General features: G+C 70.2%; 52 protein-coding genes (1 of these 52 cut by a window edge). 37 read left to right on the top strand and 15 right to left on the bottom strand.

Annotated elements, in window-relative coordinates; translation table 11 throughout:
• Positions 1-450 precede the first annotated feature (450 nt).
• Positions 451-1659 (bottom strand): IS91 family transposase, encoded by a 1209-nt coding sequence (locus ABIE65_RS03995; protein ID WP_354075715.1) that lies wholly within the window; start codon positions 1657-1659, stop codon positions 451-453.
• A gap of 7 nt (positions 1660-1666) precedes the next feature.
• Positions 1667-2527 (bottom strand): site-specific integrase, encoded by an 861-nt coding sequence (locus ABIE65_RS04000; protein WP_354075717.1) that lies wholly within the window; start codon positions 2525-2527, stop codon positions 1667-1669.
• 237 nt (positions 2528-2764) lie between these two features.
• On the opposite strand from ABIE65_RS04000, the gene modA reads away from it, so the two are divergent.
• The 3 genes from modA to modC are packed head-to-tail and all read left to right on the top strand — an operon-like array spanning position 2765 to position 5368.
• Positions 2765-3556: a molybdate ABC transporter substrate-binding protein gene (modA, locus tag ABIE65_RS04005; RefSeq protein ID WP_354075719.1), complete on the top strand. Its 792-nt coding sequence runs from the start codon at positions 2765-2767 to the stop codon at positions 3554-3556.
• Between the two features lie 11 nt (positions 3557-3567).
• Positions 3568-4275, top strand: a complete 708-nt coding sequence (gene modB / locus ABIE65_RS04010; RefSeq protein ID WP_354075721.1) for a molybdate ABC transporter permease subunit — start codon at positions 3568-3570, stop codon at positions 4273-4275.
• A complete protein-coding gene (gene modC / locus ABIE65_RS04015; RefSeq protein ID WP_354075723.1) occupies positions 4259-5368 on the top strand; it encodes a molybdenum ABC transporter ATP-binding protein in 1110 nt (369 codons plus the stop codon). The genes modB and modC overlap by 17 nt, the downstream gene beginning before the upstream one ends.
• Positions 5369-5375: 7 nt before the next feature.
• Here modC and ABIE65_RS04020 read toward each other — a convergent pair whose 3' ends face one another.
• A complete protein-coding gene (locus ABIE65_RS04020; protein WP_354075725.1) occupies positions 5376-5651 on the bottom strand; it encodes a metal-sensitive transcriptional regulator in 276 nt (91 codons plus the stop codon).
• A gap of 113 nt (positions 5652-5764) precedes the next feature.
• Here ABIE65_RS04020 and ABIE65_RS04025 point away from each other — a divergent pair, with 113 nt between their 5' ends.
• Positions 5765-8218: a heavy metal translocating P-type ATPase gene (locus ABIE65_RS04025; RefSeq protein WP_354075727.1), complete on the top strand. Its 2454-nt coding sequence runs from the start codon at positions 5765-5767 to the stop codon at positions 8216-8218.
• 6 nt (positions 8219-8224) lie between these two features.
• On the opposite strand, the gene ABIE65_RS04030 is transcribed toward ABIE65_RS04025, so the two are convergent.
• Positions 8225-8884, bottom strand: a complete 660-nt coding sequence (locus ABIE65_RS04030) for a trimeric intracellular cation channel family protein (protein WP_354075729.1) — start codon at positions 8882-8884, stop codon at positions 8225-8227.
• A gap of 138 nt (positions 8885-9022) precedes the next feature.
• Between ABIE65_RS04030 and ABIE65_RS04035 the strand changes: the two genes are divergently transcribed.
• From ABIE65_RS04035 to ABIE65_RS04045, 3 genes are all read left to right on the top strand, one after another.
• Positions 9023-9850, top strand: a complete 828-nt coding sequence (locus ABIE65_RS04035) for a TIGR03084 family metal-binding protein (protein ID WP_354075731.1) — start codon at positions 9023-9025, stop codon at positions 9848-9850.
• A 93-nt stretch (positions 9851-9943) separates the two neighbouring features.
• Complete coding sequence (locus ABIE65_RS04040; RefSeq protein WP_354075733.1) at positions 9944-10513, top strand: UPF0149 family protein; 570 nt, start codon at positions 9944-9946, stop codon at positions 10511-10513.
• Between the two features lie 19 nt (positions 10514-10532).
• Positions 10533-11276 carry an SDR family NAD(P)-dependent oxidoreductase gene (locus ABIE65_RS04045; protein ID WP_354075735.1) on the top strand — a complete coding sequence of 248 codons (744 nt, stop codon included), beginning with the start codon at positions 10533-10535 and terminating at the stop codon, positions 11274-11276.
• A 142-nt stretch (positions 11277-11418) separates the two neighbouring features.
• Here the strand turns inward: ABIE65_RS04045 and ABIE65_RS04050 are convergent, their stop codons facing one another.
• A complete protein-coding gene (locus ABIE65_RS04050) occupies positions 11419-12093 on the bottom strand; it encodes an RraA family protein (protein WP_354075737.1) in 675 nt (224 codons plus the stop codon).
• A 151-nt stretch (positions 12094-12244) separates the two neighbouring features.
• Between ABIE65_RS04050 and ABIE65_RS04055 the strand changes: the two genes are divergently transcribed.
• The 8 genes from ABIE65_RS04055 (at position 12245) to ABIE65_RS04090 (ending at position 23505) form a co-directional block, all read left to right on the top strand.
• Positions 12245-13513, top strand: coding sequence for an MFS transporter (locus ABIE65_RS04055; RefSeq protein ID WP_354075739.1), 1269 nt, complete (start codon positions 12245-12247; stop codon positions 13511-13513).
• 133 nt (positions 13514-13646) lie between these two features.
• Positions 13647-14987, top strand: a complete 1341-nt coding sequence (locus tag ABIE65_RS04060; RefSeq protein ID WP_354075741.1) for a peptidoglycan-binding protein — start codon at positions 13647-13649, stop codon at positions 14985-14987.
• Complete coding sequence (locus ABIE65_RS04065) at positions 14974-16212, top strand: MFS transporter (protein ID WP_354075743.1); 1239 nt, start codon at positions 14974-14976, stop codon at positions 16210-16212. The genes ABIE65_RS04060 and ABIE65_RS04065 overlap by 14 nt, the downstream gene beginning before the upstream one ends.
• A 73-nt stretch (positions 16213-16285) precedes the next feature.
• Positions 16286-17488, top strand: coding sequence for an LLM class flavin-dependent oxidoreductase (locus tag ABIE65_RS04070; RefSeq protein WP_354075745.1), 1203 nt, complete (start codon positions 16286-16288; stop codon positions 17486-17488).
• Between the two features lie 50 nt (positions 17489-17538).
• Positions 17539-19227 carry an N-acyl-D-amino-acid deacylase family protein gene (locus ABIE65_RS04075; protein ID WP_354075747.1) on the top strand — a complete coding sequence of 563 codons (1689 nt, stop codon included), beginning with the start codon at positions 17539-17541 and terminating at the stop codon, positions 19225-19227.
• 41 nt (positions 19228-19268) lie between these two features.
• On the top strand, positions 19269-21116 hold the full coding sequence (locus ABIE65_RS04080; RefSeq protein ID WP_354075749.1) for an FAD-dependent monooxygenase: 1848 nt from the start codon (positions 19269-19271) through the stop codon (positions 21114-21116).
• A gap of 131 nt (positions 21117-21247) precedes the next feature.
• Positions 21248-22210 (top strand): aldo/keto reductase, encoded by a 963-nt coding sequence (locus ABIE65_RS04085; RefSeq protein ID WP_354075751.1) that lies wholly within the window; start codon positions 21248-21250, stop codon positions 22208-22210.
• Positions 22211-22284: 74 nt separating this feature from the next.
• A complete protein-coding gene (locus ABIE65_RS04090) occupies positions 22285-23505 on the top strand; it encodes a CaiB/BaiF CoA transferase family protein (RefSeq protein WP_354075753.1) in 1221 nt (406 codons plus the stop codon).
• A 24-nt stretch (positions 23506-23529) separates the two neighbouring features.
• Here the strand turns inward: ABIE65_RS04090 and ABIE65_RS04095 are convergent, their stop codons facing one another.
• Both ABIE65_RS04095 and ppa read right to left on the bottom strand, forming a co-directional pair.
• Entirely contained in the window at positions 23530-26061 is a 2532-nt protein-coding gene (locus tag ABIE65_RS04095) for an NAD-dependent epimerase/dehydratase family protein (RefSeq protein ID WP_354075755.1), read from the bottom strand.
• A gap of 150 nt (positions 26062-26211) precedes the next feature.
• Entirely contained in the window at positions 26212-26745 is a 534-nt protein-coding gene (gene ppa, locus ABIE65_RS04100; protein WP_354075757.1) for an inorganic diphosphatase, read from the bottom strand.
• Between the two features lie 203 nt (positions 26746-26948).
• On the opposite strand from ppa, the gene ABIE65_RS04105 reads away from it, so the two are divergent.
• Complete coding sequence (locus tag ABIE65_RS04105; protein WP_354075759.1) at positions 26949-27152, top strand: cold-shock protein; 204 nt, start codon at positions 26949-26951, stop codon at positions 27150-27152.
• A gap of 95 nt (positions 27153-27247) precedes the next feature.
• Here ABIE65_RS04105 and ABIE65_RS04110 read toward each other — a convergent pair whose 3' ends face one another.
• From ABIE65_RS04110 to ABIE65_RS04130, 5 genes are all read right to left on the bottom strand, one after another.
• Complete coding sequence (locus ABIE65_RS04110) at positions 27248-28204, bottom strand: LLM class F420-dependent oxidoreductase (protein WP_354075761.1); 957 nt, start codon at positions 28202-28204, stop codon at positions 27248-27250.
• 108 nt (positions 28205-28312) lie between these two features.
• On the bottom strand, positions 28313-29224 hold the full coding sequence (locus ABIE65_RS04115) for a 2-dehydropantoate 2-reductase (RefSeq protein ID WP_354075763.1): 912 nt from the start codon (positions 29222-29224) through the stop codon (positions 28313-28315).
• Positions 29225-29308: 84 nt separating this feature from the next.
• Positions 29309-29758: a Zn-ribbon domain-containing OB-fold protein gene (locus ABIE65_RS04120; RefSeq protein ID WP_354075765.1), complete on the bottom strand. Its 450-nt coding sequence runs from the start codon at positions 29756-29758 to the stop codon at positions 29309-29311.
• Positions 29758-30939 (bottom strand): thiolase C-terminal domain-containing protein, encoded by a 1182-nt coding sequence (locus tag ABIE65_RS04125; protein WP_354075767.1) that lies wholly within the window; start codon positions 30937-30939, stop codon positions 29758-29760. The genes ABIE65_RS04120 and ABIE65_RS04125 overlap by 1 nt, the downstream gene beginning before the upstream one ends.
• Before the next feature lie 53 nt (positions 30940-30992).
• Positions 30993-31724 carry a dienelactone hydrolase family protein gene (locus ABIE65_RS04130; RefSeq protein ID WP_354075768.1) on the bottom strand — a complete coding sequence of 244 codons (732 nt, stop codon included), beginning with the start codon at positions 31722-31724 and terminating at the stop codon, positions 30993-30995.
• A 174-nt stretch (positions 31725-31898) separates the two neighbouring features.
• Between ABIE65_RS04130 and ABIE65_RS04135 the strand changes: the two genes are divergently transcribed.
• The 5 genes from ABIE65_RS04135 (at position 31899) to upp (ending at position 35973) form a co-directional block, all read left to right on the top strand.
• Positions 31899-32423 carry a CBS domain-containing protein gene (locus ABIE65_RS04135; RefSeq protein WP_354075769.1) on the top strand — a complete coding sequence of 175 codons (525 nt, stop codon included), beginning with the start codon at positions 31899-31901 and terminating at the stop codon, positions 32421-32423.
• 17 nt (positions 32424-32440) lie between these two features.
• Positions 32441-32623 carry a DUF1328 domain-containing protein gene (locus ABIE65_RS04140; RefSeq protein WP_354075771.1) on the top strand — a complete coding sequence of 61 codons (183 nt, stop codon included), beginning with the start codon at positions 32441-32443 and terminating at the stop codon, positions 32621-32623.
• A 150-nt stretch (positions 32624-32773) separates the two neighbouring features.
• Entirely contained in the window at positions 32774-34048 is a 1275-nt protein-coding gene (locus ABIE65_RS04145) for a GTP cyclohydrolase II (protein ID WP_354075773.1), read from the top strand.
• A 16-nt stretch (positions 34049-34064) separates the two neighbouring features.
• Positions 34065-35285, top strand: a complete 1221-nt coding sequence (locus ABIE65_RS04150; protein ID WP_354075774.1) for a URC4/urg3 family protein — start codon at positions 34065-34067, stop codon at positions 35283-35285.
• A gap of 43 nt (positions 35286-35328) precedes the next feature.
• On the top strand, positions 35329-35973 hold the full coding sequence (upp, locus tag ABIE65_RS04155) for a uracil phosphoribosyltransferase (RefSeq protein ID WP_354075776.1): 645 nt from the start codon (positions 35329-35331) through the stop codon (positions 35971-35973).
• 19 nt (positions 35974-35992) lie between these two features.
• On the opposite strand, the gene ABIE65_RS04160 is transcribed toward upp, so the two are convergent.
• The gene (locus tag ABIE65_RS04160; protein ID WP_354075777.1) at positions 35993-36421 is read right to left on the bottom strand and encodes an HIT family protein; all 429 of its coding nucleotides are present in this window, start codon (positions 36419-36421) and stop codon (positions 35993-35995) included.
• Between the two features lie 183 nt (positions 36422-36604).
• Between ABIE65_RS04160 and minC the strand changes: the two genes are divergently transcribed.
• The 3 genes from minC (at position 36605) to minE (ending at position 38578) form a co-directional block, all read left to right on the top strand.
• The gene (gene minC, locus ABIE65_RS04165; protein WP_354075779.1) at positions 36605-37390 is read left to right on the top strand and encodes a septum site-determining protein MinC; all 786 of its coding nucleotides are present in this window, start codon (positions 36605-36607) and stop codon (positions 37388-37390) included.
• Between the two features lie 70 nt (positions 37391-37460).
• Positions 37461-38276 (top strand): septum site-determining protein MinD, encoded by an 816-nt coding sequence (gene minD / locus ABIE65_RS04170; protein WP_354075781.1) that lies wholly within the window; start codon positions 37461-37463, stop codon positions 38274-38276.
• A complete protein-coding gene (gene minE / locus ABIE65_RS04175) occupies positions 38273-38578 on the top strand; it encodes a cell division topological specificity factor MinE (protein ID WP_354075783.1) in 306 nt (101 codons plus the stop codon). The genes minD and minE overlap by 4 nt, the downstream gene beginning before the upstream one ends.
• A 28-nt stretch (positions 38579-38606) precedes the next feature.
• Here minE and ABIE65_RS04180 read toward each other — a convergent pair whose 3' ends face one another.
• Together ABIE65_RS04180 and ABIE65_RS04185 are read right to left on the bottom strand one after the other, a co-directional pair.
• A complete protein-coding gene (locus tag ABIE65_RS04180; protein ID WP_354075784.1) occupies positions 38607-39056 on the bottom strand; it encodes a bleomycin resistance protein in 450 nt (149 codons plus the stop codon).
• 35 nt (positions 39057-39091) lie between these two features.
• Positions 39092-39607 carry a retropepsin-like aspartic protease family protein gene (locus ABIE65_RS04185; RefSeq protein ID WP_354075785.1) on the bottom strand — a complete coding sequence of 172 codons (516 nt, stop codon included), beginning with the start codon at positions 39605-39607 and terminating at the stop codon, positions 39092-39094.
• A gap of 194 nt (positions 39608-39801) precedes the next feature.
• Between ABIE65_RS04185 and ABIE65_RS04190 the strand changes: the two genes are divergently transcribed.
• From ABIE65_RS04190 to putA, 13 genes are all read left to right on the top strand, one after another.
• The gene (locus tag ABIE65_RS04190; protein ID WP_354075786.1) at positions 39802-41070 is read left to right on the top strand and encodes an EAL domain-containing protein; all 1269 of its coding nucleotides are present in this window, start codon (positions 39802-39804) and stop codon (positions 41068-41070) included.
• Between the two features lie 145 nt (positions 41071-41215).
• Positions 41216-42127, top strand: coding sequence for a sensor histidine kinase (locus tag ABIE65_RS04195; RefSeq protein WP_354075787.1), 912 nt, complete (start codon positions 41216-41218; stop codon positions 42125-42127).
• Positions 42117-43739, top strand: coding sequence for an ATP-binding protein (locus ABIE65_RS04200; protein ID WP_354075788.1), 1623 nt, complete (start codon positions 42117-42119; stop codon positions 43737-43739). Before ABIE65_RS04195 ends, ABIE65_RS04200 begins: the two co-directional genes overlap by 11 nt.
• A gap of 74 nt (positions 43740-43813) precedes the next feature.
• On the top strand, positions 43814-44551 hold the full coding sequence (locus ABIE65_RS04205) for a hypothetical protein (protein ID WP_354075790.1): 738 nt from the start codon (positions 43814-43816) through the stop codon (positions 44549-44551).
• Positions 44552-44654: 103 nt separating this feature from the next.
• Positions 44655-45128, top strand: a complete 474-nt coding sequence (locus tag ABIE65_RS04210; protein WP_354075791.1) for a hypothetical protein — start codon at positions 44655-44657, stop codon at positions 45126-45128.
• A 126-nt stretch (positions 45129-45254) separates the two neighbouring features.
• Positions 45255-46805, top strand: a complete 1551-nt coding sequence (locus ABIE65_RS04215) for a DegQ family serine endoprotease (RefSeq protein WP_354075792.1) — start codon at positions 45255-45257, stop codon at positions 46803-46805.
• Between the two features lie 132 nt (positions 46806-46937).
• Positions 46938-47624, top strand: coding sequence for a winged helix-turn-helix domain-containing protein (locus tag ABIE65_RS04220; RefSeq protein ID WP_354075793.1), 687 nt, complete (start codon positions 46938-46940; stop codon positions 47622-47624).
• Entirely contained in the window at positions 47602-48990 is a 1389-nt protein-coding gene (locus ABIE65_RS04225) for a sensor histidine kinase (RefSeq protein WP_354075795.1), read from the top strand. Before ABIE65_RS04220 ends, ABIE65_RS04225 begins: the two co-directional genes overlap by 23 nt.
• Positions 48991-49093: 103 nt before the next feature.
• Positions 49094-49846 carry a TlyA family RNA methyltransferase gene (locus tag ABIE65_RS04230; protein ID WP_354075796.1) on the top strand — a complete coding sequence of 251 codons (753 nt, stop codon included), beginning with the start codon at positions 49094-49096 and terminating at the stop codon, positions 49844-49846.
• Complete coding sequence (locus ABIE65_RS04235; protein ID WP_354075797.1) at positions 49836-51089, top strand: class I SAM-dependent RNA methyltransferase; 1254 nt, start codon at positions 49836-49838, stop codon at positions 51087-51089. The genes ABIE65_RS04230 and ABIE65_RS04235 overlap by 11 nt, the downstream gene beginning before the upstream one ends.
• Before the next feature lie 35 nt (positions 51090-51124).
• The gene (locus ABIE65_RS04240; protein ID WP_354075798.1) at positions 51125-52681 is read left to right on the top strand and encodes a cryptochrome/photolyase family protein; all 1557 of its coding nucleotides are present in this window, start codon (positions 51125-51127) and stop codon (positions 52679-52681) included.
• The gene (locus tag ABIE65_RS04245; RefSeq protein ID WP_354075800.1) at positions 52678-53175 is read left to right on the top strand and encodes a TspO/MBR family protein; all 498 of its coding nucleotides are present in this window, start codon (positions 52678-52680) and stop codon (positions 53173-53175) included. Before ABIE65_RS04240 ends, ABIE65_RS04245 begins: the two co-directional genes overlap by 4 nt.
• 40 nt (positions 53176-53215) lie before the next feature.
• Positions 53216-56185, top strand: partial view of a bifunctional proline dehydrogenase/L-glutamate gamma-semialdehyde dehydrogenase PutA gene (gene putA / locus ABIE65_RS04250; protein WP_354075801.1) — the 5' portion only. The gene runs 189 nt beyond the window's last position; 2970 of the gene's 3159 nt are visible here — the first part of the coding sequence; its start codon is at positions 53216-53218; the stop codon falls past the right edge of the window.

Genomic DNA, 56185 nt, shown 5'->3' on the forward strand with positions numbered 1-56185 from the left:
CGATCACGTAGATCCTGCGAAAGTCCTCGACCCATCCATGCCGGCCTCCCTCACCAGCAAGGATCGTGAATCAGAAAACCACGCTCATGGGAATCTGGAGGGTTCTGTGAGGTCGCGCGGCACGGCGGAGACGCTCGCGAGATCGCGACCTCATTGAAGCCGGATTGAGCGAACCCGCGGGGTAGCGGAACAGCTATGGGGATTGTGTCGCCGACGGCTGATCCGAGAGGGCGCTGCGAGCGCTCTCGTGGCGGGGTATGCAGTCGCGCCGATCGGGGACGACGACGATTGGCGGCGGGCCGCCGTGGTCCCGGGTGCCGCGGTGCGGCCTGCGCCGGAGGTGGCGGCCTGGGCTGTGACGAGCGCCGCCGCCACGCGCGGCATCGGCCCGACGGGCGTGCGCAACGCCCGCAACGATATCTGGTCGGAGGGTGTGTCGATGGGGGCTGGTCATGATGTGTCGTTCCAGAAGGACGAGCGCGATGGCGGTGATCGCCACGGCCTCGGCAGGCTGGTGCGGCTGATTGCGGTGCTGCCGCAGCAGGGACAGCGGTGGCTGCGATCCATGGCGGCCGCGTCCTCGGTCGGCGATGGATCCGACCCGGGTCCCGGTCTCGCGAGCAGCCGGCGGCAGAGCGCCAGCTTCTCGGCGCGATGACCGTTGGCGAGGAAGCCATAGTGCCGGATGCGATGGAAGCCGTCCGGCAGGGTGTGCAGCAGGAAGCGGCGGATGAACTCGTCGGCGTCGAGGGTCATGACCTTGCCCTTGCCGTGGTGGCGATAGTCGCGCCATCGGAAGGCGACCTGGCCGTCGGTGACGCGGACCAGCCGGGAGTTGGCGATGGCGACCCGGTGGGTGTAGCGGCCGAGATAAGCCAGGACCCGGGCCGGGCCGCCGAACGGCGGCTTGGCGTAGACCACCCACTCCACACGCCGCAGCTCGCGCAATCGACGCGTGAAGGCGGCAGGCTCGGCGAGCCCGGCGAGATCGCCGAAGAAGCCCAACCCGCCGGCCTCGAAGGCGGCCTGCATCTCGGCCAGGAACAGTCGGCGGAACACCCGGGACAGCACCCGGACCGGCAGGAAGAACCCAGGCCGGCAGGCGACCCAGCGCGTCCCCCCGGCCTGCGCCGGGGCAGGCTTGAGCGAGGGGCCGCCGCCCGGCACGACGCAATGGATGTGCGGATGATGGAGCAGGGTCTGGCCCCAGGTATGCAGCACGGCGACCATGCCGAGCTCGGCGCCGAGGTGGCGGGGGTCGGCGGCGACCATGCGCAGTGTCTCGGCCGCCGCCCGGAACAGGATGGCGTAGACCGCCGCCTTGTTCTGGAAGGCGATCTCCGCGGCTGCCGGCGGCATGGTGAAGACGACGTGGAAGTATTCCACCGGCAGCAGTTCGGCCTGACGGGCGGCGAGCCACTCGGCGCGGGCCTCGCCCTGGCACTTCGGGCAGTGCCGGTTGCGGCAGGAGTTGTAGGCGTGACGGATGCGGCCGCACTCCCGGCAGTGCTCGACATGGCCGCCGAGTGCCGCCGTGCGGCATAGCTCGACGGCGCTCATCACCCGCCGCTCGACCCGGCCCAGGTGACCGTCATGCGCACGGCGATAAGCATCGCCGTACCGGCGGAACACGTCCGCCAGCTCCAGGCCGGCCGACATGGCCGGATCAGGCGGGAGGCACCACCTCCAGCGCCAGCCGATCGAGCGGGCTCCCGATCCGCCGGATCAGCCCGTTCGAGACCTGGGCGTAGCGCGCGGTGGTCGACAGGTTGGCGTGCCCCAGCAGCACCTGGATGATGCGGATGTCTGTGCCACTCTCCAGCAGGTGGGTGGCGAAGCTGTGCCGTAGCGTGTGCACCGTCACGCGCTTGTCCAGACCCGCAGCGGCGCGTGCCGATCGGCACGCGGCATACAGCACCTGGACGTCGATCGGCTTGCTTGCCTCGCGGCCCGGGAACAGCCAGTGCTCCGGCCGGGCCAGTCGCCAGTAGATGCGCAGGATGCCGAGCAGCTGCGCCGACAACATGACGTAGCGGTCCTTGCCCCCTTTGCCGTGCTCGACCCGGATCACCATCCGCGCGCTGTCGATGTTGGCAACCTTCAGGCCGACCACTTCGGACGCACGCAGCCCCGCCGCGTAGGCCGTCGTCAGCGCCGCACGGCTCTTCAGGCTCGCCACGGCCTCCAGGAACCGCACCACCTCGTCGGCGCTCAGGACCACCGGCAGCTTGCGCGGCTCGCGCGCGTAGGGAATACGCTCCGGGATCTCACCGTGCCCGAGCGTGACGCCGTAGAAGAACCGGAGCGCGCACACCGTCTGGTTCAGCGCCGCCCACGACATCCCGGTCGAGACCAAGTGGACCTGGAACGCCCGCACGTCCTCCAGGCCCAACCGGTCCGGCGAGCGCCCGAAGTGCCGGCTGAACTTCGCCACCGCGTGCAGATAGGATCGTTGCGTCGCCGGCGACAGGTTGCGGACCGTCATGTCCTCGGTCATGCGCCGGCGTAGAGGGCTCAACTCGGCCATCGGAGTGCTCCTGTCTGGTGACGAGGCTGCTTGCAACCGCCATCATTCCAGACAGGGGGACCTCTACGGTCACCGCCTCCTACATCCCGCGACAGCGGGTTCGTTCAATCCCCCACGATTCACGTCGACCGGAAACCGCTCTAGAAGCGGGCCCCCGGGTCGCGGCGTCGCCCCCTGGCGCCCGTTCCGATCATGGGTTATATCCGATCAGCTATAGCGCTTGACGGAGTCGTGCCCATGGTCTCGATTGCTGCTCTGGCCCGGAGGGCCCGCACGGCCCTCACGAGTCTGGGGCTTCTCGCGACTGTCTGCGTCGGCGGCCAGGCCCAGGCCCGCGACGTGCTCGTCTTCGCCGCCGCCAGCCAGCGCGATGCGCTCGAAGCGGTGATGGCGGCGTGGACGAAGGGCGGCGGCGGTACCGCCGAGGCGTCCTACGAGTCCAGTTCCACGCTGGCCCGCCAGATCGAGCAGGGGGCCCCGGCCGACCTCTTCATCTCCGCGAACGAGACGTGGATGGACTATGTCGCCGAGCGGAAGCTCATCGATCCTGCGACCCGCGTCGACCTCCTCGGCAACACGCTGGTCCTCGTCGGCCCGAAGGGGGTGGCCCCGGTCGCCATCGCCAAGGGCTTCGACCTGCCGGCACTGCTCGGAGACCGCCGTCTCGCGATGGGCGATCCCGACCACGTGCCGGCCGGCATCTACGGCAAGGCGGCGTTGACGAGCCTCGGGGTCTGGGCGGTAGTCGAGCCGAAAGTGGCGCGCGCGGCGAACGTCCGGGCGGCGCTGGCGCTCGTCGCGCGCGGCGAGGCGCCGCTGGGCGTCGTCTACGGATCGGATGCGGCGGCCGATGCCACGGTCGCCGTGGCTGCAACGTTCCCGGCGGACAGCCACCCGCCGATCGTCTATCCGGCGGCGGTGCTGGCGGCGAGCGGCGAACCGGATGCCGCGAAGACGCTGATGGCCTTCCTCAAGACCCCGGAAGCGGCCAAGATCTTCGCCTCCTATGGATTCACCGCGCTGGACTGATCCGCATCGGCATGCCCACCCTCACGCCCCTAGAGTGGGAGGCCCTGACCCTCAGCCTGCGCGTCGCGCTGTGGAGCATGGTGGTCAGCCTGCCGCCGGCCCTCGCCGTCGCTTGGGTGCTCGCCCGCTGCCGGTTTCCCGGGCGGACGCTCCTCGACGGGCTCGTCCACCTGCCGCTGATCCTGCCGCCGGTCGTGACGGGCTACCTGCTGCTCCTGCTGCTCGGTACGCGCGGCCCGGTCGGCGCCTGGCTGAACGAGACCTTCGGCATCGTCTTGGCGTTCCGATGGACGGGGGCGGTGGTCGCCGCGGCGGTGATGGGCTTTCCGCTGATGGTCCGCGCGATCCGCCTTTCGATCGAGGCCGTCGACAGCCGGCTGGAGGCGGCCGCCGGCACCCTGGGCGCCAGTCCGCCGCTGGTGTTCCTGACGGTGACGCTGCCGCTCATCCTGCCGGGGATCGTCGCCGGCGCCATCCTGGCCTTCGCCAAGGGCATGGGCGAGTTCGGTGCCACCATCACCTTCGTGTCGAACATTCCCGGCGAGACGCGCACCCTGCCGATCGCCATCTACACGCTGCTCCAGGTGCCGGGCGGGGAGACGGCGGCGGCGCGGCTGACCGGCATCGCCATCGCCCTCTCGATGCTGGCCCTGGTCGGGTCGGAACTGCTGGCTCGGCGCATCTCCAGGCGGATTCGCGGCCTTGACGCTGTTCGTTGACGTCGAGCGCCGGCTCGGCGCCTTCTCCGTCTCCGTCCGGTTCGAAGCGGGTGCCGGCGTGACCGCCCTGTTCGGCAGGTCCGGCGCCGGCAAGACCTCGGTCGTCGACATGATCGCCGGCCTGCTGCGCCCGGACGCCGGACGAATCGTCGCCGAGGGCGATGTCCTTTTCGACGCTGCCGCCGGCATCGACCTGCCGCCGCATCGCCGCGGCATCGGCTACGTCTTCCAGGACAGCCGCCTGTTCCCGCATCTCACGGTCCGGCAGAACCTGCTCTACGGCCGCTGGATCGGCCGGCGCGGTTCGCGCGCGACGCTCCGTCCGGTCATCGAGATGCTCGGCATCGGCCATCTGCTCGGCCGCCGTCCCGCCGCGCTGTCCGGCGGCGAGCGCCAGCGGGTGGCGCTCGGCCGCGCGCTGCTCGCCGCACCCCGCCTGCTGCTGATGGACGAACCGCTCGCCTCGCTGGACGGGCCGCGGCGCGAGGAGATCCTGCCCTATATCGAGCGCCTGCGCCGCGAGGCGGGCATCCCGATCGTCTATGTCAGCCATTCGCTGTTGGAGGTCGTGCGTCTGGCCGACACGATGGTGTTGCTGTCGGAGGGGCGCGTCGCCGCGGCGGGCTCCGTGGCCTCGGTCATGGCGCGCACCGATCTTCCGATGCTGACCGGCCGGCAGGAGGCGGGCGCCGTGCTCGACGCGCGCGTGGCGGAGCATGTCGCCGCCTTCGGCCTCACCGTGCTCGACACGCTGGCCGGGCGGCTGCGCGTGCCCCATGTCGACCTGCCGGTGGGATCGTCCCTGCGGCTGCGCATCCGTGCGCGCGACGTGATGGTGGCGACCGTCGCGCCGGAGGGACTGAGCGCCCTCAACCAGCTTCCCGCCGAGGTCGTCGAGATCGGTCCGCCGCACGGTGCGGCCGTCGAACTGCGGCTCGCCTGCGGATCCGTGCCGCTGCTCGCGCGCGTCACGCTTCAGTCGGTCGATGCGCTCGGCCTCGCGCCCGGCCGCCGCGTCTGGGCGGTGATCAAGAGCGTGGCCTTGGCCTCGGAGCCGGACTCGGACGCCGACCTCGTCGTGCACGAGACCTAACCGCCCGTCAGCTCGAGCGCCGGCCCAGCACCTGCAGCAGTTCGGCCACCTTGCGCCGCTGCTCGCCGGCGTCGCCGCTGGCGATGGCGTGCTCGACGCAGTGCTCGACATGGTCCTTCAGCACTTCCTCCTCGACGCGCTGGAGGGCGGCGCGGACCGCCTGCACCTGGGTGATCACGTCGATGCAGTAGCGGTCCTCCTCGACCATGCGGGCGATGCCGCGCACCTGGCCCTCGATGCGGGCGAGGCGCTTGAGGCAGGAACTGGTGGTTTCGCTTTTCACCTTGATACCATACCCCCCTAGAGTATATCTGCGGTCAAGAGATGAGGGCGCGGGATGCTTCCGTCAAGCATCGGCCATCCGCGCACCTGCGACCGCTCGCACCTGGAGGATGTATGTCGGCCTGCTGCCATACGCACGCTGCAAAGCATGATCACGCCGCGTCTGCCGGCGCGACCGTGAAGGATCCGGTCTGCGGCATGACCGTCGATCCCGCCACGGCGAAACACAGCGCCAGCCACGGCGGCGAGACCTACTGGTTCTGCAGCGCGCGCTGCCGCGAGCGCTTCGAGGCGGAGCCGGAGCGCTGGCTGAACCCGCAGCCGCAGGAACCGGCGGCCGGCAGCGAAGGCGCGCTGCACGTCTGTCCGATGTGCGAGGGCGTCGAGAAGATGGGTCCCGGCACCTGCCCGAAGTGCGGCATGGCCCTAGAGCCGGCCAATCCCGTGGCGGCGAAGACGACCCGCTACACCTGCCCGATGCATCCCGAGATCGTGCGCGACGAGCCGGGCGAGTGTCCGATCTGCGGGATGGCGCTGGAGCCGGTCGCCGTGACGGCGGAGCAGGGGCCCAATCCCGAACTCGTCGACTTCCGGCGCCGCTTCATCGTCGGATCCGTCTTCACCGTGCCGCTCTTCCTGCTCGCGATGGGCACCCATCTCGTCGACCTGCACGACGTCGTCTCCCCTATCGTCTCCCACTGGATCCAGTTCGCACTGGCGACGCCGGTCGTGCTCTGGGCGGGGCTGCCGTTCTTCGAGCGCGCATGGGCGTCTCTCGTGACGCGCAATCTCAACATGTTCACGCTCATCGGCCTCGGCACCGGTGCGGCCTATGCCTACAGCGTCGTCGCGACGGTGGCGCCCGGCATCTTCCCTGAGGGCTTCCGCCTGCACGACGGCGGCGTCGACGTCTATTTCGAGGCGGCGGCCGTGATCGTCGTGCTCGTGCTGCTCGGCCAGATCCTCGAACTGCGCGCCCGCGAGCAGACCGGCGGCGCCATCCGCGCCCTGCTCGACATGGCGCCGAAGACGGCGCGCCGGCTCACCGACGACGGCACCGACGAGGAGGTCCCGCTCGAGCGGATCCGCGTCGGCGACCGCCTGCGTGTCCGTCCCGGCGACCGGGTGCCGGTCGACGGCGCGGTCGTCGATGGCCGCAGCAGCGTCGATGAGTCGATGGTCACCGGGGAGCCGATGCCGGTGCAGAAGGCGGCGGGCGATCCGGTGATCGGCGGCACGCTCAACGGTGCCGGCGGCTTCGTCATGCGCGCCGACAAGGTGGGCGAGGACACGCTGCTCTCCGGCATCGTCCAGATGGTCGCGTCCGCCCAGCGCAGCCGCGCGCCGATCCAGCGCACCGTCGACCGCGTCGCCGGCTACTTCGTCCCGGTGGTGGTCGCGGCGGCCGTGCTCGCCTTCGCCGCATGGGCGATCTTCGGCCCGCCGCCGGCCCTGGCGCACGCACTGATCGCGGCCGTCGCCGTCCTGATCATCGCCTGCCCCTGCGCGCTGGGGCTCGCCACGCCGATGTCGATCATGGTCGGCACGGGCCGCGGCGCGGGCGAGGGGCTGCTGTTCCGCAACGCCGAAGCGCTGGAGGTCTTCGAGGGGATCGACACGCTGGTCGTCGACAAGACCGGCACGCTGACCGAGGGCAAGCCGAAGGTCGTCGCGGTCCGCACGGTCGGCGACCGCGGCGAGGACGACCTGCTCGCCCTGGCGGCCGGGCTCGAACGCGGCAGCGAGCACCCGCTGGGTGCCGCCATCGTCGCTGCTGCAGAATCGCGCGGTCTCTCCGTGTCGGATGCCGCCGACTTCGCCTCGGAAAGCGGCGAGGGCGTTCACGGCACGGTCGGCCGCCGCCGGATCGCGCTCGGCAATGTCCGCCTCATGGAGCGGCTCGGCGTCGATCCCGGCCCGCTCCTCGACCTCGCCGAGACGCTCCGGGCGGACGGGGCGACTGCGATGCTGGTGGCGATCGACGGCGCCGCGGCCGGCGTCGTCGCCGTGGCCGACCCGGTCAAGGAAGGTACCGCCGAGGCGCTGCGCGCGCTGCACGCCGAGGGACTGCGCATCGTCATGCTGACCGGCGACAGCCGCACGACCGCCCGTGCCGTAGCGGCCGGGTTGGGAATCGACGAGGTCGAGGCCGAGGTCCTGCCGGCCGACAAGGGCCGCACGATCGAGCGCCTGCGCGGCGAGGGGCGGCGGGTCGCCATGGCCGGCGACGGCATCAACGACGCGCCGGCACTGGCCGCCGCCGATGTCGGCATCGCCATGGGCACCGGCACCGACGTCGCGATCGAGAGTGCCGGGGTGACCTTGGTCAAGGGCGACCTGCGCGGCATCGTCCGCGCCCGCCGGATCAGCCGCGCCACGATGCGCAACATCCGCCAGAACCTGTTCCTGGCCTTCGTCTACAACGCCATCGGCGTGCCGATCGCCGCGGGCGTGCTCTATCCCGTGCTGGGCATCCTGCTCAGCCCGATGGTCGCTGCGGTGGCGATGAGCCTCAGCTCCGTCTCGGTCATCGGCAACGCGCTCCGGCTGCGGCGTGCGCGGCTTTAGGACGCCTCAGGGCGCCGGACCGTCGAGCGGGCGGTCCGGGCGCCTGTAGTGCGGGATCGACCAGCCGAAGACGATAGCGGCCGCGCGCAGGCCGAAGGCGACGGCGAATGCCGCCACCGCGCGCTCCGGCCCCTCCGGCGCGAAAGGCTGCAGCGACACGTAGGTGAGGGCGCCGGCGAGAGCCGCGGTCGCATAGATCTCCTTGTGCAGCAGCAGCGGCCGCTCGCCGCACAGAATGTCGCGCAGCACGCCGCCGAAGGCCGCGGTGATCACCCCCATGGTGACGGCGACCGAGGCGGAGGCGCCTGTCGCCAGCGCCTTCTCCGCGCCCGCGACGGCGAAGAGCGCCATGCCGAGCGCGTCGGCCCATAGCAGCGCCCGGTAGCGCGACGTTAGCAGCCGCGCCAGCCAGAAGACCGGCAGCGCCGCGGCAACGCACACCCACAGATAGACCGGCTTCTGCACCCAGAACACGGGGCCGATGCCCAGCAGCAGGTCCCGGATCGTCCCGCCGCCGATGGCGGTGACCGTGCCGATCACGATGAACCCGAACGGGTCCATCTCGCGCCGCGCCGCCGTCAGCGCGCCCGACACGGCGAACACGGCGAGCCCCGCCAGTTCGAGGGCGGAATAGGCCCCCTGCAGGATCTCGATCGTCGGCGCCATGCGCTCTCTCCGGTCGTCTCGGCAGCGGTCGTCGTCAATGCTCGTCGGCGGCGGCAGCGGCCCCGCATGGGGTCCGTTCACAGGGTGCCGCCGTGCCGCCATACTCGGCCGCGTCGCCACAGGAAGGGAAGAGCGCCCGTGCTGCAGCAGATTGCCGATCTTCGCGAGGAAGGCGCCGAACTCCACGCCCTTCTGGCCGGGCTGGCCGACGCGGACTGGGAGCGCGAGACCCTCTTCAAGCGCTGGACGATCAACGACATCGTCCAGCATCTGCATTTCGGCGACGAGATGGGCATGGCGTCGCTGCGCGGGCCCGACGATTTCACGGCGCTGATGGCCGACGTCAGGGCGCAGCGCGAGACCGGCCTGACCCGCGTGGAGGAGACGCGCAAGCGCCTGGGCGACCCGCGCGGCCACGCGCTGCTGTCCCTTTGGAAGGGCCATCTCGACACGCTCTGCGACGCGCTGGAGGCCCGCGACCCCGCCGCGCGGATCACCTGGGCCGGCCCCGACATGAGCGTGCGGATGTTCGCGACCGCCCGGCAGATGGAGATCTGGGCGCATGCTCAGGCCATCTGGGACGTGCTCGGCCTGGAGCGCGGCTGCGCCGAGCGGCTGCAGAACATCGCCGTCATCTGCGTGAAGACTTTCGGCTGGACCTTCGTGAACCGGAAGCTGCCGGTCCCCGAGACCGTGCCCCATGTGCGCCTGACCGCGCCATCGGGCACCGTCTGGGAGTGGAACGATCCGGCCTCGCCGAGCGCCGTCGAGGGCGATGCGGTCGCCTTCTGCCAGGTTTGCACCCAGACGCGGAACATCGCCGACACCGACCTCGTCGTGCGCGGCGACGCCGCGGAGCGCTGGATGGCCTTGGCGCAGTGTTTCGCCGGTCCGCCGGAGGATCCTCCGGCACCCGGCCTGCGCCGCCGCGCCGCGGAACCGGTCGCGCGCGCCGCGGCGACCTGATCGCCGCTCGCGTTCGCGGTTGCGGCGCCCGCCGGGCATCGTCATGTTGCGGCCATCGGCGCCGACGATCGGCGCCCGGAGTGGAGATGCATCATGCAGGCGCAGCTGAGCGACGACGAGATCGAGGCTCTCGACGCCTTCCTCATGTCGGATGCGGCCCCCGAGGACTGCATGCTCATCTCGGACCTCGACGGCTTCCTGACGGCCGTCGCGATCGGCCCGGATGAGGTGCAGCCGGCCGAATGGCTCCCGGTGGTGTGGGGCGAGGAGGAGCCGGAGTTCGAGGACGCGGCGCAGGCCGAAGCGATGGTTGGGCTGATGCATCGCCGCATCGCCAACATCCGCCGTCAGGTGGTCGAGGACCCGGACGAGTACGCGCCCTGGTTCTGGGCCGACGACGACGACAATCCGGTCGCCATCGCCTGGGCCGAGGGCTTCCTCGCCGCGATCGACCTGCGGCCGGAAGCATGGCAGCCGCTGCTGGAATCCGAAGAGGGCCTGCAGCTCGTCGGCCCGATCGCGATCTTCTGGCCGGCGGCGGAGGATGCGGCGCCCGCGGAGGACGACGGCGATCTCGAGGAACTGCAGCTGCAGATGGCGGAACTGATCCCCGACGCCGTCGTCGGCATCGGCAAGTTCTGGGCGTCCGCCAGGCTTCACTAATCGTTTCGGAGACGTGCGGATGGATGCGCTTTTCGACCTCAGCGGGAAGGTGGCGCTGGTCACCGGCGGCAGCCGCGGGCTGGGCTACCAGATGGTCAAGGCCTTCGCGGCGCACGGCGCAGACGTGATCGTCACCAGCCGCAAGGTCGACAACTGCCGGGCCGTCGCCGCCGAGGTCGAGGGCATGGGCCGCCGGGCGCTCGCCTATGGCTGCAACGTCGCCCGCTGGGAGGAACTGGACGGTCTGGTCGAGGCGGCCTACGCCGCCTTCGGCAAGGTCGATATCCTGGTGAACAATGCCGGCAGCTCGCCCCTGGCGCCCTCGTCGCTGGAGACGAGCGAGCAGCTGTTCGACCGTGTCGTGTCGCTGAACTTCAAGGGACCGTTCCGCCTCTGCGCGATGATCGGCAGCCGCATGGCGGCGGGCGACGGCGGCTCGATCATCAACGTGTCGAGCGCCGGGGCCCTGCGTCCGCGCCCGGAGATCGCGCCCTATGCCGGTGCCAAGGCGGCACTCAATGCCGTCACCACGGCCTTCGCCTTCGAGTACGGCCCGAAGGTGCGGGTGAACACCATCTCGCCCGGCCGCTTCCTGACCGACGTCTCCGAAGCCTGGTCGGAGGAGCACAAGAAGAACCCGACGGCCGCCCTGCGCCGCAGCGGCCTGCCGGAGGAGATCGTCACCGCCGCCCTCTACCTCGCGAGCGACCGGTCGAGCTTCACCACGGGATCGATCGTCAGGGTCGACGGCGGCATCGCCTGAGCTGGCGTACGTGCTTCGAGACGGGCCGCCCGTGGCGGCCCTCCTCAGCACGAGGGTGTGATGTTCATATCACCCCACGCCGGCCTCGTCCTGAGGAGCCCGCGTCAGCGGGCGTCTCGAAGGACGCCCCCGGGCACCGCTCTCACAGCCCCTCGCAGCCGAGCTTCCTGAGCGTCGCCTCGACCCAGCTGCGGTCGATGGTGCCGGCCTTCGTCGCGGCCATCTGCTTCTCCTCGGCGGCCTGCTTCGCCTCGGCGTCGCGCGCGACCGTCTCCAGCGCGTCGTAGGGCACGCAGAGCAGCCCGTCCTCGTCGCCGATCATCAGGTCGCCCGGCTCGACCACCATGCCGTCGATCGCGACCGGCACGTTGATCTCGCCCGGCCCGTCCTTGTAGGGGCCGCGGTGCGTGATGCCGGCGGCGAACACCGGAAAGGCGCCGGCGTGAATCGCGGCATAGTCGCGGATCGCGCCGTTGATGACGAAGCCGCCCAGCCGGCGGTGCTCGGCGAAGGCCAGCATCAGTTCGCCGATGATGGCGTTGGTCAGGTCGCCGCCGGCGTCCACGACGATCACGTCGCCGGGATCGGCGATATCGAGCGCCCGATGCACCATCAGATTGTCGCCGGGCCGCGTCTTCACCGTGAAGGCGGGTCCGGCCATCACGCCGCCGGCATGCATCGGCCGCAGCCGCGCGCCGCCCGCCGTCATCCGCGCCATCACGTCGCTGACGTTGGCGACCGGCAGCTTCGCGAACCGCGCGACCGTCGCCTCGTCGACCTTGCGCGTGCGCGCAGAGATCCTGAATCCCTGTCCCATTGCCGAATGTCCTTCCTGCGGCTTCCGTGTGCTGGCCGGCATCCTATAGGACGGCCGGGGCGGCGACAGCCCGTGTCGCGCCGGACGCTCCTCCTGCTAGACTGCCGGCTTGCGGCCGGGCACAAGGCCGGCATCGCGGGGAAACGGCGCCATGCAGGCCAGGGGTTCGCAGACCAGCGGTTCGAAGGCCAGCGATTCGATAGAGACACGCGCCTCCTGGGTCGTGGCGACGGCGGCGTTCACGATCATCATGATCTCGTTCGCCACGCCCTACATCGTCATCGTCGGGCTGAAGCCGATCGCCGAGGACATGGGCGGGCTGCGCTCGACGCCAGCACTCGCCGCGTCGCTGGCCTATCTCGGCACCGCCACCGGCGGCATCGGCATGGGCTGGTGGGCCGACCGGGCCGGGGTGATCCGTCCGGTGCTGCTCGGCGTGGTCATGGTCGCGCTGGGCGCGATGCTCGCCAGCACCGGCAGCATCTGGGCGCTCTATGTCGGCTACGGCCTGATGGTGGGGCTGCTCGGCAATTCCGGCCTGTTCGCGCCGCTCCTCACCTATGTCAGCCGCTGGTTCGACCGTCGGCGCGGCGTCGCGATCAGCCTCGTCACCAGCGGCCAGCAGATTGCCGGCGCGCTCTGGCCGCCGCTGTTCGGCCTCGCCATCGGCGCCTTCGGCTGGCAGCAGACGATGTTTTGGTTCGGCGTCCTGGCCCTCTGCGCCCTGCTGCCGCTCACCTGGTTCATGCGCCGCGAGCCGCCGGCGCCGTCTGCGAGCACCGTCGCCGCCGACCCGGTGAAGAACGCACCCGTGCTCGGGCTCCGACCGAACCTCGTCTTCGGCCTGCTGTGCACCGCGATCGTCGGCTGCTGCATTCCGATGTCGATGCCGATGGGCCACCTCGTCGCCTTCTGCAGCGACCTCGGCTTCGCCCCGGCGCGCGGTGCCGAGATGCTGTCGCTGCTGCTCTTCTGCGCCTTCCTCAGCCGCATCTTCTGGGGAACGCTGTCCGATCGGATCGGCGGGCTGCGCACCGTGCTCGCCGGGACCACCTGCCAGGCGGTGGGGATGGCGCTGTTCGGCGTCGTCGACGATTTCGTCGGCCTCTACATCCTGTCCGCCGCCTTCGGGCTCGGCTTCGGCGGCATCGTGCCGAGCTACGTCCTGACGGTGCGCGAGCACTTCCCGTCAGCCGAGGCGGGCTGGCGCATCGCCACGCTGGTCTTCTTCGGCCTCAGCGGCATGGCGGCCGGCGGCTGGCTCGCCGGCGTCATCTACGACTGGGCGGCGCATTACCAGCCCGCCTTCATGCTGGGCCTCGCCTTCAATCTCTGCACGGTCGCCATCGTCGCCAGCCTCGTCATGCGTGACCGCCGGCCGTCGCGCCGTGACGCCAATGAACTCCCGGCCACCGCTTGACAGCCGGATGCGGTGAGCCGCGTCATACGCCTGCGGTTGTGCCGAGGATAATTGAACGGTCACGGGCGCTGCACCGCTCCGGCCGGAGCGGTGCGCCGGAACGACGGCCGAGGTTCCAGCTGCGGAGGTCGCCATGCTCACGCTTCCAATCCTGAAGAAGCTCTACGAAACGGCGGAGGACGAGACCCTTTCGGTCTTCGCCGAGCAGGCCGAAGCGGTGCTCGGCGAGTTCGGCATCCTGGCCGCGCGCGAGCGCCTGCACTTCTTCCTGGCGCAGATCGGCCACGAGTCGGGCGGCCTGAAGATCCGCTGCGAGAACATGAACTACTCGCCCGAGCGCCTGATGCAGGTCTGGCCGCGGCGCTTCCCCGACCTCGCGTCCACCAACGGTTTCGCCCGCGCGCCGGAAGCCCTGGCCAACAACGTCTATGGCGGGCGCATGGGCAACGATGCGCCCGGCGACGGCTGGAAATATCGCGGTCGCGGCTTCATCCAGATCACCGGCAAGGACGGCTACCGCCAGGTCGGCGAGCGTGCCGGCCTCGACCTCGTCGCGGATCCGGACCAGGCGCTCGATCCCAGGAACTGCCTGCGCATCGCCTGCGCCTTCTGGGACTGGAAGCGGATCAATCCGCTGTGCGACGCGGGCGACTTCACTGCGGTGACGCGCCGGATCAACGGCGGCACCGTCGGCATGCAGGACCGGTTCGCCTGGCTGACCAAGGTCCAGGCGCTCGTTCCGTGGGCGCCGCGGCCGGGCGCGCGGCGTACGGAGGCCGATCTCTCGCTGGACGAGATCAAGGCCGCGCAGGCGTGTCTGAAGGCGTGCGGTTTCTACGAGGGCTCGATCGACGGCATCTTCGGCAGGAACAGCCGCGGCGGCCTGAAACAATTCCAGGCGGAAAACGGCCTGCCCGCCACCGGTCGTCTGGATCCGCAAACGCTGGAGAAGCTGAAGGCCGCGGCGGGCGAGGGGGCCGCGGCGGTGTCGGCGGCCACGCCTGCGCCTGCGCCTGCGACTGCCATGCCGGCCACCGCGCCCGCGGCCTCGGCGGCAGCCGGCGAGAGCGAGATGCTGCGCCGGGGACGCGAGATCCGGCGCGAGCTCATGGGCGACGCGCTCGTCGCGCGCATGGCGAAGAACACCTACGACAGTCCGCTGATGCGCAAGTTCGGCGACTATGCCAGCGAGGCGGTCTTCGGCCTGCTGTGGACGCGTCCGGGGCTCGACCTGAAGACGAAGACGCTGATCTGCGTCGTCTCCGACACGGCGACGGCGCGCTGGCCGGAACTGGCGATCCACCTGCGCATGGCGCGCCGCCAGGGCTGGACCGAGGACGAGCTGGCCGAGACGCTGCTGCACCTCTCCGGCTATGTCGGCCTGCCCCCGGTGCGCGAGGGGATGATCGTGGCGCGCGAGACGTTCGAGGCGATGGCGGCCGAAGAGGGCGGGGCACAGGGTGACGGCACCTAGCGGCGCGCTCGGCGGCGAGGTGGCCGGCGGCGGACCGACCGCCGGGACCGCCTATACCGCCGCCGGCGTCATGCTGGCGCAGCACACCTTCTCATCGATGACGAAGGCGACCATTCCGGTCGCCGCACCGATCATGCTGCCCGCGCTGGCGCTCGATCCGGCCTTTCTCGGCGTGCTGATGGCGCTCATCTCGGTCGCCGGCTTCGCCTCCATGCTGGGCGTCGGCTGCTTCATCCGCCGCTTCGGCGGCCTGCGGCTCGGGCAGGCGGCCCTGGCGATCAATGCGCTGTTCTCGGCGGTGATGGCGCTGGGCTTCGTCTCCCTGATGCTGCTCGCCGCCCTCGCCATCGGTGTCGGCGTCGGCATTTCGACCCCGGCGGGGTCGCAGGTCGTGGCGCGGCAGTCGCCGCCGCGCCTGGCGCCGCTGATGTTCTCGATCAAGCAGACCGCGGTGCCGCTCGGCATCATGATCGCGGGCCTGCTCGTACCGCTTCTGACGGTGTCGATCGGCTGGCAGGGTGCGCTGCTGCTGGTTGCCGCGTCCTGCATGTTTCTCCTCGCCCTGCTGCAGCCCTTCCGCGAGCGGTTCGACTCGGACCGCGACCCCGCCGCACGGCTGTCCGCGGTCGATTTCCTCGCCACCATGCGCGGCGTGCTCGGCGACCGCGCCATTCGCGAACTGGCCTTCGTCTCCTTCGCCTTCCTCGGCCTGCAAGCGGTCTTCACGTCCTTCTACGTCACCTACCTGACCGTCGGTCGCGGCTTTCCGCTCGCCTCGGCCGGGACCGCGCTGTCGATCGCCGTTTCGGTCGCGGTGGCCAGCCGCATCGTCTGGGGATGGGTCGCAGGCCGCGTCTCGCCGCGGGCCGTGCTCGCCGTCATCGGCCTGGTGTCCGGCGCGCTGACGATCGCCCTCGCGCTGTCCTCGGCCTCATGGGGGATCGTGCCGCTCGCAGCCCTCGGCATCGGGATCAGCGGCACCGCGGTCGCGTGGCACGGCGTGCTGCTGGCCGAGGTGGCGCGGCTGGCACCGCCCGGCACCGCGGGCGCCATGTGCGGCGGCGCCATCGCCGTGGGCCTCGTCGCCGAGGCGGCGTTTCCGCTGATCTTCGCCGGCTTCCTGACGCTCACCGGCAGCTTCGTGCCCGGCTTCCTCGCGGCGGCGGCGCTGCCGATCCTCCTCGGCCTGCTCCTGCTCCGACCCCGGCCGCTGGCCCCGGGCTGACCGGTTCTGCTATCGTTTGACCGGACAAGGGCGCACGCGCGCCATACTCTCTCACGACGACGGAGCAAGCCGCATGACGCAGGTCCCGCTGAGGCATGGCGTATTCCTCGCACCCTTCCACGCGATGGACGAGAACCCGACCGCCTGCCTGGATCGCGACCTGGAGCTGATGGAGTGGCTCGACCGTCTCGGGTTCCACGAGGCCTGGATCGGCGAGCACCATTCGGCGGGCTGGGAGATCATCAGCTCGCCCGAACTCTTCATCGCCGTCGCGGCAGAGCGGACGAAGTCCATCCGCTTCGGCACCGGCGTGATCTCGCTGCCCTACCACAACCCGCTGATGGTCGCGAACCGCATCATCCAGCTCGACCACCACACCCGCGGCCGGGTCATGTTCGGCGCCGGGCCTGGCCTGCTCGCCTCGGACGCGCTGATGCTCGGCATCGACCCCAGTACCCAGCGCGACCGCATGGCCGAGGCGCTCGACGTGATCGTGCGCCTGTTCAAGGGCGAGTACGTCACCGAGAAGACCGACTGGTATACGCTGGTCAACGCGCGCGCCCACATCCCGCCCTACACCAAGCCGCACCCCGAGATCGCGGTCGCCAGCGCCGTCACGCCCTCCGGCGGCAGGCTCGCCGGGAAGTACGGCTTCAGCATGATCTGCGTCGCCGCCACCAATCCCTTCGGCTACGACGCGCTCGCCGCCAACTGGCAGATCGCCAACGAACTGGCGGCCGAGCAGGGCCGCAAGATGGACCCGGCCAACCTGCGCCTCGTCGGCCCGATGCACATCGCCGAGACGCGCGAGCAGGCGATGAAGAACGTGAAGTTCGGCTTCGCCAAGTACATCGACTACTTCAACAACAACCAGCAGCGCTTCAACGTCCCGCCGGGACAGGACCCGGCCGAATGGTTCGTCGAGAACAAGTTCGGCGTGATCGGCACCCCGGACGACGCCATCGCGATGATCCAGCGCCTCTACGACAAGCAGGGCGATTTCGGCGTCTACCTGCAGCAGGCGAACAACGTCGCCGACTGGGAGGCGACGAAGCGCTCCTACGAACTCTATGCGCGCTACGTCATGCCCCACTTCTCCGGCGACAACCGGCAGCGGATCGAGTCCTTCGAATGGTGCGGCGAGAACCGCGGCGACCTCTCCGACAAGCGGTCCAGGGCGGCGAGCGCCATGTTCGACAAGCACGAGGCGGAACAGCGCGCCCGTAAGGAAGCGGCGGCCATGGCACGGCCGCAGAAGGGCCGCGAGGCCTGGTAACGGCATAGAGCAGGCGAAGGCGGAGCAACCGCCGGCCCAGGAGGAAGCCCATGCACGACATCGTCATCCGGCGCGGCACGGTTGTGGACGGAACGGGCGCGCCGCGCCGCATCGCCGACGTCGCGGTCGACGGCGGCATCGTCACCGCGGTCGGACCGGACGTCGGCCGCGGCCGGCGCGAGATCGACGCCGACGGCCTGCTCGTCACCCCCGGCTTCGTCGACATCCACACCCATTACGACGGGCAGGCGACCTGGGACTCCTTCCTGGAGCCTTCGTCGCTGCACGGCGTCACCACCGCCGTGTTCGGCAATTGCGGTGTCGGCTTCGCGCCGGTCCGCCCCGGCACCACCGACTTCCTCATCAACCTGATGGAGGGGATCGAGGACATCCCGGGCACGGTGCTCGCCGAGGGTGTCAAGTTCGACTGGGAGTCCTTCCCCGACTACATGAAGGCCCTTGAGGCGCGGCCGCATTCCATCGACATCGCCTGCCAGGTACCGCACACGGCGCTGCGCTTCTACGTCATGGGTGAGCGCGGCGCGGAGCACGCGGAGGTGCCGACAGAGGACGAGATCGACCGCATGGGCGTCCTCCTGGAAGAGGCGCTGCGCGCCGGCGCCCGCGGCTTCACCACCTCGCGCACCACCAAGCACCGCGCCAAGGACGGCCGCCTCGTCCCCAGCCTCACGGCCCGTGAGGCGGAACTGTTCGGCCTCGCACGCGCCATGCGCCGCGCCGGCCGCGGCGTGCTGGAGGTCAATTCCGACTTCGGTCCGGGCGAGCTGGAGGCGCTGGTCGCGGCGGCTGAGATCGCCGGCCGGCCGCTCTCCTGCCTGCTCGTCCAGGTCGACGCGCACCCGCGGCTGTGGCGCGAGACGCTGGACGGCATCCGTGCCGCCCGTGCCTCCGGCATCGCCGCCAACGCACAGGTCGGCTGCCGTTCGCCCGGCATGCTGATGGGGCTGGAGACGACCATCCATCCCTTCGCCGCGCATCCCGCCTGGCGCGCCCTGGAGACGCTCTCGCCGGCCGAGCGCTATGCGCGTCTCTCCGCCGATGCCGACCTGCGTCGCAGCCTCACGGAGGAGCGGACGGGCAAGCCGGCGGAAGCCTGGATGGCCAAGGCGCTGGAGCGCACCTTCGCCCTCGGCAGCGAACTCGACTACGAACCGCCGCCGGAACGCAGCATCGCCGCGCGGGCGCGGAACGAGGGCGGCAATCCCTGGACGCTGTCGCTCGACCTGATGATGGCCGACGGCGGCAAGGGCCTGCTGCTGCACCCGATCGAGAACTATCACGGCGGCAGCCTCGAAGACGTCCGCGAGATGATCGAGGACGACGCCAGCGTCATGGGCGTGGCCGACGGCGGCGCCCATGTCGGCATCATCTGCGACGCCAGCTCGCCGACCTTCCTGATGACGCACTGGGCGCGCGACCGGACGCGCGGCGCCACCCTGCCGCTCGAATTCGTGATCGCCAAACAGACCCGCGACACGGCGCTGTCCTACGGCCTGACCGACCGCGGCGTGCTGGCGCCCGGCATGCGCGCCGACATCAACGTCATCGACTTCGACGGCCTGCGCCTGCTGCCGCCTGAAGTCGTCTACGACCTGCCGACCGGCGGCCGCCGCCTGACCCAGGCCGCCAGCGGCTATCGCCACACTTTCGTCGCCGGTGTCGAGACGCGCCGCGACGACGCCTTCACCGGGGAGCTTCCGGGCAAGCTGGTGCGCTGACGGGCCCGGCCGGCAACGGAAACGGCGCGAGGGCGCTGGAGATGGCCCGCTACGTCCACCCGCGCTTCGCATGGCGCACCCCGCCGGAACTCTCCGGCGCGCCGGCCGGCCGCTACCCCGTCGTCATCGTCGGTGCCGGGCCGGTCGGGCTGGCCGCCGCGATCGATCTCGCCCTGCACGGCGTGCGCTGCGTCGTGGTCGACGACAACGACACGGTCTCGGTCGGCAGCCGCGCCATCTGCTGGTCGAAACGCACGCTGGAGATCTTCGACCGCCTCGGCGTCGGCGCCCGGATGCTCGCGAAGGGCGTCACCTGGAAGGTCGGCCGGCTCTATCACGGTGCGCGCGAGGTCTGGTCCTTCGACCTGCAGCCCGAGGCGGGCCAGAAGATGCCGGCCTTCGTCAACCTGCAGCAATATTACGTCGAACAGTATCTGGTCGAACGCTGCGCCGATTTCCCCGACCTGATCGACCTGCGCTGGAAGAGCCGTGCGACGGCGGTCGAGCAGGGCGAGGACGGCGTGCGTGTCGCCGTCCAGACGCCCGCGGGCGCCTATGTCCTGGAGGCCGGCTGGCTGATCGCCGCCGACGGCGTCCGCTCCACCGTGCGTGCAGCACTGGGCCTCGAACTCCAGGGCCGGACCTACGAGGAGCGCTTCCTCATCGCCGACATCGAGATGCCGAGCGTGGAGACGAAGGCGGACTTTCCGAGCGAGCGCCGCTTCTGGTTCGAGCCGCCCTTCCATGCCGGCCGCTCGGCCCTGCTGCACAAGCAGCCCGACGACATCTACCGGATCGACCTGCAGCTCGGCCCGGATGCCGATCCCGTCGCCGAGTCGCTGCCCGAACGGGTCGTGCCGCGCATCCGCGCCATGGTCGGCGACCGCCCCTTCGCGATCGACTGGATCTCCGTCTACACCTTCCAGTGCCGCCGGCTGGAGCGCTTCGTGCACGGCCGGGTGATCTTCGCCGGCGACGCCGCGCACATCGTCTCGCCCTTCGGTGCGCGCGGCGGCAACGGCGGCATCCAGGATGCCGACAATCTCTGCTGGAAGCTGGCCGCCGTCCTGCACGGCGAGGCGCCGCCGGACCTGATCGCCACCTACGACGAGGAGCGTATCCGCGCCGCCGACGAAAACATCCTGCATTCGTCGCGCGCCACCGGCTTCATGACGCCGAAGAGCGAGACCGACGCCGCCTTCCGCGCCGCTGCCCTGGACATCGCCGCCGATCTGCCGTTCGCCCGCCGGCTGGTCAATTCGGGGCGCCTCTCGACGCCCTGTTCGCTCGCCGGCCTCTCGCTGCAGACGCCGCCGGACCCCCCGCAGGCCGGGGAGGGGCAGGGCGTGGCGCCCGGCGACGTCTGTCCGGATGCGCCGCTGCGCGACGGGGACGAAGCCTGCTGGCTGCTCGAACGGCTCGGCGGCCGCTTCGCGCTGCTGGCGATGGGCGATGTGGCGGTGCCGCCGGACACCGGCCTGCCGATCCTGGGTGTCGGGCCGAACGGCCTCGCCGACCCCGACGGCATCGCCGCCGCCCGCTACGGCACCGGCCTGCTCTACCTGATCCGGCCCGACCAGCACGTCGCCGCCCGCTTCGCCGTCCCGACGCGCGAGGCGATCGCCGCATCCCACGCCCGCGCTCTGGCCCGCACACGAGCGGACGTGCCGCCGCCGATCGCGCCGCGCCCGTCGGATCTCGGCACCGACCGCCTCGGCGCCCGCGCCGACGACGTCTACGCCGCCCTCGTCGAAGCCCACCGCGGCCTCACCCCCGAAGCCACCGCCGCCCTCGACGCCCGCCTCATCCTGCTCCTCGCCAACCTCACCGCCGACCCCGACGCCGTCGTCGCCGCGATCCGGATCGCGAGAGCCGAAAAGGGGGCGTGACGAACCTCCGCGTGATCCGCGACCGCGGTGCCCGCTTCAGGTGACGCCGTGGGGTCATGGACGCGGCGGCGGGTCGTGGCCAGAATGTGCGCCGCCGCTGCTTGGGATGCGGCTGTCGGAGGGTACCGGGCATGCAGTACACGACGCTGGGGCGGACGGGGCTGAAGGTCGGCGTCGCGGGGCTGGGTGCCGGCGGCAACAGCCGTCTCGGCATGGGCCGCGGGCTGCCCGAGGACGCCTGCGTCGCCCTGGTGCGCGAGGCCTTCGACCTGGGCGTGAACTTCATCGACACCGCCGAGGCCTATGGCACCGAGGAGATCGTCGGCAAGGCGGTGGCGCAGGTGCCGCGCGACAGCGTCGTCGTCTCGACCAAGGCCGGTATCCGGCGCGGGGACCGCTGGGCGACCGGCCCGGAGGTGGTCGAGAGCATGGAGGCCTCGCTGAAGCGCCTCGCCATGGAGCATGTCGAGGTCTTCCTGCTGCACGCCGTGCCGCCGAAGGCCTACGAGCACGTCACGAACGAGATCCTGCCGCACCTGCTGCGCCAGAAGGACGCCGGCAAGGTCCGCCACATCGGCCTGACCGAGACGGCGCCGAACGACCCGAAGCAGGAGACGATCCGGCGCGCGGTACGCGACGATCCGTGGGAGGTGGTCATGCTCGCCTTCCACATGATGAACCAGAAGGCGCGGCGGCACGTCTTTCCGGTCACGCGGGAGCGCGGGGTCGGCACGCTGCTGATGTTCGTGGTGCGCAACATCTTCAGCAATCCGGACGCCCTGCGCACGGCCGTGCGCGAACTGGCCGCGGCCGGCAAGGTGCCGGCCGACCTCGCGGAGCGCGACGGTCCGCTCGACTTCCTCGTCCATGCGGGCGGCGCCGACAGCGTCACCGACGCGGCCTACCGCTTCGCGCGGCACGAGCCGGGGACGGACATCGTGCTGTTCGGCACCGGCGACCGCGGCCACCTGCGCACCAACATCGAGTCCATCCTGAAGCCGCCGCTGCCGCCCGCCGACGTGGAGCGGCTCTATGCGCTGTTCGGCGAACTGGAGGGCGTCGGCCTGGACCTCCCGGCGCACGTCGCCACCTGACGTTCCGACAGCGAAGCCGAACAGAACGAGGCCGGGCGCTGCGGGCGCGGCGAGGCCGTAACCGAGGGAACGACATGACGGACCATCCGCTTTCCGGCCTGCGGGTCATCGATCTGGCCAGTTTCATCGCCGGCCCGGTGGCGGCCACGGTCATGGCCGACTTCGGCGCGGAAGTGATCAAGATCGAGCCGCCGGGCGTGGGGGAGCCGTACCGCACGCGCAACCACAAGCCGGGCACGCCGAACCATCGCTACATCGTCGACAACCGGTCGAAGAAGGGTCTGGCGCTCGACCTGAAGAAGCCGGAAGGCCTGGCGGTGCTGCACCGGCTGGTCGAGCGCTCGGACGTCCTGGTGACCAACCTGCCGATGGAGATCCGCCGCCGCCTCAAGGTCGCCTACGAGGATCTGGCGCCGCTCAACGACCGGCTGGTCTACGCCTCGATCACCGCCTACGGTGAGGTCGGCCCGGAGGCGAACAAGACCGGCTTCGACAGCACGGCGCTCTGGGCCCGCACCGGCCTGATGGACGCTGTCCGCGCCAGCCCGGACACCAGTCCCGCCCTGCCGCCGGGCGGCATGGGCGACCATCCCACCGGCATGTCGCTCTATGCCGCGATCATGACCGCCCTCTACCGGCGCGAACGGACCGGCAAGGGCGGCATGGTCGCGACGTCGCTGATGGCGAACGGCGCCTGGTGGGGGGCGCTGCCGGTGCAGGAGATGCTCTGCGGCATGGAACCCACCTCGCGCGTCACCGGGCGCAGCGCGCGCAGCGCCCTCTACAACCTCTACCGCTGTGGTGACGACCGCTGGTTCCTGCTGGCTGTCGCCAGCGAGGCGAAGGAGTGGCCGTCGCTGGTGCAGGCGATCGGCCGGCCGGAACTGAGCGACGACAGCCGCTTCGCCACGCCGGCCGCACGGCTGGAGCACGCGCCGCTGCTGTTCGACATCCTGGAGCAGATCTTCGCCGGCCGTCCCTGGGCCGAGTGGCAGCCCGTGCTCGAGAAGGCCGGCCTGACCTTCGGCCCGATCGGCCGCATCGCCGACCTGAAGACCGATGCCCAGGCGCTCGCCACCGGCGTCCTCGTCCCCATGGGCGACCCCCGCGTCGGCGCCGAGATGACCGTCAACAGCCCGATCTGGATCGGCGGCCACGACAAGGTGGTGCCGCAGCCGCCGCCCGGCCTCGGCGAGCACACCGAGGCGATCCTGCGCGACAGCGGCTATGGGGAGGACGAGATCGTCCGCATGCTCGACGCCGGCGTCATCGGCGCCGGCGGCCGCTTCGGCTGACGCCGGTCGCCGCCGGGGACGGCCCTAGACGATGAAGCGGTCCCAGCCGCCGTAATGCTCGCCGCTCACCTTGCCGCGCGGCAGGCTGAGCAGGATCAGGGCGCCGCCGGCGAGCACCGACAGTGCCGTGAAGGGAAGCGGCGCGCCGCCCAGCAGGAACGGCGATACCGCAACCCAGAGGCCGACGGGCAGGTTCAGGAAGCGCGCGATCCGCGAGACCTCGGCCATGGCGATCACCGCCATGGACACGGCGATGCAGCCCGCGATGTGGTGGCTGTGCAGCAGCGTCCGGTCCGCGTCGACCAGGAGCGGCGCGGCGATCAGCACCAGGCCGACCGCGACGCAGGCGTTGAGCTGCCATGGATAGTTCACGCCGCCGGCGAGGAAGTTCCGCAGCACCGTCGTCAGGGGCAGGTCCAGATCGACCGTTTCGTCGCGCGCCTCGCTCAGTGCCGGCCCGCCGCGCATCAGCGTGCGCCAGAACGGTTGCCCGGCACGGCGGGCGCGCAGCAGATACTGGAGGCTCGCGCCGACCTCGTCGACGGCGTAGGGGATCATGATCAGTGTGATCGCCGCCTGGATCAGGCACAGCGCGCAGAGGGCGCCGATGACCGGCGGCTGGATGATGATGAAGCCGACGCTGACGACGCCGAGCGGCACGATCAGCAGGCCGAAGATCAGCACGATCCAGGGCATCGTCCGCCAGCGGCGGCGGTCGCCGATGGCGCCGGTGAGGATGTCGAGCAGGTAGGCGATGGCGCCCAGACCGGCGTCGGGAATGGGGAAGGCGCGCGAGACGCTGGATGTCACCACCGCTTCGGTGCCGTTCGAGGCACCCGGGCTGTTGCTGGCGAAGAACGGATCCCACAGCGAATCGATATGGCCCATCTGGTAGGCCGCCAGATAGCGCGAGACGAACAGCCCGATGAAGGCGAGGGCCACGATCGGAATGCGCTGGGTATAGGTCGACGGCGAGTAGCTCCAGCCGACCGGGCAGTCGGAGCGGGAAGCGAGCGCTTCGCGGGCGATGCCCGGCTGCGGTGCCACCATCACCGCCAGCACGATCACCAGCGAGCCGACCAGCGTGTCCATGCCGTAGGCGGCCGCACTCGGCGTCCAGACCAGCAGGGGGGCGAACAGCACCCAGAAGCCGACCGCGGCCATCGCCCACTGCGCCCAGGATCGGGTGTGCCGCAGCGCGACCAGCCCGAGCACCATGAGCGCCAGCCCGCTCGCGATCTCGCTGATCCCGAGCCAGAGGTTGCGGATCTCCGGCGGCGCGAGCTCGTGACCCGCCGCCGGCGGCGGGATGGCCGTCACCGGATCGAACAGGCCGAAGGTGAAGGGACTGGTGATCAGCCAGGCGCCCAGCGCGATGTTGACGAAATGCGCCCAGCGCGTGCGCTTCGCCTGCGCCCGCAATTCTCCCGCGACGGCCGGAAGGCGGGCCGCGGTCTCGCGGTCGGCCGCGCGCATCGACCGCTCCAGCGCGGCATCGTCCGCCGCCACCTTGGCGGGGTTGAGCTTGTTCGCCGCATACCAGCCCGGCGGGTCGGCCTTCAGCGCGGCCGTCATGTCGGCCAGGGTCTCGCGCAGCGAATGGTGCGGCGTCCATCCCAGGAGTGCGCGGGCGCGACCGATATCCAGTTCGAAATGGTCGCTCGACTGGTCGATCATCCAGGGCTGGATGAACGGGTCCTCCTGGAGCACGTCCTCCTGCACCCACTGCCCGACCTTGGCGAGCGCCTTCGGAACGCGGTGCGTCTCCCAATCCTCGCCGTGCAGCAGGCGCCCCACCCGCCGCTGGACCTCGTCATAGCCCATCGTCCGGGTCTCGCCGAGGAGCAGGGTGGTCTCCGTCGGCAGGTCCCGGCGGCGTTCCACGGTGCGGAAGACGGCCTCGGCCAGATCCTCGATGTGGACATAGGGCTGTCCCGCCGCCGGGTCGCCCGGATAGACGTAGGAGACGAACTGCTTCTCGTAGATGTTGGCGATCTGCTGCGCCAGGAAGGCGGCCCGGCACATGTCGTCATAGACGCCCGCGGGCCGCAGCAGGACGATCGGAACGTCGCCGTGCCGGGACTTCAGCAGTTCCTCGGTGTCGACCTTCGACTGCGGGTAGGGCGTCTTCGGCGCGACGGGCGAATCTTCGTCGATCGGCTGTCCGGGTTCCGTCGGCGCGTGCACCAGCATCGTGGACGCGAAGACGAACTGTTCGGGGCGATGCGGCGCCAGCGCGTCGAACAGGCGGCGGGTGCCCTGGACGGTCACCGCCTCGTATTTTGGATCGGGTTCGCCGGTCAGGTCGTAGTAGCCGGCCAGATGGATCACCGAGGCGATGCGGCCGCCGGCCAGCGCGACCGCTTCCTCGACCGCGGCGCGGGTGGACTCGTCGGAGGTGAGGTCGACTTCCACCGTCTGCATGCCGGGGAGGGGCGTCTTGGGCTGCGCCATGTCCAGGCCGACGACGCGCCACCGTTCCAGCAGGCGCTTCGCCATGGACTGTCCGAGGAAGCCGCTGCTCCCCGTGATGAGGACCGTGCCCTGTTCCGTCATGCCACCCCCTGCCGGCGCTTCGGCCGCCGGCTGGCTTGCCGACGGACCGAAGCGTAACTGGAGAGGCAGGCAGGAGTTCCCGCACCGAGCGGTGAAGCGTGCCCGATCAGCCGGACGGCACCGGCGCTGCGGGCCGGAAGAGAGGGACGGTCAGCCCGCCGCCTTGGCTGCCTCGATGCTCTGCAGGATGATGCTGCGCGCCTCGTCCGCACCGCGCCAGCCGAGCAGCTTCGTCCACTTGCCCGGCTCGAGGTCTTTGTAGTGCTGGAAGAAGTGCTCGATCTGCTGAATGGTGATCTCGGGGATGTCCTCGATCGACTTCACCTTCTCGTACCGCCGCGTCAGCTTCGTCGACGGAACGGCGATGATCTTCTCGTCCTGACCGCCGTCGTCCTCCATCATCAGCACGCCGATCGGCCGGCAGTTCATGATCGCACCGGGGATGATCGCCCGCGTGTTGACGATCATCACGTCGAGCGGGTCGCCGTCGTTACAGAGCGTGTGCGGCACGAATCCGTAATTACCGGGGTAGCGCATGGCCGTGTAAAGAAACCGATCCACATACATGGCGCCGGCGGCTTTATCCATTTCGTATTTGATGGGCTCTCCGCCGATCGGGACTTCGACGATGACATTGATGTCGTCCGGCGGATTCTTGCCGATCGGAACTGCGTCGATGCGCATCGAAATAAACTCTCCTTGGAAACCTGCGTCCGCCGGCCTTGTGCCCGGCCGGCGCGGCCCCATATGGGGATTGTTCGAACTTCTAGCCTGCCTTGTCGGCTGCCCGCCAAGGGTTTCTCTCCAGGACAACGCGGAATTCGGATTTTTCGCCCGCATATCTCGCGGGGCAATGCGCATTCGTGCGTTTCTACGAGGAGGCCTCTATGGCTACAGGTACCGTGAAGTGGTTCAACGCCCAGAAGGGCTTTGGCTTCATCCAGCCGGACAACGGCGGCAACGACGTCTTCGTCCACATCAGCGCCGTCGAGCGCGCCGGCATGTCTTCCCTCCAGGAAGGCCAGAAGATCAGCTACGACGTCGTCGCTGATCGCGGCAAGAGCGCAGCGGCGAACCTCCAGGCCGAATAGGCTTCGGGTTCCGTCGATCGCGACAGGAAGAGGCCCGGCGCTCACGCGCCGGGCCTTTTTCTTGTCCGGGTCTTTCTGTCCGGAGTCCGGCGCCCTCAGCCGGCCTGCGGGCGGATCTCCTGCACGAACCGCTCCATTCCGGCGACCGAGCGGTCGAGCGTGCGCCGCGCGAAGCTCAGAATCAGCGTCCCGACGCCCAGATCGCGCAGGGCGGCGATATCGTCGGCGATCCGCGCCGGTTCTCCCGTGAGCAGCCGCCGCGACCCGTCGGCCAGGATGGACGGCTTGGTCGGGTCGTACCAGGGCGCGATATAGGCGAGGCTTAGGCTCGCCGGATCGCGCCCCGCCTCCCGCGCGAAGCCGTGCAGGCGCTCCACGCCGCCGCGCAGCCGCTCCAGCGTGTCGAGCGGACGGCGCGGGTTCAACCCCATCGGATACCATCCGTCGGCCAGTCGTACCGCCCGCCGCATCGCGGCATCGCTCTCGCCGCCGATCCACAGCGGCGGGTGCGGCTTCTGCAGCGGTTTCGGCTCGAAGGCCAGGTCGCCGAAGCGGACGTGCTCGCCCTCGAACCGCGGATCCTGCTCCGTCCAGAGGGTGCGGAAGGCTGCCAGATACTCGTCGGCCACCTTGCCGCGCCGGGCGAAGGGCGGCGCGCCGAGCGCCTCGAACTCCTCCTTCATCCAGCCGACGCCGCAGCCCACGGTCACCCGCCCGCCCGACAGCACGTCGATCGTCGCCAACATCTTCGCCGTCAGCACCGCCGGCCGGTGCGGCAGCACCATGACAGAGGTGATCAGCCGGATCGTCTTCGTCGCACCGGCGACGAAGGACAGCATGGACAGCAGTTCCAGGCACTCGCCGCTCTCGCCGGCCGGGAAGGCGCCGTCCTGGGTGTAGGGATAGGCGGAGGCGATGGCATTCGGCACGACGACGTGGTCGGTCATCGACACATAGTCGAATCCCAACGTTTCGCCCGCCTGCGCCAGCGCCCGTACCGACGCTTCGTTGGCCAGCGGACCGCGCACCGAAACGACGAAGCCGAATTTCATGCGGCGCTCCCGATCTGTCGTCTTCTTATGGCCGGGGCATCGTCGGTCATCGGCGCGCGGCCGACAATGGGTGCACCGCCGACAGTGGCAGGAGGGCCGCGTCGCGCCTCAGGCGGGAGTGCCGCCCGTCGCCGCGTCGCTGACGGCGCGAAGAAGGGTGAGCAGGGTGCGGTTCAGCGGCGTGCCGATGCCGTGCCGGTCGCCTGCCGCGACGATGGCGCCGGTCAGCGCCTCGACCTCCAGCGGCCGCCCCGCCAGACAGTCGAAATACATCGACGTGCCGGCCTCCTCGGGGAAGGTCAGGATCTGCGCCATGATCCGCTGCGCCTCGTCGTTGGCGAGGCGCGCGCCCGCCGCCCGTCCGACCGCCGCCGCCTCTTCCAGCACGCCCAGGCCGAGTTCGCGCATGTCCTCGCGGCGCAGCACGGCCTGGCGCTGACGCGTGAGGGCAGTGAGCGGGTTGCAGACCGCGTTGACCAGCAGCTTGCGCCACATCAGCGTGACGAAGTCGTCGCTCAGCCCCGGCCGCAGCGACGTGCCGTCGAGCAATCGCGCGAACGCGCGGCCATCGGGATCGTCGGGAACGATCAGATCGTCGGCGGAGACGTGGCGCAGGCGCACGCTCTCCGGCCCCGTCCGCTCCCCGTTGTAGTAGACGCCGCTCGGCACGACGGCGCAGCCCGGCGCGTAGGGTGCCACGCGCGCGGCATGGTCGATCCCGTTCTGGAGGACCGCGATCCGTGTCGCCGGGCCGCAGAGTGCCCGCAGCCAAGGGCCCGCGGCATCGGTGTCCTGGGCCTTCGTGCACAGCAGGACCCAGTCGACCGGCCCCCTTTCGACCGTGCGCGGATCGACCGGATCGGTCAGCACGTCCAACACGACGGTGACCGTTCCCTCCGGCCGCTCCAGGGTCAGCCGCTCGATCGGCCGCCGGACGCAGGCGATGACGTCGTGCCGGTCGGCGTCGCGCAGGCAGGCGGCGGCGACGCCGCCGATGCTGCCGAGGCCGACCACCGCCACGGTGGCTCTATGTTGCGTGTGCGAACTGGGCATCCCCGGAGTGTGCTGCCCGGGCCGCTCCCGTCAACCCGCTTTCGCCCGCCTCTATCCGACCGTCCGCCACTGCAGCAGCGTATGCGGCGTGCTGGCGTTCGGGTGATGCTCGAACACGCCCTCGACCGCGGCACCGATGGTCACCGTCTGCCGCGGGTCGCCGATCAGGTTGCCGATGAGGCGGACGTTGTCGGCGTGCGGCAGTTCGACCAGCACGACGATGTATGGCCCGTGCCCCTTCAGCGCCGGATGCACGGGATGCCAGACCCGCTCCCAGCTGAAGATGCGGCCGCGCGGCTCGACCGTTTCCCAGCCCATGTCGAAGGATAGGCACCGGTGGCAGATCCACTCGGGCCCCCACTGCCAGCCGCCGCACGACTTGCAGCGCTGGATCGTCAGGACGCCGTCCTTGAGGCCGTTCCAGTAGGGTGCCGACAGGCCGTCCGTCTCCGGCGTCGGGATCGGCAGGCCTTCCGGCAGGTAGGATTGCGTGGCGTTCATCAGAGGGTGGCCTCCGAGCCGAAGATGCAGGAGCTGACCGGCGTCACCATCGGGCCGGCGATGACCATGGACACATCGACCTTCGGCACTTGGCTGGTCGACTCGCCGCGGATCTGGCGCACGGCCTCGATCTGCAGCTCCAGGCCGTGCATGTAGCACTCGGCCAGATTGCCGCCGCTGGTGTTCAGCGGCAGCTTGCCCGAGGGGGCGTACAGGTTCTCCGGCACGAGGAAGTCGTTCGCCTCCTCCGGCGCGCAGAAGCCGTGTTCGACGATGCTCATCATCACGCCGCCGGTGAAGTTCTCGTAGCTCTGCAGCACGTCGACGTCCGACGGCTTCACCCCGGCCATCTCGTACAGATGCGGTGCCACGCTGGTGAAGTTCGCGCTGGCATAGGTGGGGTCGTTGTGCGACGGCGCCCCGCAGCGATGGTGCGATCCGCCGGCGGCCGAGAGCAGGTAGCTCGGCCTGTGCTTCAGGTCCTTGGCCCGCTCGGCCGGCACGATGATGACCGCGGCCGCGCCGTCGTTCTCCATGCAGCAGTCGTAGAGGTGGAACGGTTCGACGATCCAGCGCGACTCGTCGTAGGTCTTCTCGTCCAGCGGCTTGCCGTGCATCACCGCCCGCGGGTTGGCCTGGGCGTGATGATATGAGGCGAGCGCGATGGCGCGCAGCGCCTCCTGCTTCACGCCGTGGTCGTGCATGAAGCGGTTCACCTTCATGGCGTAGCGCTGCCCCGGCGACATCAGGCCGTAGGGTGCCTGGAAGGCCATGTCGCCCTGGATGGTCGGCGACTGCGGCCCCTGCCCGAACCGCGCGAACTGGCCCTGTGCCAGCGAACGGAACACCACGACGCAGTCGGCGAGGCCGGTCGCCACCGCGGCCGAGGCGTTGCCGATCGCCGCCGCGCCGCCGCCGCCGCCGCCGCCCCACTGCATGTTGGAGAAGCGCAGCTCGCGTGTGCCGAGCGCCGCCGCGATCCGCGACGGGTCGTTGCGGTCGTTGCTGTAGGAGGCGAAGCCGTCGATCTCGCGCGGGTCGATGCCGGCATCCTTGCAGGCCGCGAGGATCGCCATCAGCGCCAGCTTGAATTCGGAATCCGGCGCCTTGCCGTGCTTGTAGTAGGTCGTCTCGCCGATCCCGGCGACGGCCACCTTGCCGCGAAGCGTGCGCTCGCGCATTGCGTTCACTCTCCTCTCTGCTTGTCGGTTCTGGTCTCGCCGGTCGCGGGCGGCTATTTCAGCCGCCGCTTCCACATGGCGAAGAGCTTGCCCCAGGCGGCTTCGGATGCGGCGGCGTGGTAGGCGGCGCGCTCGGCGAAGCAGTAGCCGTGGTGCGTCCCGGGCACGACCTCGACGTCGTGCCTCACGCCGGCCTTGTCGAAGATCGCGGTGATGTCCGGCACCACGTTCGCCGGCACCAGCTCGTCGACCTCGGCGAAGGACAGGTAGACCTCGCCCTTGATCCGGTCGGCGATCAGGTGCGGCGAATCCGGCTGGTCGGTGACGATCTGCACGCCGTAGAAGGCGGCCGCCGCGGCGATGCGCTCCGGGAAGCGTGCGGCGACGGTTACGATGAACCGCCCGCTCATGCAGTGGCCGACGCAGCCGACCGGGCCGGGCTTCACCTCCTCCTGGGCATCCAGGAACGCCAGCATGCCCGCGGTGTCCTCGGCGATCATCGCGTTCGTCAGCGTGTTGCGCGCGGCGCGGATGACCGAGGACAGCGACTCGTCGCGGCGGTGCAGGTCGAACCGCACCGTACCGAGCCGGTAGTAGAGGTCGGGCAGCAGGCAGTAGTAGCCGGCGCGCGCGATGCGCCGCGCCATGTTCTTCAGCTCCTCCCGGTATCCCGGAGCGTCCATGTAGAAGATGACGGGCGGGTAGGGGCCGCCGCCGTCGGGGCAGACGGCGAAGGCGTGCATCTGCCCATGCTTGGTTCCCACCAGGACGTCGCGCTCGATCAAGGCCGTCTCCTCGGCTGTGGCGACGTCTCCCTGGCCGTCGATGGCCCCGCGCCGCTGCCGGCCAGTCTGCCGCCTGCGTGCGCGCCGCGCCAGAGACCCCCGCTGCGACCCTCCCGCCTCGACCGCTCGCTGCGGAACCACGTAGCGGTCCGGGGTGTTGCTCCGACAACGAAAATGACCGAAAGGCCAATGGCCGTGCGCGCTTCCGACGCGATGATCCCGTCGCACTACGACATCCATCCCGACCATCCTCTCACCGAGGCGATCGAGCGGATGCGGCGCGACCGGACCGAGGTCCTGCCGGTGGTCGACGGCGACGAGATGATCGGGCTGCTGACGCTCGCGGATGCCTCCGGCGACACCACCGTCTGGGACATCGATCCGGCGAAGGCCGCGGTCCGCGACGTCATGCAGGCGGAATTCGTCTGGTGCTACGAGGACGAGCAGCTCGATCGCGCCGCGGCGTCCCTCCGGGACGCGGGCCAGAAGCACGGGGTCGTGCTGAACAGGGACAACGAACTGGTGGGGCTGATCGGCGCCGACCGGCTCGAAGATGCCGCCTCGAACTCGTCCCCCACGGCGGAGCATGCGTCGTCCACGGCGGGACGTGCCGCAGGCAGCGCCGATGCCGGGCGCGGCCAGCGAAGCGACTACAGCGTGCGCCCGCGTGTACGCCCGCGCACCGCCACTCACACTTGATAGCAGGAGTTTGACCGATGTTGGGTTGGGCACTCATGTTTCTGATCGTCGCGCTCGTCGCCGGCTTCTTCGGCTTCGGCGGCATCGCGTCGGCGGCGGCCGGGATCGCGCAGATCCTGTTCTTCATCTTCATCGTGATGTTCGCGGTGTTCCTGATCATGGGGCTGGTCGCCGGGCGGCGGGTTTCGCGCGGGCCCTGATCCTCATTCCGAAGCGGTTGCCGACGGCGCCGTCCCCAGGGGCGGCGCCGTTCGCTTGTCATGCTTCCGCCGGGGAAAAGGCGGTATAGTCCTTGCTTCGACGATGTCGGCCGTCCGGCGGACGGCCTTTCCAAGCGGAGCATCGGCAGGATGGTCGGCAGCCGTACGAAGATCGGGCACATTTCCCTGACGTCGCATCCGCGCGGCGGGCGGGTGCCGCAGCCCATCGTCTGGGGCGCTTCGGACCCGATCGAACGCGGGCCGGTCGTCGGTTCGCGCAGCGACCTGACCAAGCGCAACGTGATCGGCGCGCACTCCGGCTCGTATGCGCTCTACCGCGCCCTCGCCATCGCCGCCGGGCAACTCGATCCGGTGCACCGGCCCGACCTCACCAACACGTCGCCCGCCGTCCAGGTCGGGCCGCACGCCGCCTGGGCGAACCCGGAGCGGATCGTCTCGCTCGACCCCTGGGGCCACATGGTCAGCGAGGTGTTCGCCGAGCAGCTCGCCGCCGGGCTCGACATCCGCCCGACGATCGCGATCACGCGGGCGCGCCTGACGATCCCCGAACTGACCGCGCGCATGCGCCTGGGCGCGCTCGTCCCCGACGGCGCGATCCTGGCGCCGACCGGCGAGGTGTCGGTCACCAAGGTCGCCATCGAGCCGGTCTGGTACCTGCCGGGGGTCGCCGCGCGCTGCGGCATCGACGAGAGCGCGCTGCGCCGCAGCCTGTTCGAGCAGACGGGCGGCATGTTCCCCGAACTCGTCACCCGTTCCGACCTCAAGGTCTTTCTCCCGCCGATCGGCGGCATGACGATCTACGCGTTCGGCGACCTCGCCGCGGCACCCGATCCCGCCCGCAAGGTCGCCTGCCGCGTCCATGACGAGTGCAACGGCTCGGACGTGTTCGGCTCCGACATCTGCACCTGCCGCCCCTACCTCATCCACGGTATCGAGGAATGCGTCCGCACGGCACAGGAGGGCGGGCTCGGCGTCATCGTCTACAACCGCAAGGAGGGACGCGCGCTCGGCGAGGTGGTGAAGTTCCTCGTCTACAACGCGCGCAAGCGCCAGCCGGACGGCGACCGCGCCGACGCCTATTTCGAACGGACCGAGTGCGTCGCCGGCGTCCAGGACATGCGCTTCCAGGAGCTGATGCCCGATCCGCTGCTCTGGCTCGGCATCACCCGCATCGATCGGCTCGTCTCGATGAGCAATATGAAGTTCGACGCCCTGATCCGGCAGGGGATCGAGGTGGTCGAGCGTGTGGCCCTGCCCGACGACCTGATCCCCGAGGATGCCAAGGTCGAGATGGAGGCGAAGAAGGCGGCCGGATACTATGCCGGTAAGGTCGAGGCCGGCGAGATCGGGCGGCTGCCGGAAGACCTGTCGACCATCAAGGGCCGCGGCCTGGTCGACTATTGAGGATGAGTGCCTGACCATGGACGCCGAGACCGCAGAGGCATTGGCGCTGCTGCGCCGGCCGCGCTCAATCCGCGACCGTTGCGGCCAGATCCTCGCGGCCGGAGAGGCGGGCGGCCTGCGCAATTTCGAGGTCGCGCCGGCGGGTTTGGCGCATGCGGTCGACCGCGTCGTCGACGAGATCCGGCTGACCTATCCCGACCTGGACATTCCGTATCACAGTCGCTGGCGGCATTTCGTCGTCGCCGATGAGGACCGGTGGAACGGCCTCGCGGCGGCTCTGCAGGGCGACGCCGCCGAACGGCTGCGCGCGCGCTTCGACCTCGCCGTCGTCAGCGTCCTGCTCGATGCCGGGGCCGGCAGCCGCTGGGCCTATCGCGACCCGCGGAGCGGCGGCCTCGTCGGCCGCTCCGAGGGACTGGCGCTCGCGAGTCTGGAGATGTTCGCCGCCGGGTTGTTTTCCTCGGACCCCGCCACGCCGCTCCGCATCGATGCGGCGGCTCTGTCGTCTCTCTCCGAGGCGGATCTGGCCGCAGGCTTCCAGGTCGCGCCCGACAACGCGCTGGAGGGCATGGCCGGCCGCGCCGCGCTGCTGCGCCGGCTCGGCGACGCCGTCGCCGCGCGGCCGGACCTGTTCGGCAGTCCGGGGCGTGTCGGCAATCTCGCCGACCGCCTCGCTGCGACGGGGACGGTGGCTGCCGCCGACATCCTCGCGGCACTGCTCGACGGCCTCTCGCCGATCTGGCCCGGTCGCCTGACCTTGGGCGGGCAGGGGCTCGGCGACGTCTGGCGCCATCCGGCGGCGCGCGGACCGGAGGCCACGGACGGGCTGGTGCCGTTTCACAAGCTCACCCAGTGGCTGACCTACTCCCTGGTCGAGCCGCTGGAGGAGGCCGGCGTCGAGGTGACGGGGCTCGACGAACTCACCGGCCTCGCCGAGTACCGCAACGGCGGTCTCTTCATCGACACCGGCGTTCTCGTCCCGCGCGACCCCGCCCTCTGCGTCGAACCCCAGGCCGTGGACAGCGAAGCCGTGGTGGAGTGGCGCGCCCTGACCGTGGCGCTGCTCGACCGGCTCGCGGTCGGCGTCCGCGAGAAGCTGGGCCTCACGCCCGCGGCACTGCCGCTGGCGAAGGTGCTGCAGGGCGGCACCTGGACCGCCGGCCGCCGCATCGCCCAGGATCTGCGTGCCGACGGCGGCCCGCCCATCCGCATCGTCAGCGACGGGACGGTGTTCTGACAGTCCGAGTTTCGAACGGGGCCCGCAGCGGCCGGAGAAGCGCATGCCCGAGAACGCCCCCCAGAGCGTAACCGTCGTCGATCATCCGCTGGTGCAGCACAAGCTGTCTCTGATGCGCCGGCGCGAAGCCTCGACGTCGGACTTCCGCAAGCTGATGCGCGAGGTGGCGCACCTGCTCGCCTACGAGGTGACGCGCGACCTGCCGCTGACCACCGACATGATCGAGACGCCGATCGCGCCGATGGAGGCGCCGATCCTGGCCGGCAAGAAGCTCTGCTTCATCTCGATCCTGCGCGCCGGCAACGGGCTGCTCGACGGCATGCTCGACCTGCTGCCCTCGGCGCGCGTCGGCCATGTCGGCATCTATCGCGACCCGGCGAGCCTCGTGCCGATCGAATACTACTACAAGGTTCCGACCGACATCGCCGAGCGCCCGGTCATCGTCGTCGACCCGCTGCTCGCCACCGGCAATTCGGCGGTCGCCGCCATCGACCGGCTGAAGGAGGACGGTGCGACGCGCATCAAGTTCGTCTGCATCATCGCTGCCCCCGACGGGCTCAAGGCGATGGCCGAGTCACACCCCGACGTGCCGATCTTCACCGCCGCGATCGACGAGCGGCTGAACGATCACGGCTACATCGTCCCGGGCGTCGGCGACGCGGGCGACCGCCTCTACGGCACCCGCTAGGGGCCGGGTCGCTCGTTCATCAGGGCCACGCGCCGACCAGCTTCGCCTTTATCCAGTCGAGTGCTTTCGCATCGAGCGCCAGCGCGCGCGCCATCTCCGGCAGCTTCGGCCAGCCGGGATCGTCGACGGGGGTTCCGTTCAGGTCGCGCGACCCGTCGTAGCGCGGGACGACGTGGAAGTGGACCTGCGGGTCGACCATCATCAGCGCAAGGTAGTTGATCTTCTGCGGCCCGAACGTCGCCGCCAGCGCCGTCTGGATATCCTTCGTCACCGTCGCCATCTCGGCGAATGCGTCGGGGCCGACCTCGCCGAGGGTGCGCACGTCGGCCTTCAGCGCCAGCACCATGCAGCCCAGCGTCACCTGCTGCGGGCGCAGCAGCACGACCCAGTGGGCATAGTCGCGGATGACGGTATCGGGGTATCCGAACTTGTGCAGGGTCTCGTGCATTGCTACGCCCTCTCTGCCTCGACATTGCCGCACTGCCTGTGGATGACTCGGGGGTCGGTGGCCGCGCGGTGGCGATTCGAGTCTATCGAACAACACCGGAAATGTGCATGATACAATATCCAGTGTAGGAAGATTACGTGACCGCAATATCTGCGAGGCATCTGAACCAATCGGAGCGCCGCCGTGGCTAGGCCGGAACCGCAGAGCGTCGCACCGACCTCCGTCGTGCCGTTCCAGATCCGGGGCCGCAGCTTCACGGCGGTGGTCCTCGAACTGACCGGGGCCGCCGACGCGGCCTTCTATGCGGCGCTCGACGCCAAGCTGTCGCAGGCACCGCATTTCTTCTCCAACGCGCCCTTCGTCATCGATCTCGACCGGGCGAGCGGGCTGGCGCGGTCGGGCGACTTCACCGGCCTCGTGCGCGAACTGCGCAGCCGCCGGCTGTCGATCGTCGGCGTGCAGAACGGCACGATGGAGCAGAACACGGCGGCACTCACCGCCGGCCTCATCCCGCTCCAGGGCGGCCGCGACATCGCCGTCGCCGGCGGCACGGATAGCGGGGGCACGGACGCGGGCGAGGCGGCGAGCGGCGACCGCGCCGCCACCGCCATCGCCGGACAGGCGGAACCGGAGCACCGGCAGGGCACGCTCGTCCTCACCGAGCCGGTGCGCTCCGGCCAGCGCGTCTTCGCCGATTCGGGAGACCTCGTGGTCGTCGCCTCGGTGGGCTCGGGTGCCGAACTGATCGCGGTCGGCAACATCCACGTCTACGGCAGCCTGCGCGGCCGGGCGCTGGCGGGCGTCAACGGCGATCTCTCGGCGCGCATCTTCTGCGCCAGCCTGGAGGCGGAACTCATCGCCATCGCCGGTCTCTACAAGACCAGCGACGACATCGGCGGCACGCACCTGAAGCAGCGGGTGCAGGCCTATCTCAGGGACGAGGCCCTCGTGGTGGAGCCCCTGAAATGACGCGTGCAGCGACCCGGACCCCGACGACCGGAGTGGACATCATCGAGACCAGCGAGAGCGGAGACATCTAGTGGCAAAGACGATCGTGATCACATCCGGCAAGGGCGGCGTCGGCAAGACCACGTCGACCGCCGCGCTCGGCGCCGGCCTCGCCCTGGCGGGCAAGAAGACCGTCGTCATCGATTTCGATGTCGGCCTGCGCAACCTCGACATGATCATGGGATGCGAGCGCCGCGTGGTGTTCGACTTCATCAACGTGATCCACGGCGAGGCGAAGCTGAAGCAGGCGCTGATCAAGGACAAGCGCCTGGAGAATCTCGCCGTCCTGCCGACCTCCCAGACCCGCGACAAGGACGCGCTCACCCGCGACGGCGTCGAGAAGGTGATGGAGGAACTCCGCGACGAGTTCGACTACATCCTCTGCGACAGCCCGGCCGGCATCGAGCGCGGCGCGCACATGGCGATGTATTTCGCCGACGAGGCGGTGGTCGTGACCAATCCGGAGGTCTCCTCGGTGCGCGACAGCGACCGCGTCCTGGGCCTGCTGTCGAGCAAGACCCGCAAGGCGGAGAAGGGCGAGGGCGCGGTCCCCGCGAAGCTGCTGCTCACCCGCTACGACCCCGCCCGCGTCGCCAAGGGCGACATGCTCAACGTCGACGACGTGCTGGAGATCCTGGCGATCCCGCTGCTCGGCATCATCCCGGAGAGCCCGTCGGTGCTGAAGGCGTCGAACCTCGGCATGCCCGTCGCGATGGACGAGGAATCGAACGCCGGCAAGGCCTATCGCGATGCCGTCCAGCGCCTGATGGGCCAGCAGATCGAGCACAAGGTGCTGTCGCCGGAGCGGCAGGGCTTCTTCGCCCGCATCTTCGGGAGGACGGCATGAACCTGCTCAGCCTCTTCCGGCGCCACCAGGAGAAGACGCCCGCGGCGGCTGCCAAGGATCGCCTGACGATCCTGCTGTCGCACGAGCGTTCGGATCTGACGCGGCCGGACTATCTGCCGATGCTGCAGAAGGACATCATCGCGGCGATCCGGAAGTATGTGGACGTCGACGACAACAAGGTCGACGTGAAGCTGGAGCGTGCCGAAGGCATGGCGATGCTCGAGGTCGACATCGAACTGCCGGGCGGCGCCGGGCCGGTGCGCCTGCGCAGCGGCGGCCGCAGCGTGGAAGCGCCGGCCTGAGGCCGGCGTAGTCTTTACGTCGCGGCCATCAGGCTGCGGGGGCCCGGGTGCCGATGTTGGCGGCGATCATCAGCAGATAGCCGTCGGGGTCCTGTACGAAGATCTCGCGCTGCCCCGACTCGGTGTCCCCGGTGCGGCGCCAGACCTCCCGCGGACCGGTGTGGATTGGCCAGCGGTGTGTGGAGATGCGCGCCTCGATCGCATCCAGGTCGCGAACGTAGATCTGGAACATCGCCCCGCGGCCGAAGGGTGGTTCGAGTAGGCCGGTCTCCCAGCGGCCGTTGCGCTGGCAGAGCATGATCTGTCCGCCCTCGGGCCGCTCCAGATAGACGAACCGCTCCGCGGGCCGGCGGTAGGCGACGGTGAAGCCGAGAACGCCGCACCAGAACGCCAGGCTGCGCTCCAGATCCTCGACATGCAGTTCGCTGACCAGCGGCGCCCAGCCGCCGCGCGGCGCCTGTCCGAACGCGTCCGACATTCCGCGACCTCTCGCCAGACAGTCACTGCCGCAGGCTACCAGCGCAGGCGCAGTTCGTCGCCGACCACCTCGTAGCTCTGCAGCAGGCGCAGAAAGCTCATGCCGAGAAGCGATATGCTCGAGCCCTCACCGCCGATCACGACCGCATCGACGTCGTAGGCGACGAACGATCCCAGCCGCACCTCGCGCAGCTTCACCGGCGCGTAGGTGCCGGTGCCGTTCGCCGTGCTCGTCCTGCCCGTGTAGTCGCGCGGCCCCGGCCGGATGCCGGCGGCTTCGGCGGCCTTCTTGGTCAGGGCGATCGTGAAGGCGCCCGTGTCGACCATGAACGGCACCCGCGTATTGTTTACCGTCACGTTGAGCATGAAGTGACCGTGCCCGCCGGCCAGCACCCGCATCTCGGAGCCGAACTGATCGGAGCTTCGGGGGACCTCGCGCTGCACCGGCGCTGACGCCGGAAGGACCGACTCCAGCCCGCGGCTCGCGATGAACTGGGCGCCGAAGAAGATCACGGCGCCGAAGATCAAGGCCGTGCGGATGAGTGCCATCATGGGTCGCATTCCGTTGGGTCCGGACGATCGACCATCGGCAATTTCGGGTAACGTCGGGTTAACGGACTGCGCCCGATCGGCGCGCGCCGGCGCCGCCTGCGTATTTAAGCCGAAGTTTACCTCGTTGCTGCAGGATCCTCGGACAACGCGGGCGGCCGGCGCCCGTGTTCGGTCAGATTGGACGGACGTCGAACATGGAGTGGCAGCCCGCCCCCATCCGCCGCAGGGGCATCGACCAGGAGCAGCAGCTGCTCGAGGCGGCGCGGACCCTGCGCGACGGCTGGTACGTCGCCCATGTGCACCTCTCCCGGATCTCGTCCGTCAAGCGCAACGAGAACGTCGTCTTCGCCCTCCAGATGTTCGAACAGGCGATCCGCGGCATCCAGGGGCGGCTCTACGTGCTGCGCAACGGCGACTGGGTCTACGTCTATGCCGGCGGCCACGGCGCCCAGGTCGCGAGTGCGGTGAGCCGGCTGCGCCAGCTCTTCGCCGGCGACCCGCTCTACTACAACGAGGAGAAGTACGAGGCCGACTTCGCCACCTGGTACGATCTCGGCCACGACCGCGAGACGTTCCTCGCCGTCGCCGAGGAACTGGCGGGGGTCGACGACGCGCCGCAGGAGCCGCCGCGTCCCGGCGCGGTCGAGGCGGTGCGGCCCGCACCGGCACCGCCCATGGTGTCCACGCGCGTTTCGGAGCTCAGCGGCCTCGCCGCCGTGGTCGACGCGCTCGAGCGGATGAACCTCGCCGCCTTCCTGCGCCGCCAGCCGGTCTGCGCGCTCACCTCGGCCGGGCTCCTCGAGAAGCGCTTCGACGAATTCTACTTCTCGATCGGCGACATCGAATCGTCGCTCAACCGCACGCCCATCATGACCGGCGAGGCGCTGCTCCTGCAGTACGTCACCAAGTCGCTGGACCGCAAGCTGCTGGCCCTGCTGAAGCCCGCCTGCATGACGGGCGAGAGCGCCGGCCTCAGCATCAATCTCAACGTCGCCTCGGCGCTCAGCAACGAGTTCGCGGGCTTCGACGCCGGTATTCCCGCCGCCGTCCGCGCCACCATCGCCTTCGAGTTTCAGTTCATCGACGTCTTCTCCGACGTCGGCGTCTACCTCTACGTGCGCGACCATCTGCGGGAGCGCGGCTACCGGGTCTATCTGGACGGCGTGACCGATGTGAACCTGCCGTTCGTCGATCCCGCCGCCCTCGACGTCGACGGCTTTAAGATCCGCTGGAGCGAGAGCATCGCCGAGGCGCGCGGCGGCAGCTTCGCGCAACTGCTGGCGCGGTTCGATCCCGCCCGGATCATGTTCTGCCGCTGCGACTCTCAGCGCGCGATGGCACTGGGTCAGAGTCTCGGCGTGCGCCTGTACCAGGGGCGCTACATCACCGAGATGCTCGACGCTCAGCGCGCTGCCGCGGCCCGGCATGCCAAAGTGCACACAGGGGGGGCGGGTGCCGCATAAATTGCCTGTTAACCGGGCCGGGCGCAGCATCGGCTCGTGGGGCGTTCCCTCCGCGAAGCGCGAGGGAACGGTGGCGGGAGCCCTCCCCGCCGCGGCTCTGTCGCTCCTTCTCACGCGTTTCCCTCGGGTGTAGCGAATGCTGGACATGCGTAGGCGGCGCGGACCGTCCAACTCACTGCTGTATCGCTATGGCGACCAGCTCGGGCGCATCGTCGAGCGCCATCGCGCCGAGGCCGCCCTGAGCGTCGCCAAGCAGGAGGCCGAGGCCGCGGCCGACCTCGCGCACAAGTCGATGCTGGAGGCCCAGGCGGCGAACCGGGCGAAGACCGAGTTCCTGGCGAACATGAGCCACGAACTGCGCTCGCCGCTGAACGCGGTGATCGGCTTCTCCCAGGTCATGATCGACCAGCTCTTCGGTCCCCTCGGCACGCAGAAATACGAGACCTACGTCCGCGACATCCACGCCAGCGGCAACCACCTGCTGTCGGTCATCAACGACATCCTGGACCTGGCGAAGATCGAGGCGGGCAAGATCGAACTCGACGACCAGGAGGTCGACGTCCACGACGTCTGCGAGTTCTCGTTGTCGCTCATCCGCGAGCGCGCCGAGCAGCGCGGCATCCGCACGGTGACGGAGTTCCCCAACGACCTGCCGATGATCGTCGCCGACGAGCAGAAGCTCCGGCAGATGCTCATCAACCTGCTGTCGAACGCCGTGAAGTTCACGCTCGAGCAGGGCGAGGTCCGGCTGATCGCGCATGCGGTCGAAGGTGGCGGATTGGCCCTGTGCGTCCGCGACAATGGCATCGGGATCAAGAAGGACGACATGGCGAAGGTGCTCCAGCCCTTCACCCAGGTCGACGGCGGGCTGAACCGCAAATACGAGGGCACCGGTCTCGGCCTGCCCATCACCAAATCGTTCATGGAACTCCACGGCGGCTCGCTGGTCATCGAGAGCGAACCGGGGCAGGGGACGTCGGCGTCCCTCGTCTTCCCGGCCGACAGGGTCGTCCCGGGCACGACCTTCTTTCATGGGGATCATTCGCATGCCGGATGACGCGACGTTGGTACTCCCGCGCAGTGGTACGTCGATCAAGATCGGGCGGGTGGTCTCCGTCTCCGGTGCGCAGATCATCGCGCTGATACGCGATCCACGCTCCAACGGCGAGCATCCGGCGGAACAGACGGTCCAGGTCGGCTCGCTGGTCAAGATCTACACCGCCGACACCATCGTGTTCGGCATGGTGAGCGGCTTCAGCATTCCGATCCCGACGCAGGAGCCGGGCGACACCGAGCTCAAGATCGCCGAGGTCGACCTCGTCGGCGAGGAATCGACGGAGGGCGGCGACTTCCAGCGCGGCGTCTCGCAGTTCCCGGCGCTCGGCGCCGACGTGTACAGCGCCACCCAGGAGGATCTGGGCAATGTCTATGCGCGGCCGGCGGTCGCGACGGTGCGCGTCGGCACGATCCATCAGGACAAGACGATCCCGGCCTTCGTCGTCCTCGACGACCTGCTGGGCAAGCACTTCGCCATCCTCGGCACGACCGGCTCGGGCAAGTCCTGCGCCGTCGCCCTGATCCTGCACGCCCTCCTCGACAAGCACGACAATGCGCACGTCGTCCTGCTCGATCCGCACGGCGAGTATGCGAGTGCCTTCGGCGAGGCGGCGGAGGTGCTCGACTCGACGAACCTCCAGCTTCCCTACTGGCTCTTCAACTTCGAGGAACTGGCCGAGATCATCTTCGGCTCCGCCCGCGCCGATTGGGAGGGCGAGGCGGCGATCCTGCGCGAGACCATCACCCAGGCGAAGCTGCGGCTCATCCCGGATCCCGAGGACGCCAACTTCGTCACGGTCGACACGCCGGTGCCCTACAAGATCAGCGAAGTGACCCGCGCCATCGACGAGGCGATGGGCAAGCTCGAGCGACGCACCGACGTCCAGCCCTACATGCGCCTGAAGAGCCGGCTGATGGTGCTGCAGTCGGATCGACGCTTCACCTTCATGTTTCCGCAGGGCGTCGTCCTGCGCGACAACATGGTCTCGGTCCTGTCGCGCATCTTCCGGCTGCCGGCCAACGGCAAGCCGATCGCGATCATCGACCTGTCCGGCATTCCGTCGGAGGTGATCAACGTCGTCGTGTCGGTGATTGCGCGCATGACGCTCGACATCGCGCTGTGGAGCGAGCGCCAGATGCCGATCCTGCTGGTCTGCGAGGAGGCGCACCGCTATGCGCCGCAGAACAGCGATCTCGGTTTCGAGCCGGCCAAGCGCGCCTTGTCCCGCATCGCCAAGGAAGGCCGCAAGTACGGCCTGTCGCTCTGCGTCATCACCCAGCGCCCGTCGGAACTCGAGGCGGGCCTGCTGTCGCAGTGCAACACCATCTTCGCGCTGCGCATGACCAGCCAGAAGGACCAGGAGTTCGTCAACGCCGCGATCTCGGATGCCACCCCGGGCCTGATGGGATCGCTGCCGTCGCTGCGCAACGCCGAGGCTATCGTCGTCGGCGAGGGCGTCACGGTTCCGATGCGCCTGCATTTCGACGAGCTTCCCGAGGATCGACGGCCGCGCTCGGGCAATGCCCACTTCTCGGCGCTGTGGCAGACCGACGACAGCGACACGACCCTGCTCGCGAACGTCGTGGATCGCTGGCGCCGCCAGCGTCGCTGACGCCGGCTTTCGTCCCGCGGAACTACAGCCGGCTCCGGGTGTTCTCCAACCGGGGACTTCCTGGAACCGGTGCCATGGCCCATTCTCTCCTGAACCGCGCGACGCTCGGTCTCGCCGCCGGCATCCTTGCCGCCACGACGGGCGGTGCGGTCGCCGACCGCGTTCTGACCGACCCATCCTCCGGCCAGCGCTTGCTGCTCCGCGACAACGGCACCTATACGCTGCTTCCCCCGATGGGTGGCGGCGCATCCGGCGCGTCGACCGCGCCCGGAAATGCGTCCCGGCAATCGTCTGCGCCCGGTAACGCGACCGCCGGCCGTGCCTCCGCTGGTTCCGCGGCCTCCAATTCCGCAGCCTCCGCCACAGGGTCCGGAAGCGATCCCGGCGCTTCTTCGACCGCGTCTCGGGCGGGCGGGACGGGTCAGGTCGCACCTTCCGCACCTTCCTATCCCGATGTGACGTTCGACGACATCGCCCGGGCGACTGCCGGCGAGCGGGTGTCGCTCGACGGTTGGATAGGCAATTTTGGCACGGGCGACCGCTTCCTGATGTTCCGCGACCGGACGGTTTCGCCGCCCTACGTCGTGGTCCGGATGTCCGGAGGTGTCGGTGGCGGGCCGTCTCCGGCAGGATCGTCATCGATGTCTTCGAACGGTTCGGTCGCTTCGTCGCGTGCGGCCGAGGCGTGGGCCTCCGACGTCAATCAACGGTGCCGCGAGGCCTGTGCCGCGCGTGTCCAGGGGGAGGTCGCTCCGGCGCCGCCGGGTGGTGCCCCGGAGGTCATAGCGCATCACGTCGACGTGAGCCGTTGACGCCGAACGGCGCCGTCGGACGTTCAGCCAGGGTTCAGGCGGTGTGTGGCAGCCTGTACCTCAGCGTCCGCTCAATGCGGCTCACAGCTCGGGGAAGATACTCATGATGCGGGTTCTGCTCGTCGGCGCAGCACTCATCGGTCTGGCGGGTTGCGTCACGGACGACGGCTACTACGACGACGGATACTATGGCGGTTCGCCGGCCTACTACGGCGGCTCGTCCTACTATGGTGGCGGCTACTACGACCGCGGCCCGATCTATTATGTCGACCGCGACAATGACCGGCATCGCCGAGACCGCGACCGCTGGCACCGCGGCCGCAAGGACGACGATGACGACCGCAGACGTGGCCGCCGTGACCGCGACGACGACCGCCGCTGGGACCGCAATCGGCACGATCGCGATCGAGATCGCGGCTCCTGGTCCGGCAACCGGCGCGGCGACGACCGTCGGGGCTACGATCGCCGCAACGACGACGACCGGGATACGGGCTCGCGCGGCGGGTTCGACAACCGTCCGTCGCGCCGCGAACTCAACGACGCGATCCGAGAACAGCAAGGTTCCCGCGGTGAATAGGGCCGTTACCAAGATTTAATCGGCCGAGCGAGGCACTAAAGCCGGCGCCGCTACTATCTAGCCTGTGGGACGGCGACACGCGCCAGGCGCGGCGGTCGCCACAAAAAGATAGGAGAGACCGAGCACATGTCCGAGCTCCCGACCAAGAAGCGGCGCCGTTCCGGCGCACTGACGGCGGCGATGCTGGCGCTGGCGATCGGCGGCGGCGGCGTTGCCTTCGTTTCGACCCACGACCTCATGGCGCAGACGGCGCTGAACCCGCCGACCGCCCAGGCGCCGGGCGGCGGCCTGCCGATCAGCTTCGCCGACGTCGTGGAGCGTGTCGGTCCCGCTGTCGTCAACGTCCAGGTCCAGAAGAACGTCGACGCCTCGGGCGGCGGCGCCGACGGCCTGCCCGAAGGGGCGCGCGAGTTCTTCAAGCACTTCTTCGGCGACCAGTTCGGCGAGCGGTTCGGCCAGGAGGATGATGCCCGCCCTTCGCCCCAGCGCCAGCGGCGCATGATGGGCGTCGGCTCCGGCTTCGTCATTTCCGCCGACGGCTTCGTCGTAACGAACAACCACGTCGTCGAAGGCGCCGACGAGGTGACCGTGACCTTCCAGGATCAGCGCGAGCTGAAGGCGAAGGTCGTCGGCACCGACCCGAAGACCGATCTCGCCCTGCTGAAGGTGTCGTCGGACAAGGAGTTGCCCTATGTCGCCTGGGGCGCCTCGCACTCCAGCCGCGTCGGCGACTGGATCATCAGCGTCGGCAACCCGTTCGGCCTCGGCCATTCGGTGACGACCGGCATCATCTCGGCGCGCGGCCGCACCATCGGCGCCGGTCCGTATGACGACTTCCTGCAGATCAGCGCCCCGATCAACCGCGGCAACTCGGGTGGCCCGACCTTCAACATCGACGGCGAGGTCGTCGGCGTGAACACGGCGATCTTCTCGCCGTCGGGCGGAAGCGTCGGCATCGGCTTCGCCATTCCCTCGGACATGGCGCAGCGGGTCGTCGCCCAGCTGAAGGAGCAGGGCTTCGTCGAGCGTGGCTGGCTCGGGGTCATGATCCAGAACGTCAACGAGGACATCGCCGCCAGCGTCGGCCTGGACAAGGCCGAGGGTGCCATCGTGGCGCAGGTCACGCCGGACAGCCCGGCAGCCAAGGCCGGCCTCCGCCAGGGCGACGTCATTCTCGCGGTCAATGGCGAGAAGGTGGACAAGATGCGGGAGCTGCCGCGTCTCGTCGCCGACCTGAAGCCGGGGACCAACGCGAAGCTGACGGTCCTGCGCGAGCGCAGCCGGCGCGAGATGAACGTCAGCATCGCGAAGATGCCGAACGACCCGCAGATGGCGGCGGCGCAGACCGGCCCGTCGTCGAGCGACACGGCGTCGAGCGAGACGGCGCTCGGCCTGAAGCTGGCACCGCTCGACGACCGTGCGCGCAAGCGCTTCGGCATCGAGGAGGGCGTCCAGGGTGTCGTCGTGGCCGACGTGGCGTCGGACAGCCCGGTCGCCGAATCCGGCGTGTCGCGCGGCGACGTCATCGTCTCGGTCGATCAGAAGGCGGTGTCCAGTCCGTCGCAGGTCGTCTCGCAGGTCGAGGCCGCCCGCAAGGACAAGCGTCGCGCGGTCCTGCTGCTGGTCAACACGAACGGCCAGGAGCGCTTCGTCGCCCTGCCGCTGAACAAGGCCTGAGCCACAACATCGGCTCGGACCTTCGCGCCCCTCCCTGTCCCCCCGCAGGGAGGGGCGCACTCTTTTTAGCCCCTGCATCGGCGCGCATCGCACTGGTGCCGCGGGCGTTCCCGGCGCTACCCTTCGGACATCATGCAGATCCTTGTCATCGAGGACGATCGCGAGGCGGCCCGCTTCATGGTGCGGGGTCTGCGCGACAGCGGCCACGTCGTCGACCATGCCGCCGACGGGCTCGACGGCCTGGCAATGGCCAAGGCCGGCCACTACGACGCTCTCGTCGTCGATCGGATGCTTCCGGGCATGGACGGCCTCGGCATCGTCTCCACGCTACGCGGTGACGGCATCGACACGCCGATCCTCTTCCTCTCCGCACTGGGTGAGGTCGACGACCGGGTGCGCGGGCTTCAGGCCGGCGGCGACGACTATCTGGCGAAGCCCTACGCCTTCGCCGAACTGCTCGCCCGCCTCGAGGCGCTGGTCCGTCGCCGCGAACCGCCGCAGGTCCAGACGCGGCTCGTCGTGGGCGATCTCGAACTCGACCTGCTGACGCGCTCGGTCCGACGCGCCGGCCATCGGATCGACCTGCAGCCGCGCGAGTTCCGGCTCCTCGAATATCTCATGCGCCATGCGGGGCAGGCGGTCACCCGCACCATGCTGCTCGAAAACGTCTGGGAGTATCATTTCGACCCCCAGACCAACGTCATCGACGTCCACATCAGCCGCCTGCGCGCCAAGATCGACAAGGGCTTCGAACCCCAGCTGCTGCACACCGTGCGCGGCGCCGGATACATGCTGCGTGCCGCCGATCAGACCGCCTAACGGCACGGCGCTGTTCCGGACGTCGACCTTCCGGATCGCCGTCCTCTATCTCGTCCTTTTCGCGGTGTCGGCGCTGGCGCTGCTCGGCTTCGTCTACGCCACCACGGCGGGCTTCATGTCGCGCCAGACGGACGAGACGATCCAGGCCGAGATCACCGGCCTCGCCGAGCAGTATCGCCGGTGGGGCTTGGTCGGCCTGACCCGCGTCGTCATCGAGCGCAGCCGCAACCAGCGGCACAGCCTCTATCTCCTCGCCGAACAGTCGGGAAATCCGCTGGCCGGAAACCTGGACGCATGGCCCGACGTCACGCCCAACGAGGAGGGCTGGGTCAACTTCACCTATGAGCGCCCAATGGGCGGCGAGACCGAGGATCGTGCCGCGCGGGCGCGTACCTTCCGCCTGCGCGGCGGACTGCAGCTCCTGGTCGGGCGCGACGTGGCCGAACGGCACGAACTGGACTCGCTCCTCCGCGCGTCGCTCGCCTGGGCGGGCGGCATCACGATCTGCCTCGGCCTGCTCGGCGGCATCCTGATGAGCCGCAACGCCCTGCGGCGCATCGAGGCGATCAACCGCGCCAGCCGCGACATCATGGCCGGCGACCTGTCGCGACGCGTCCCGCTCTCCGGCAGCGGCGACGAACTCGACCGGCTGGCCGAGAACCTCAACGCCATGCTCGCGCAGATCGAGGAACTGATGACGGCGATGCGCGAGGTTACCGACAACATCGCGCACGACCTGCGCAGCCCCCTGTCGCGCCTGCGGAGCCGCCTCGAGGTCACCCTGATGGAGCCGCCGTCGGTCGAGGCGTATGGCGACGCGCTGCGCTCGACCATCGAGGACGCCGAGCAGCTTCTCGCCACCTTCAACGCGCTGCTCGACATCGCCCGCGCCGAGGCCGGCGCCGAGCGGCAGGCTATGACGCGGCTCGACCTCGCCCTGCTGGTCCACGACGTCGCCGACCTCTATGGCCCGGTGGCGGAGGACGACGGCAAGCGGCTCGTGGTCGCGGCCGACGGACCGGTCGAGGTCCGCGGCAACCGGCACCTGCTGTCCCAGGCGCTCGCCAACCTGATCGACAATGCCGTCAAATATTCGCCGACGGGCGGCATCGTCTCGATCGCGGTGCACGCCACCGATGGCGGCGCCGAACTGATCGTCACCGACACGGGGCCGGGCATTCCCGCAGCCGAGCGCGAGCGCGTCTTCGATCGCTTCGTCCGTCTCGAAGCGAGCCGGCATACGCCCGGCTCCGGCCTCGGGCTCAGCCTGGTCCGCGCGGTCATCCGGCTGCATCGCGCGACGATGACCCTCGAGGATGCCGCGCCGGGCCTGCGCGTCCGCGTCGTCTTTCCCGACGAGGGCTAGGTCCGCTTGCTGACGTTTTACGCCGAAGGGCTGACCCGCGCGGTCCGAGCCCTCATATGAGGCGGCGCACGCCCCCGCCGCCGCCCGTCCTGGACCAACGAACTTGAAGCCCAACGCCAAACGCAGACTGGACCAGCTCCTGGTCGACCGCGGCCTCGTCGAGAGCCGGGCGCGCGCCCAGGCGCTGGTGATCGCCGGCTGCGTCTTCTCCGGCGAGCGCCGCCTGGACAAGCCGGGCACGCCGACGCCGGAAGACGCGCCGCTGGAAGTCCGTGGCCAGGATCATCCCTGGGTGTCGCGCGGCGGGCTCAAGCTCGCGCACGGGCTGGAGGCGTTCGGCTTTCCGGTCGAGGGCCGTGTCGGCCTTGACGTCGGCGCCTCGACCGGCGGCTTCACCGACGTGCTGCTCGCCGCCGGGGCCAGGCGGGTCTACGCCGTCGACGTCGGCCACGGCCAGCTCGCCTGGAAGCTGCGCCAGGACGCGCGCGTCACGGTGCTGGAGCGCTGCAACGCCCGCCACCTGACGCGCGAGCAGGTGCCGGACCCGGCCGACCTCGTCGTCTGCGATGCCAGCTTCATCGGCCTGGAAACCGTCCTGCCCGCACCCCTGTCGCTCGCCGCACCCGAGGCGGTCCTGGTGGCGCTCATCAAGCCGCAGTTCGAGGTCGGCCGCGAGCGTGTCGGCAAGGGCGGCGTCGTCCGCGACCCAGCCCTGCACGCCGAGGTCTGCGACCGCATCGCCGCCTGGGTGGGCGGCCTGCCGGGCTGGACCGTGAAGGGGATCACCGAGAGCCCGATCAAAGGTCCGGAAGGCAATGTCGAGTTCCTGATCGGCGCCGAGCGGCATGCAGGCTGACGTCACCATCGAGTCCGTCGGGGCGCGCGGCGACGGCATCGGCCGCATCGGCGACCGGCGCGTCGCCGTCGAGGGTGCGGCACCCGGCGACCGGGTGCGCGTGCGCGTCACGGCCGAGCGCGCCGACACGCTGGTCGGCACGGTCGCCGACCTGCTGGAGGCTGGGCCGCTCCGGCGCGAGCCGCCGTGCCCGCACTTCGACGCGTGCGGCGGCTGCGCCACCCAGCATCTCGAAGAGTCGGCCTATGCCGACTGGAAGCGCAGCCTGCTGCTCACCGCACTGGCGCGCAACGGCCTTGATGCGGCTTTGGTGGAGCCCACGGTGCAGGTTGCACCGGCCACCCGCCGGCGCGCGCGGCTGTCGGCCCTCGGCACGGCCCGCGGCGCCGTCCTCGGCTTCTCCGAGCGCGCCAGCCGGCGCCTCGTCGATGTCGCCGTCTGCCCGATCCTGACGCCGCGTCTGGAAGCGCTGCTGCCCGGCCTGCGCGCCTTCCTCGGCGATGTCCTGCCGTCGGGCGCCCGGCTCGACGTCGACCTGCTCGACATCGGCGGCACGGTGGACATCGGGCTCGTCGGCGGCGCCGAACCGGGACGCGAGGCGGGTGCCGCGGCGGCGGCCATGGCACGGCGGGCCGGCGCCGGTCGCATCGGCTGGCGCCCCTCGGACGCCGCGGCGCAGGTGCCGCTGGCACAGCTCCGGCCGATCGCGGCGAACTTCGGCGGCGTCGCCGTGGCCGTGCCGCCCGGCGCCTTCCTCCAGGCGACCGCGGAGGGCGAGGCGGCGCTCGCCGCCTTCGTCCGCGCTGCGGCCGGCCAGCGCGTCGCGGAACTGTTCTGCGGCCTCGGCACCTTCACCCTGCCACTGGCGTCCGGCGGGGCGCGCGTCGTGGCGTTGGACGGTGCCGCGCCCGCCGTCGGCGCCCTGATGGCGGCGGCACGCGGCGCCTCCCTGCCGGTGGCGGCCGAGACGCGCGATCTCGTGCGCCGCCCGATCGCCGCCGCCGACCTGAAGAAGGCCGACACCGTGCTGCTCGATCCGCCGCGCGCAGGGGCGCGCGAACAGATGCCGGCGGTGACGGCGAGCCGGGCCGGCACCGTGATCTACGTCTCCTGCAATCCCGTATCCTTCGCGCGCGACGCCCGCATGCTGGTCGACGCCGGCTTCCGGTTGGAGCGCATCCTGCCCGTCGACCAGTTCCTCTGGTCGCCGCACCTCGAACTGGCCGCCCTGTTCCGCCGTTGAGACGGGGAGGGCCCGCCGCCCGCTCCGGAGACGCCGTGACGCGCAGCATCCGCAACCTGGTCATCGTCCTCGGCGACCAGCTCGACCCAGGCAGTGCCGCGTTCGACGGCTTCGATCCGTCCCGGGACGCCGTCGCCATGGCGGAGGTGCGCGAGGAGACCGACTACGTCCCCCAGCACAAGGCGCGCATCGTCCTGTTCCTGGCGGCGATGCGGCACTTCCGCGACGACCTCTGCGGGAAGGGCGTCGACGTCCGCTACACCGCCCTCGACGACCGCGCCAACCGCGGCGCGCATCGCGCCGAATTCGCGCGGCTGGCGCGTCAGGCGAAGCCGGAGCGGCTGATCGTCTGCGAGCCCGGCGACTGGCGCGTGCTGGAGAATCTGCGCGCCCTGGCGGAAGACCTGTCGCTGCCGCTGGAGGTCGTCCCCGACCGGCATTTCCTCTGCTCCACGGACGACTTCGCGCAATTCGCCGAAGGCCGCCGCGGCCTCGTCATGGAGACCTTCTATCGCTGGAATCGCGGCCGCCTCGGCCTGCTGATGGACGGCGGCGATCCGGTCGGCGGCCGCTGGAACTTCGACGCCGAGAACCGCAAGAGTTTCGGCCGCGACGGGCCGGGCCACATCAAGGCGCCACGCCGCTTCACCCCCGACGAGACGACCGCCGCGGTCGTGCGGCTGGTCGACCGCCTGTTCCCCGACGCCCCCGGCCGCAGCGACCTGTTCGACCTGCCGGTGACGCGCGCCCAGGCGCTCGCCGCCCTGCGCGATTTCGTCGAGCACCGGCTGGAGGGGTTCGGCCGCTACCAGGACGCGATGGCGACCGGCCATCCCTACCTCTATCACGCGCGCCTCTCGACGGCCCTGAACCTGCACCTCATCCATCCGCGCGAGGTCGTCGACGCCGCGATCGCGGCGTACGCGGCGGGCGGGGCGGCCATCGAATCCGTCGAGGGCTTCGTGCGCCAGATCGTCGGCTGGCGCGAGTTCGTGCGTGGCGTCTACTGGCGCGAGATGCCCCACTATGCCGAGCGCAATGCCCTGTCCGCCGACCTGCCGATGCCGCGCTTCATGTGGACCGGCGAGACGGAGATGAACTGCGTGCGGCAATCGGTCGGCCAGCTCGTCGACCATGCCTACGCCCATCACATCCAGCGTCTGATGGTGCTCGGCCTGCACGCCCTGCTGCTCGGCGTCCGGCCGCTCGACGTACACCGCTGGCACATCTCGATGTATGCCGACGCCGTCGACTGGGTGTCGCTGCCCAACACGCTGGGCATGAGCCAGCATGCCGACGGCGGCCTCGTCGGCACCAAGCCCTACTGCGCGTCGGGCGCCTATATCAGCCGGATGAGCGACTATTGCCGCGGCTGCCGCTTCGATCCGCGCAAGGCCGAGGGCGAGGATGCCTGCCCGTTCACGACGCTCTACTGGGATTTCCTCGCGCGGCATCGCGGCCGCTTCCGCAACAACCAGCGCATGACGATGCAGATCCGCAACCTCGACCGCCGCGACGGCGGCGAGATCGCGGCGATCCGCAGGCGCGCCGACGCGTTGAAGTCCGACTTCACCAAGGAGAGCTATCCGTGAACATCTCGGCACGCGACTGGACCGTGCTCGGCGTCCTCGTCGCCATCACCCTCGTCGTGCCCTGGGCCGTCCAGCAGTTCGGGATCGACGACTGGAACGCCTGGTACGCCAGCCTGGAACGTCCCTCCTGGAACCCGCCGCGCTGGGCTTTCCCGGTGGTATGGCCGTTGCTTTATGTGATGATGTCGGTCGCTGCCTGGCTGGTCTGGCGCCGGTCCGGCTGGTCCGGCGCCTCCGGTGCGCTGACGCTCTTCGGAGTGCAGTTCGCCGTCAACGCCGCCTGGATGTGGATCTTCGGCGGCCTGCAGAGCCTAGCGGGAGCCTTCTGGTGGATCGTCCTGCTCTGGGTGCTGATCGTCGCCACGGCCCTGGCGTTCCGCCGGCACAGCGGGACGGCCGCCCTCCTGCTGCTGCCCTATCTTGCCTGGGTCAGCTTCGCCGGCATGCTCACCTGGGCGATCTGGGACATGAACGCCGCGCGGCCTGGATTCTGAGCGACCTTTCCGTGCGAACCCGGTCGAAGGGATCGCGACCATGACGTCACCGCCCCTGGTGTTCGCCGATCCGCCCATCCTCGACCCGCTGCGCCGGCGCATCGCTGAGATGTGGCGCGCCGACGAGACCGCCCGGGGCGAGGCGCTGATGGCGGAACTCGACGCCGCACCGGAGGTGCGGGCGCGGATCGAGGCGCGCGCGGTGGCGCTGGTCGAGGAGGTGCGCCGCCGCTCGGCCGCGGTGGGCGGCCTCGATGCCTTCCTCCACGAGTACGACCTGTCCAACCGCGAGGGCGTCGCGCTCATGTGCCTCGCCGAGGCGCTGCTGCGCATCCCCGACGCGGGCACCGCCGACCTGCTGATCGCCGACAAGCTGCTCGACGGCGACTGGCAGCGCCATCTCGGCCACAGCGGCTCGCCCTTCGTCAACGCCTCGACCTGGGCGCTGATGCTGACCGGCCGTCTCCTGCGTCCCGACGAGGAGCGCGACCTGGGCGCCGTGCTCCGCGGGCTGGCGGCACGTGGCGGCCGGCCCGTGGTGCGCCGCGCCGTGCTCCAGGCGATGCGCATCATGGGCGGCCAGTTCGTCATGGGCCGCACCATCGCCGAGGCGCTGAAGTCCGCCGGCGAGGCCGAGCGCGCCGGCTACCGCTTCTCCTACGACATGCTGGGCGAGGGCGCGCGCACCGCCCACGACGCCGAGCGCTACGCCGCCGCCTACGCCGGCGCCATCGACGCCATCGGCCGGGCGGCGCGCGGCGGCGACGTGTTCGCCCGGCCGGGCATCTCGGTGAAGCTGTCCGCCCTGCACCCGCGCTACCGCTACGCCCAGCGCGATCGTGTCATGGCCGAACTCGCGCCCCGCCTGCGGGACCTCGCCCGCGCGGCCCGCGGCCACGGCATCGGCCTCACCGTCGACGCCGAGGAGGCCGATCGGCTCGACCTGTCCCTCGACGTCTTCGCGTCGCTCTGCGGCGACCCGACGCTCGCCGGCTGGGACGGCTTCGGTCTGGCACTGCAGGCCTACCAGAAGCGCGCGCCGTTCGTGCTCGACTGGCTGGTGGATCTGGCCGCCCAAAGCCGTCGCCGCATCCCGGTTCGCCTCGTGAAGGGCGCCTACTGGGACGCCGAGATCAAGCGCAGCCAGGTCGCCGGCCACGACGGCTATCCCGTCTTCACCCGCAAGCAGGCGACCGACGTCTCCTGGCTCTGCTGCGCGCGGCGCATGCTGGAATTGCGCGACCGCCTCTATCCTCAGTTCGCGACCCACAACGCGCACAGCGTCGCCGCCGTCCTCGACCATGCCGGCGACGACCGGCGCGGCTTCGAGTTCCAGCGCCTCTACGGCATGGGCGAGGCGCTGCATGACCAGCTCGTCGCCCCGGAAGGGCAGGGCGGCTTCGGCGTGCCGTCGCGCATCTACGCGCCCGTCGGCGGGCATGAGGAGCTGCTGGCCTATCTCGTCCGCCGGCTGCTCGAGAACGGTGCGAACACCTCCTTCGTCAACCGCATCGTCCACGAGGACCTGGCGCCGCGCGAGCTGGCGGCCGACCCCGCCGAGCGCCTGCGCGCGCTGCACCCGCGGCCGCATCCGCGCATTCCGCTGCCGGCGGACATCTACGGCCCGGGGCGGCGCAACGCCGCCGGCCTCGAACTCGCGGACCCGCTGACGCTCGAAACGCTGAAGGCCGCGCTGGAGCGGGCCGCCGCGGTGCCGCGGACGGCCGCGGCGCTCGTCGGCGGCCGCGAAGCGGGACAGGCGCCCCGTCCCGTGCTCGACCCGGCCGATCGCGGCCGCACCGTCGGCACGGTGCGCGCCGCCGGCGAGGCCGAGGTCGAGCGCGCCCTGTCGCTCGCCGCCGGCGCGGCTCCCGACTGGGACCGCATGCCCGCCGAGGGCCGCGCGGACATCCTCGGCCGCGCCGCCGACCTGTTCGAGGCCGAGCGGGCGGATCTGATGTTCCTCGCCATCCGCGAAGCCGGCAAGACGATCCCCGCCGCCCTGGCCGAGGTGCGCGAGGCGGTCGATTTCCTGCGCTACTACGCGGTGCGCTGCGCTGGCGATTTCGGCGCCCGGCCGCTACCCGGCCCGACGGGTGAGGAGAACCGGCTGCAGCTGCACGGCCGCGGCGTCTTCGCCTGTATCAGCCCCTGGAACTTCCCGCTGGCGATCTTCACCGGACAGGTCGCGGCGGCACTCGCCGCCGGCAACGCCGTGGTGGCGAAGCCGGCCGGGCAGACCCCGCTCATCGCCGCGGTCGCCGTGCGGCTGCTGCACCGCGCCGGCGTCCCGGAAAACGTGCTGCACCTGCTGCCCGGCGGCGGCGAGGTCGGCGGCCTCCTCGTCGCCGACCTGCGCGTCGCCGGGGTCGCCTTCACCGGCTCGACCGACACGGCGCGCGGCATCGGCCGCGTCCTGGCCGCGCGTGCCGGGCCGATCGTGCCGCTGATCGCCGAGACCGGCGGCCAGAACGCGATGATCGTCGATTCCTCCGCCCTGCCGGAGCAGGTGGTCGACGACGTGATCCTGTCCGCCTTCGACAGCGCCGGACAGCGCTGCTCCGCGGCGCGCGTCCTGTTCGTGCAGGAGGATGTGGCGCCGCAAATCCTCGCCATGCTGACGGGCGCCATCTCCGAACTGCGGATCGGCGACCCCGGTCTGCTGTCGACCGATGTCGGCCCGGTCATCGACGCCGAGGCGCTCGCACGGCTGCGCGACCATGTCGGCCATATGAAGCGCACGGCGAAGATGCTCGCCGGCCGCGACCTGGATCCCGAGGCGGCTCGCGGCACCTTTCTCGCGCCGCACGTCTTCGAAATCGACGACATCGGCCTGCTGGAGCGCGAGGTGTTCGGGCCCGTCCTGCATGTGGTGCGCTGGCGGGCCGGCCACCTCGACCGCGTCGTCGACGCGATCAACGCGACGGGCTACGGCCTGACCCTCGGCATCCACAGCCGCGTCGAGGCCACCGTGCGGCGGATCGCGGCGCGCGCCCGCGTCGGCAACCTC

This window comes from Constrictibacter sp. MBR-5 (assembly GCF_040549485.1).
GTDB lineage: Bacteria > Pseudomonadota > Alphaproteobacteria > JAJUGE01 > JAJUGE01 > Constrictibacter.

Excerpts from the sequence above, each read along its gene's own strand:
- modA (WP_354075719.1), top strand. The coding sequence starts at position 2,765 with ATGGTCTCGATTGCTGCTCTGGCCCGGAGGGCCCGCACGGCCCTCACG.
- ABIE65_RS04120 (WP_354075765.1), bottom strand. The coding sequence starts at position 29,758 with ATGAACGCCACGCAATCCTACCTGCCGGAAGGCCTGCCGATCCCGACG.
- ABIE65_RS04180 (WP_354075784.1), bottom strand. The coding sequence starts at position 39,056 with ATGTCGGACGCGTTCGGACAGGCGCCGCGCGGCGGCTGGGCGCCGCTG.
- ABIE65_RS04190 (WP_354075786.1), top strand. The coding sequence starts at position 39,802 with ATGGAGTGGCAGCCCGCCCCCATCCGCCGCAGGGGCATCGACCAGGAG.
- ABIE65_RS04105 (WP_354075759.1), top strand. The coding sequence starts at position 26,949 with ATGGCTACAGGTACCGTGAAGTGGTTCAACGCCCAGAAGGGCTTTGGC.
- ABIE65_RS04195 (WP_354075787.1), top strand. The coding sequence starts at position 41,216 with ATGCGTAGGCGGCGCGGACCGTCCAACTCACTGCTGTATCGCTATGGC.
- ABIE65_RS04060 (WP_354075741.1), top strand. The coding sequence starts at position 13,647 with ATGCTCACGCTTCCAATCCTGAAGAAGCTCTACGAAACGGCGGAGGAC.
- ABIE65_RS04125 (WP_354075767.1), bottom strand. The coding sequence starts at position 30,939 with ATGCGCGAGCGCACGCTTCGCGGCAAGGTGGCCGTCGCCGGGATCGGC.
- ABIE65_RS04030 (WP_354075729.1), bottom strand. The coding sequence starts at position 8,884 with ATGGCGCCGACGATCGAGATCCTGCAGGGGGCCTATTCCGCCCTCGAA.
- upp (WP_354075776.1), top strand. The coding sequence starts at position 35,329 with ATGCCCGAGAACGCCCCCCAGAGCGTAACCGTCGTCGATCATCCGCTG.
- ABIE65_RS04070 (WP_354075745.1), top strand. The coding sequence starts at position 16,286 with ATGACGCAGGTCCCGCTGAGGCATGGCGTATTCCTCGCACCCTTCCAC.
- ABIE65_RS04145 (WP_354075773.1), top strand. The coding sequence starts at position 32,774 with ATGGTCGGCAGCCGTACGAAGATCGGGCACATTTCCCTGACGTCGCAT.
- ABIE65_RS04220 (WP_354075793.1), top strand. The coding sequence starts at position 46,938 with ATGCAGATCCTTGTCATCGAGGACGATCGCGAGGCGGCCCGCTTCATG.
- ppa (WP_354075757.1), bottom strand. The coding sequence starts at position 26,745 with ATGCGCATCGACGCAGTTCCGATCGGCAAGAATCCGCCGGACGACATC.
- ABIE65_RS04055 (WP_354075739.1), top strand. The coding sequence starts at position 12,245 with ATGCAGGCCAGGGGTTCGCAGACCAGCGGTTCGAAGGCCAGCGATTCG.
- ABIE65_RS04085 (WP_354075751.1), top strand. The coding sequence starts at position 21,248 with ATGCAGTACACGACGCTGGGGCGGACGGGGCTGAAGGTCGGCGTCGCG.
- ABIE65_RS04080 (WP_354075749.1), top strand. The coding sequence starts at position 19,269 with ATGGCCCGCTACGTCCACCCGCGCTTCGCATGGCGCACCCCGCCGGAA.
- ABIE65_RS04095 (WP_354075755.1), bottom strand. The coding sequence starts at position 26,061 with ATGACGGAACAGGGCACGGTCCTCATCACGGGGAGCAGCGGCTTCCTC.
- minE (WP_354075783.1), top strand. The coding sequence starts at position 38,273 with ATGAACCTGCTCAGCCTCTTCCGGCGCCACCAGGAGAAGACGCCCGCG.
- modB (WP_354075721.1), top strand. The coding sequence starts at position 3,568 with ATGCCCACCCTCACGCCCCTAGAGTGGGAGGCCCTGACCCTCAGCCTG.
- ABIE65_RS04200 (WP_354075788.1), top strand. The coding sequence starts at position 42,117 with ATGCCGGATGACGCGACGTTGGTACTCCCGCGCAGTGGTACGTCGATC.
- ABIE65_RS04045 (WP_354075735.1), top strand. The coding sequence starts at position 10,533 with ATGGATGCGCTTTTCGACCTCAGCGGGAAGGTGGCGCTGGTCACCGGC.
- ABIE65_RS04025 (WP_354075727.1), top strand. The coding sequence starts at position 5,765 with ATGTCGGCCTGCTGCCATACGCACGCTGCAAAGCATGATCACGCCGCG.
- ABIE65_RS04160 (WP_354075777.1), bottom strand. The coding sequence starts at position 36,421 with ATGCACGAGACCCTGCACAAGTTCGGATACCCCGATACCGTCATCCGC.
- ABIE65_RS04235 (WP_354075797.1), top strand. The coding sequence starts at position 49,836 with ATGCAGGCTGACGTCACCATCGAGTCCGTCGGGGCGCGCGGCGACGGC.
- ABIE65_RS04040 (WP_354075733.1), top strand. The coding sequence starts at position 9,944 with ATGCAGGCGCAGCTGAGCGACGACGAGATCGAGGCTCTCGACGCCTTC.
- ABIE65_RS04135 (WP_354075769.1), top strand. The coding sequence starts at position 31,899 with ATGACCGAAAGGCCAATGGCCGTGCGCGCTTCCGACGCGATGATCCCG.
- ABIE65_RS03995 (WP_354075715.1), bottom strand. The coding sequence starts at position 1,659 with ATGTCGGCCGGCCTGGAGCTGGCGGACGTGTTCCGCCGGTACGGCGAT.
- ABIE65_RS04075 (WP_354075747.1), top strand. The coding sequence starts at position 17,539 with ATGCACGACATCGTCATCCGGCGCGGCACGGTTGTGGACGGAACGGGC.
- ABIE65_RS04050 (WP_354075737.1), bottom strand. The coding sequence starts at position 12,093 with ATGGGACAGGGATTCAGGATCTCTGCGCGCACGCGCAAGGTCGACGAG.
- ABIE65_RS04110 (WP_354075761.1), bottom strand. The coding sequence starts at position 28,204 with ATGAAATTCGGCTTCGTCGTTTCGGTGCGCGGTCCGCTGGCCAACGAA.
- ABIE65_RS04215 (WP_354075792.1), top strand. The coding sequence starts at position 45,255 with ATGTCCGAGCTCCCGACCAAGAAGCGGCGCCGTTCCGGCGCACTGACG.
- ABIE65_RS04150 (WP_354075774.1), top strand. The coding sequence starts at position 34,065 with ATGGACGCCGAGACCGCAGAGGCATTGGCGCTGCTGCGCCGGCCGCGC.
- ABIE65_RS04090 (WP_354075753.1), top strand. The coding sequence starts at position 22,285 with ATGACGGACCATCCGCTTTCCGGCCTGCGGGTCATCGATCTGGCCAGT.
- ABIE65_RS04000 (WP_354075717.1), bottom strand. The coding sequence starts at position 2,527 with ATGGCCGAGTTGAGCCCTCTACGCCGGCGCATGACCGAGGACATGACG.
- ABIE65_RS04185 (WP_354075785.1), bottom strand. The coding sequence starts at position 39,607 with ATGATGGCACTCATCCGCACGGCCTTGATCTTCGGCGCCGTGATCTTC.
- ABIE65_RS04210 (WP_354075791.1), top strand. The coding sequence starts at position 44,655 with ATGATGCGGGTTCTGCTCGTCGGCGCAGCACTCATCGGTCTGGCGGGT.
- ABIE65_RS04205 (WP_354075790.1), top strand. The coding sequence starts at position 43,814 with ATGGCCCATTCTCTCCTGAACCGCGCGACGCTCGGTCTCGCCGCCGGC.
- ABIE65_RS04140 (WP_354075771.1), top strand. The coding sequence starts at position 32,441 with ATGTTGGGTTGGGCACTCATGTTTCTGATCGTCGCGCTCGTCGCCGGC.